We start from the raw sequence: 57,671 nt of genomic DNA, 5'->3' as shown, positions 1-57,671 counted from the left end.
GATTCGATGTGAACTTCCAGTTCTTTGCCTTCTTCGATTGCCGGACCCTGGATTTCGGTCTTCGCTTTCCGTTTTCTGATCGGGCGTTTGGAACCACATGCTTCGCAGAGAAGCATCTGGACACGATCATCTTTGACGAGTTTGGTGTCCGGACGACCGCATTCAGAGCAGATGACATAGTCATTTACGTAAGTGGTGACGATGGCTTCAAACTGTGATTCTTCAAACTTTCCGTTGAAGACGGCACGGTTGCCGTCGATTTTTCCCGCGGTTCCGAGTTCTCCTAAGATGAACTTCATGAAGTGGTCTTTGTCGCGGTTGAGCATGCCGGCAATGTCGGTGAAGTTTTCCAGAACGGTGGTTTTGCCCTCGATATAGATCTTGGTTTTGGGCATGATGAACCGCTCGCCGGTGTCTGTCGGCTCAGACATCCCCGAGTACGCCGATTTCAGCATATCCTCATATGAATCAACCATAGTACTACATGTTGGTGCTGGAGGCATAAAGTTCTGGTGTCATACTACTACATACAGGTGTTTTTCTTTGCAGGCGATCAATAGAGAGAGTACGTTATGCTGGCAGAAAATGATGAGGTTTATATCCGATCCGTTCTCGGACGGGAGCTGACACCGCTTGAGGCGGCTGCATTTGAGAATCTGTGGAGCGAACACTGCAGTTATCGTTCTACGAGAAAGTTTCTGCGAACGCTGCCGACGACGGGGGAGGATGTGATTATCGGGCCGGGCGATGATGCGGCAATCGTGAAGTTTTCGGATGATGCGGTTCTGGCAATTGCGATGGAGTCCCATAATCATCCAAGTTACATTAATCCGTATGCGGGGGCGGCGACCGGTGTCGGAGGTATCGTCCGGGATGTGATTTCGATGGGGGCACAACCTGTCGGGATTCAGGCACCCTGGTATTTTGGAAATCTTGCTGAGGAGCGGACGAAGTGGTTGATCCGGAATGCGACTGCGGGTGCTGCTGATTATAGTAATACGATTAATGTGCCTGTTCTTTCCGGATACCAGATGTTTGATGAGAGTTTTTCCGGTAATCCCCTGATTAATGTGGTCTGTTTCGGGATGATGAAGCCGAACCGGTTTATGTTCGGGAAGGCGTTTAAGCCGGGATGGAAGCTGATGCTGTTTGGTGCAAAGACGGGTCGGGATGGTCTGGGAGGTGCGGCGTTTGCGTCGGGTGATATTTCGAAGGAGGCGGGAGAGGAGGGTGCTGCAAACACGTGTGTGGAAGGACATCCGGAGATTGAGGCAAATCTGATTGCGGCGACGCTGGAGATGTTTGAGCGGAAGACGATTCTTGCATGCCGCGATCTGGGTGCGGCGGGTCTTTGCGGTGCGTCATCGGAGATGTGTGTTGATGTGGGGGCGAGGATTTTTGCGGATGCGGTGCCGCTTGGGGATTCGGAGATGAGTGTGACGGAGATTCTGCTTTCCGAGTCGCAGGAGCGGATGCTTGCGGAGATTCATCCGGATAAGGTTGCGGAGGCTGAGGAGGTCTGTGCGAGGTATGGTCTTTCGTGTGCGGTGGTGGGGGAGACGATGGGTAGTGATCGGTTTGTGGTTGAGTTTGGGGGCGGGGTGGTTTGTGATCTGCCGATTAAGCTGCTTGCCGGAGGTGCGCCGGAGCGGGAGTTCCCCCTGCGGCCGTATGCGGCGGAGATGCCGTTTGTCCGGCCGGAGGGGTCGCTGCGGGAGCTGGTGCTTGCGGTTTTGTCGCATCCGGATCTTGCGGATAATAGTATGCATGCGTCCCAGTTTAATTCGCAGGCACAGGGAAGGACGTATGCGGTGACGCCGTTTTATTCGGTGCTTGAGGTGGAGGGGAGGGGGTTGTCGCTTGCCTGCGGGTGTAATGCCCGGCATACGTTTCTGAATCCGTATGCGGGGGCGGCGAATACGGTGCTGGAGCTTGCGTCGCATATTGTGTCGGTGGGGGGGATGCCGTTCTGTGCGCTGGATAATCTGAACTTCGGGTCGCCGGAGAATCCGGAGGTTATGTGGCAGATTTCGGAGGCGGTGAAGGGTATGGGCGATATGTGCCGGATACTGCATGTTCCGGTGGTGGGCGGGAATGTTTCGCTGTACAATGGGTCGGAGGCGCAGGGAACGTGTGTGAGGCCGACACCGGCGATGGCGATGTTCGGGAAGGGAGATCTGATCGGCTGGGAGTGGCCGGATGTGGGGGATAGTATTGCGATTGTGGGGGAGACGCGGGCGGAGCTTGGTGGTTCAGTGCTTGATGCGGTTACCGGGTGCGGCGGGGCTGCGCCGGATGTGGGCGGTGTTGCGGCGCTGCCGGTTATTCGGGATCTGGTGGAGAAGGCGCAGGTGAGCGGGTCGATGGCGATTACGCGGGGCGGTCTGTTGTATGCGCTGGTGAATCTTGCGGCGCAGGCGAGGGTGACGATTAAGGGGGATGCGGTGACGAAGCTGTTTTCGGAGACGTACGGGAGGTTTTTGGTGACGTTTTCGGATGAGTATTTCCTGAAGGAGAGCGGGTTGTCGTATGAGGTGATCGGGAAGATTACGGCGGACGGGAAGCTGACGATTGAGACGGATGAGGAGACGGTTGTGCTGACGCAGCAGGATCTTTTCATGGCGGGGAGTTCGATTACGCGGGCCTGCCGTGCACGGTGAGTGAGCGGTACCTGTTCTTTTTTTGTTTTTTGCAGGAGCGGGAGGTGTAACCGATAGGTGCGGTTACAAATTCATCCGTTTTTGTTGGTTTGTTTTGGATTCAAAAGTGTTTTTGGAATTTTTTTATTTTTGTAACCGGTGGTTTGGTACTGTGCTGTAAGTTTTTGTTGGATTTTTGTAGAGAGTACTGTTTTTGCGGTTACAGCGGTTACAGATTTGCGGATGTCTTTGGATATTCTGATATTTCCGTTTTTAAGAGTTTTTATCGGGAATTTTTGTAACCGGCATGCCGGTTACAGGTGGTTGAAGAATCGAAAAATGTTGGCGGGCCGTCATCTGTACATTCTCTGTATCTGCAAGGAGCGATTCTGCCAGAGGGTTATGTTCTGTCTTTCTCTTTGGCGAGAGAATGGAGGGGGGAATCCAAGGAGATCAGGATAAAAAAAGATTGTTTGGTTTTTTTTCTGATTCTTTTTTCGGGGGGAAAAGGTTAGAGTTTTCCCCACGGGGTGATTTCGTATGTTACGGCGGTCATGGTGTAGTAGCTGCCGTTGATTTCTATGAAGGTGCGGCTGTCCTGCATGAATTTGGAGCGGACGGTGCGTTCATAGGTTGTTTCGTCATAGGTGGTTCTGTTGAGGATGACTGCTGCATTCTGATTGGTGAGGAAGGGTTGGAGTTCAGGTACGTTTTGGATGTCAGCTTCGGTGAAGGTGACGATGGTTGCTCCTGTTTCTGTTTCTCTTCCGTAGGAGGGGTGGAGGGTGAGTTTGGTTTCGTACTGGTGGACGAAGTCGGGGTCGTTATGCCGCAGCAGCCATTCTTCGAGTGCACGCTGTTCGGGTGTCAGGGAGTCCCAGTCGATCTCCGGAGGGGTTCCGGGGACGAGATAGACGGCGTGAAGGAGGGTGTCGGCTTCATCTGCGTGGGTTCGATCCAGAACGGGTTTGCATTCGATGATGGATCCGTTCCACGGGAAGTCAACGGAGACGTCGTTTTTCGGGCCGAAGACGATGGTGAGTGTGGTTGCAGGATCGCTTGTGTTGATGCGGCCTTCGTAGATGATGTATTCGGTATCACTGCCGTAATTTGCTTTTTTGAGGATGCGGTGATACGGTTCGCCGTAGATGGTGAAGTCAAGGGCGATGGCGTCATCATAGCTGGTAACCGGCTGGTCAAAGGTAAGGAGGATGTATTCGTCGATCTTTGCCGGGATGTTTAAGGTGCCGTATGTTTTGCGGAACTCCGGGCTGTCAACGTCCATGTAGGGAAGGATGGTGGTGTGCCCGTCAATGGCGAAGGGGACTTCGGAGAGGTCGGGCACGGTTTTTTCCGGTGCCGGGGTCGGGGTTGCGGATGGTGTGGGTGTCTGATAGCCGGACGGTGCTGCGGGCAGTCCGTAGATCAGGTAGCAGAGACCGAGAACGCAACAGCATGCAATAATGATGATGAGAAAAATGGTGAGGAGTGAGTGATGTTTGGATGACATGATTGATATCCTCCGAAAAAGCCTCACACATGGTTTGCTACTGCAACCTTGTTCGCTGAAATTCTTGCTGCATTGTCATGGTTTGCATCACCATAACGGCCTGAAACCGAGGTGGAGAAGGTGAGCTGGTTGTAACTGGAACTGGTATAGTAGTTGTACATGACGGTTGCGACACTGCTGTCAACATAGGCATAGGCAGGGTCTGCACCAAACGTATAGCCCAGTGCATTGATGGCGGCATATCTCTGCGCATGAAGTGTGCCTGTTACATGAGTTGCGTCATCATCATCAACCATCTGTGCCCATGCCCACCGTTTGGGAAAGGTGGTACCTTCTGCAATGAGTACACCATTTGCATCAACGCCGCTTACGTATAAAGCGAGATCGGCATTTTTCTGTTCAAGGAAATAATCCCAGTACACTTCTTCTGCTAAGGCGAGAGGATCGGTGACCTGACGGGGATCGTTGGAGAATACGCTCATCATGCTTGAGTCGTATGCACAAACACCTAATGCCACACCAACCGGGGAGTCTTCGTAGGCGTAAGAGATAGTACCTAAAAGCTGCTGGACACGTCCAATCCAGTTAGCTTCCTGATAATAGAACTCTTCATCGGTACCAACGAGGAAGCCAACAACGGCAAGTGCCTTCGCATTCTTGGAGGATGCAGCTGCGGCAAGAAGTTGTTCTTCTGTGATCGGGGAGGATCTGCCGGAGCTGATCATGACGCTTTCCGCAGGTTCCGGAATACTGTTTTCCGAGTAGATGATGTGGAGCGGGGCCGGTGTTATCTGGGTGTAGTTGTAGTTTTGTACCGGATAAATCTCGATGTTGTCATTGGGCAGAGTGATGGAACCATAGAAGAGGTTATCATCTGCAACGGTGACAATGACAAGTGAGTCAGCAATGCCCGGAACAGTACCCTGATAGGTGTCAATGCCGTCATCAATGGATTCAAAGGTCATACGGGTAAGTGGAATGGTGTAACTCTGACCATACAGAGTGATGGGCAGGGATACGGTATTCGATCGTACCGGAATAACATTGTCAAAGGATGCCAGTTGATAAGCCGGAGTTGCACTCCGAACATTTGTCTGCGGGAGTAGTGCCGACGGGATATTCAGCGGACCGTAGTCCGGCGTGGTACTGTAGGCGGCTACGTCAGCATTGTCCGAGAGAGATACAAGCGTTGTCTTTCCCGGAATGCTGAAGAGTGTTTCGGCTGATGCGGGAGAGTCTGCGGTCACGGGGATCACAGCGGCTCCGAGAAGCAGAAGAACTGCAAGAGCAGAAACAAACCAGAGGTTTCTGTGTGTGTTTTTCATAATTATACCCTCCTGAAATACAGTTGGTACCACGGTGGCAGGATTTGTGCTGTCACGCGGGGCGAAATCTGTTTTTTCAGAAATGCGATGTTGTGATTTCTCAAGAACACCACATGTGATAATGGGCACAGGAACATTATGAATGGATTGAGCATTTCATCCCATGCAGTTCACGGGCATGGGATGAAATGCTCAATGTGTTTATACCTGATAAAGGGAAAGATAATTCAATTGTATGAAATGGAAAATGTATGTGATTTGTGCAGTAATTCTGCTTGCGCTCTGTGCCCTTCCGGCAGGAGCTGCTGAATTTCCCGAATCAGAGGAAAAGTATATCGTTGTTGCGTTAGATGACTATAATAGTACACCGAAAGCGGCACCGATTACCGGAACGATCCAACAGGGTGAGACATGTGTATATACCTATCAGGTCCCAGCAGGAAAAAGTAAACTTGAAGTTCATTTAGAGTGGACAGCAGGTACCGCAAATGATCTGAGTCTAAAAATATACACGCCCGCAGATCAAGCCATTGGATCATATTACGATGGATTTGATGGACAGGATGACAATAAAATCCCAGTAATTCTCAAACGAGATCCAATTCAAACAGGATCGTGGACTTTTGAGATTGTTGCGGATAATGTAAATGGAAGTGAATCATTTTCACTAACTATAAATGTGGTATAATTTCCCAATCTCAAAAAAGGTACGACTACTGATATTGTGCATAGTTGTACTTCTTTATGGGACAGGAATCGTAAGTGCAGTTCACCCTCCGAGTGATTCCTATTCATTTGGGGAATACGAAATTATGCCCGCGGACTATGACATCGTCCCAATTTATGACGGGACAGAGATACACGAGATTACCGGATGGTTGAATCTGGTCTATTGGAAAGACCTCATGTTCATACATATCGGTCATTTTTTTGACGAGACACCATATGGAGAATTTGTCGGAACGACAATCTTTCCGATTGCAAGTTCTCTCCTTGGTCTCTGCTTCTTCGTCATCTTCAGCCGGAGAAACACTCCGGACCCCGATCCCGAATCAACCGCCGCAAAAATTCTCCAGTACCTTGACGAACACCCCGGAAGCCGCCATCAGCAGATAGTCGCCGGCATCGGAAAATCCCGCGGAACCGTGGCATACCACCTTCACCGGCTGGAACTGAAGAAAAATCTGACTGCCGTTAAAATACACAACAGCGTCACATATTATCCCAAAGATACCGACAAAGACGCCCTGATCACCGCAGTCCAGCGTGCACTCCAAAACCCCCCGCATCAGGAAATCCTCAGTATCCTGCATCAGTACCCGCAGATCACCCGCTACCGGATCGCAAGCGAACTGCACAAATCCCCGGACACCATCTCCTGGCACCTCATCAACCTCGACACCCGTATCCTCACCATCCAGAAACAGATGGACGGCCACCTGTACGCACTCTCCCCGGAAGCCGAAAAGATCTACACCCGGCTGACAAACACCCAGACTACCAGAACAACACCACGGGACTCCTAAAAAAAATAGTCTCTTTTATCCGGATCTCTCACCGGACACCATTACAGACCGCTTTACTCCAGATCGATTTTGAGACCGCCGAAAACACCCGCGGCAAGATTGTAGATGAACGCGGCAATTGCTCCGAAAATAAAACCGATGATCATACCGAGAACCGCAACAATGACAACAGAAATAAGCACAGCAACAATGCCGCCGCCGAGAGTTACAACAGCAGATGTTCCAGGAATTGCAGCCATACCAAAGACTGCAATAATCATCGCAATAATTCCATAGATAACAGCGAAAACGAGATAGATCGCAGCGGAAAGTTTCGCAGCAGACCAGACGTCAACATGTCTGACTTCTTTTGTATCCATACTAAATAATCGTTGCAGATTCCTAATATAATTGTTGGTTGAATTTGAAAAAATCAGGATTTTTCCCGAATTTGTAAAGAATACTCTGAGATATCCGTACAAAAAATCAGAGAAAAGAAGAAAACATCATTTTTCCACCAGTATTTTTCTCACCCTCCCGCAAAACCATATCCGTATCCCCCCGGTGATAAGGACAGAAACCGCATATTTCATCCAGCCGGTATTTCCCACAGCTGAATTACCTGCGGTTCCCCGGTAAAGAAGTACGGATATCCCCGGTACGCGGCGTGGTACTGTATCAAAAAAAACGGATTCTGAAAAACTTCACAGATTAAAAAAATAGAAAAAAACGGCAGACGAATCAGGCACGGCCGCCGAACAACTCCCAGGACTTCTCCAGCGCATCAAGAGCAGGAAGCTTCTTCCCGGTCAGAAACTCAATACACGCACCCCCGCCCGTAGACAGATGTGAGTACATCGGCTCAAGACCGAGCTGCTCAATAACCGCCGCCGTATGCCCCCCGCCGCAGACAGAAAACTCCGCCTTGGCTGCCGCATGCAGCAGCTCATACGTCCCCGTCGCAAAATCCCGCTCCTCAAACATCCCTGCCGGGCCGTTAAAAACAACCGTCCCCGACTCGCGAAGAAGCGCGGAAAAAATTCCAATAGACTCAGACCCCATATCAAGGATCGGACAGTCAGCAGGGGATGCACCGACACCATACTCACGACGCTCATCATTCTCTTTGACTGCCACATACTCCGGCAGAATAACCTTGTCCGGATACGCATCAAGAATCGCCCGTGCATTCGCAATCTCACCCTCGTACCCGAGAGTTTTAATCAGATTCGCGGACGGCGCACCGATATCGATCCCTTTCGCAAGATAAAACACATTTGCCACAACCCCGATGATCGCAACCCGGTCTGCCGTACCGTTCGCCAGAACATGGCCCGCCACCGCAATAGAATCATCCACCTTCGTACCCCCCAGAACAAACGTCACCGGCTTTGGTGCGGACGTAAACACACGGGAGAGATTATTCACCTCTTTTTCCATCAGAAGACCGGCAACCGTACGCATCGCAAACGGCAGGCCCGTGATCGTCGGCTGTGAACGATGCGCAGTCCCAAACGCATCATTCACAAAAATATCCGCCATCGACGCAAGCTTTCTGACCAGATGCGTATTCTTTGCATCCTCCGGCTTCAGAGTGAGATTCTCCTCAGCACTGAACCGGACATTCTCCAGAAGAATAACATCGCCCGGATGCGATTTACGCACCGCATCCTTCGCGCACCGGCCAAAAATATCATCCACATACGTAACCGGCATACCGAGAAGGCGCTCCAGCCGGTCGGCATGGGCTTCCAGTGTCGTAAAATCCTTCTTTCCCGGACGACTCTGATGGGCAAGCACTACGACCTTTGCCTCCTCCAGCGCCTGAATGGTCGGAACGTGTTCACGGAACCGTTTATCATCCAGAATAGTACTGGTTGACGGATCGATCGGCGAGTTCAGATCCACACGAACAAGAACAGTTTTTCCGCGGGTTTCCACATCAGCAAGCGTACCAAATTTCATAGAGCCTGACACCTCTCTCTCACAATTATCATAGAACAGCGATCACTCGTAGTTACAACGTTTCGTTATGACAGTATTAAACCCATCGGAGAAATGGCGCAAAGTAAACAGGACCAGCTGCGGGGACAGCACCTATAAACAGATTTACTGCAAAATACTCTGACAGGAAAAATTATGGACACAAACCAGACCACGGGAGAACCATGTCCGTCCGAACTGCAAACAGAACAGAATGTGTTCACCAGTGAAGACGCCCGGAACGTAATCCGGTATGTACGGGAAACCTATCAGGATGAACTGGAATTCCTCTGGCAGCGGTTTCCCAAAAACGCAATCTTCCGGAGAAAAGACACAAAAAAATGGTATGCCGCACTTCTTGTCATACCCGGACGCAAACTGGGACTTGACTCGGACGAACCCATTGAGATACTTGACCTGCGGATACAACCCGACGACATTGGATTTATCGTGGACCATCAGCGCTACTTCCCCGGCTACCATATGAATAAAAACCACTGGTACACCATTTGTCTGAACGGATCGATCCCCATCGACGAAATTTACCAGCAAATTGATGCCAGCTACACACTCGCGGAAAAATAACCGGTGCAGCATCCGCCACCAATGCCGCAAAGAACAACCATTTATGCAAAGGAAGCAGTAAGCTAATCATCGAACAGAGATGACAATTCATGAAACTGAAAGGAAAAACTGCAATCATTACCGGAGGATCACGCGGAATCGGTTACGCAATTGCGGAAGCATTCATCCGTGAAGGAGCACAGGTTGCGGTCTGCGGAAGCAGACTTACATCCGCGGAAAAAGCCTCCGAAAAACTGCACGCGGCGTATCCTGACGCAGAAATTCTCCCGCTCGGTGTGAATGTCGCAGACAGCATCTCGGTAAAAGCAATGACCGATGCGGTAATGAAAAAATGGGGACGCATTGACATCCTCGTAAACAACGCAGGAATCACCGCGGCAAAACCGATCACCGAGATGAGCGATGAGGACTTTACCGGCATGCTGAACATCAACCTCGTCGGACCGTTTCTCTGTACGCGGGAAGTTGCAAGCGTGATGATTGCGCAGAAGAGCGGAAGTATCATCAACACGAGTTCAATGGTCGGAACCTACGGCGGGAAAAACCAGACCGCCTATGCGGCGTCGAAGTTCGGCGTAAACGGTCTGACGAAATCCTGTGCCAAGGAACTCGGACAGTTCGGTATCCGGGTAAACGCGGTTGCACCGGGTGTGGTCGGAACAGATATGGTCGCAGAGTCCGTGACTGATGCGATGATGGCGGCGATGAAAGCGATTACACCGCTCGGCAGAATGGCAGACCCGAAGGAACTTGCCGGAGCGTATGTGTATCTCGCCTCCGATGATGCTTCGTTTACAACCGGGGCGATTGTTTCCGTGGACGGCGGGATTGTGATGTGAGGGAAATACTCTAATTCCCTGCCCCTAACATACCGGTAAACCGGGAATGCTGAAGATCAGAGATGATGTTTTTACAAAAGTCCGGCGGGAGATTTCCGTTTTCGTTCTTTTTTGTTTGTGGTCTTGCTTGGTGTAACCACGGAAAACACAGACCACACGGAATTCCACGGAAAAAACACAGAATACCGCTTCGCTTACGGAACAACACGGAAAGCCTAAGGAAGAAGGAAGCATTGTAGGAGCTTGATTGAGAGAACTCTCTCTCCATTTTCGTTCCTCTGTATCGGTGGTCTTGCTTGGAGCAACCACGGAAAACACAGACCACACGGAATTCCACGGAAAAAAACACAGAATACCGCTTCGCTTACGGAACAACACGGAAAGCCTAAGGAAGTAGTCGTTTTTGTGATGTGACGCTCTTAGAGAATGATCCGTACCACATCGGCCCCAGGATCATGATTGAAGTTCACTAAAAATCCAAGTCGGAATCCGGTAATTTTCAGATAATTATGCAGTTGGGATCTGTGTATTTTCCCAAGTTCTTCGACTGATTTTATCTCGACAAGAATTTTACCATAACAGAGAAAGTCCGGTTTGTATGTCTGCCGGAGTTTTATCCCTTTATAGTTGAGATGGAGCCTGGGCTGTGCCTCAAATGGAATTTTTCGCCGAATAAATTCATTTTCGAGACATTCCTGATACACAGCCTCCAGAAGACCCGGCCCCATTTCACGATATACATCAAATATCGCACCGCGAATATCGTACGATTCAGCTTCAAACAATAATGATTTTTCCATGTGCTCATATTGTCTCTCAGTATCTTAGACTTTGCGTGAGATTTTTGTCAGAGCTCTCTCAATCAAATTCCTAAGGATGCTTCCTTCTTCCTTAGGCTTTCCGTGTTGTTCCGTAAGCGTAGCGGTATTCTGTGTTTTTTCCGTGGAATTCTGTGTGGTCTGTGTTTTCCGTGGTTACACCAAACGAGACCACCGCGAAAGCCTCCCGAAAACATTTCCACACGTGTTTCCCGCTTCCTTATTCTTTTCGTGTTGTTCCGTAAGCGAAGCGGTATTCTGTGTTTTCTGTGGTTACACCAAGCAAGACCACCGCGAAAGATTCCCGAAAACATTTCCACAGGTGTTTCCCGCTTCCTTATTCTTTCCGTGTTGTTCCGTAAGCGCAGCGGTATTCTGTGTTTTTTTCCGTGGAATTCCGTGGGGTCTGTGTTTTCCGTGGTTACACCAAGCAAGACCACAAACAAAGAATCACAAAATGTACACTCCGCCGAACATCTCTTTCAAAAAAAAAGATTCACGAAAAAATAAAAAAAATTATTTTTCCGATTTACCCTTCACTCTCTTCATACGGAACAGCTCTTCGCGTTCCATCTCATCGAGACGCATCTTGATAAAGTTCCGTGCCTCGATCAGCTCCGGAATCACCTTGAACTCCAGTGCATTCACCCGGCGTTTGGTTCCTTCAATCTCGTCAAGGAGACGCTTCATCGTCGTCTCAAGTTCAGCGGAGAGAATAATCGTCTCCACTAAATCCTCAAATGCCTCAGCCGCCTCATCGATCGCAGACGATGTTCCGAGAACACCGTATCCGCGATCGGTCAGCGTCTTTTTGACACTCCTTGCCTCGATCTTCGGCACAACAACACCCATGATGTTCTTGCTCTTGAGATCGATCTGCGGACTCTCGGATGCCGAGAATGCCGCAGCCTTCACTCCGATACTTCCCTCCACAGTTTCTGCGATTGCAATCATTTCCTGTGCACGGGCGTACTTGACAGCAAGATCATTGCGGAGATCCTTTGCCTCCGCAAGCACCTTGAAGAACTCAAGGATAAGTCCATCGCGCTTCATTTTCAGAAGCTTATAGCCCCGCTCCGATAACTTGATCCGCTTTTTCAGGTTGATCAGTTCAGATCGGGTCGGCTTCACATTCAGCGCCATGGCAAATCACTTCCGGTAATTCGGGTGGTAGGTCTTGATCAGGTCACGGTCGATACGCTTCTCCAGCTCGCTCTCCGGCAGCTGAACAAACATGTTCCAGCCGATATCAAGCGTCTGCGCAATCGTACGATCCTCATCTGCACCCTGACGGACGAATCTGTCCTCGAAATCATCGGCGAACTCAAGGAACTTCTGGTCACGCTCGGAAAGTGCATCCTTTCCAACGATGGCGACAAGACCGCGGAGGTCCACACCTTCGGCGTACCCGGAGTACATCATATCGGAGACCTTCTTGTGATCCTCACGGGTCAGACCTTTTCCGATACCGAGGTTCATCAGACGGGACAGAGACGGCAGCACATTGATTGGCGGATAGATACCCTTACGGTGCAGTTCCGGCGAAATAACAATCTGACCTTCGGTAATGTATCCGGTAAGATCCGGAATCGGGTGGGTGATATCGTCACCGGGCATGGTCAGAATCGGAATCTGGGTAACAGATCCCTTCAGACCCTTGATGATACCGGCACGCTCGTAGATCGAAGCGAGATCGGTGTACATGTATCCCGGATAACCGCGACGACCGGGCACTTCCTCACGGGCAGCGCCGATCTGACGAAGTGCTTCACAGTAGTTGGTCATATCGGTTAAGATAACCAGCACGTGGTAACCGAGTTCGTATGCGAGATACTCTGCAGTGGTCAGTGCGAGACGCGGGGTAACCGTACGCTCCACAGCCGGATCATCTGCAAGGTTGAGGAACACAACTGCACGCTCAAGTGCACCGGTTCTCTCGAAGTCCGCCATGAAGTAGTTTGCTTCTTCCCGGGTGATACCCATTGCAGCGAATACTACCGCGAACTCTTCGGTGGATCCCGGCACTTTTGCCTGACGGGCGATCTGCAGTGCAATCTCGTTGTGCGGAAGACCTGCGGAGGAGAAGATCGGCAGCTTCTGACCACGGACGAGCGTGTTGGTTCCGTCGATGGTGGAGATACCGGTCTGGATGAAATCACGCGGAGAACCGCGGGCATACGGATTGATTGCAGCACCGTTGATGTCAAGACGCTTGTCGGGAACGATATCCGGACCGCCGTCGATCGGTTTTCCTCCTCCGGAGAGGATACGTCCGAGCATGGTCTTTGAGACCGGCATCTTGAACGTTTCACCAAGGAAACGGACACCGGTGTCACGGCCAAGACCAGTGGTGGTCTCGAAACACTGAACGACAACGAGATCCTCAGAGGTATCGAGGACCTGTCCGCGCTTGAGTGTTCCGTCGGGCAGAACAAGACTGACCTGCTCTTCGTAGCTCACCGGTTCGGTCTTCTCGACGAAGAGCAGCGGGCCGGCAACTTTGGAGACTGTCTTATATTCTTTCATGGTTATGCCCTCAGTGCTTTGAATTCAGCGTCCATCTCAGAGTAGATCTTGTCAAGGACAGGTTTGTACTCCTTGGTGAACTTGATCTGCGGCATCTCGTTCTTTGCTTTGACGGCAAGGATCTGTGCCGGCGGAACTCCCGCTGCCTGTGCGGCGTAGGCGAGGTCTGCATAGGCTTTGATCATCTTGAACATATCAAGCTGTTTTTCGAGACTGCAGTAGGTATCGACCGGGTCGAAACCGTTCTGCTGCAGGAACAGTTCACGGATCATACGTGCAACTTCGATGGTGATCTGCTCGGCTTCCGGCAGTGCATCGGAACCGACGAGCTGGACGATCTCCTGAAGTTCGGCTTCCTTCTGCAGGACTTCCATGAACCAGCTGCGCAGTTTGTTCCACTCCGGCGAGACCTTCTCGTCGTAGTAGTCGTTGAGCTGACCCATGTATAAGGAGTAGGACTGCAGCCAGTTGATTGCCGGGAAGTGACGTCTGCGGGACAGGTTTGCATCCAGTGCCCAGAAGACCTTCACAATACGAAGGGTGTTCTGCGTAACCGGTTCGGAGAAGTCACCGCCTGCGGGGGATACTGCACCGATAACGGAGACAGAACCGCTGCCGCCGGCGAGCGGCTGGACAAGTCCTGCACGCTCATAGAACTCAGAGAGTCTGGAGGACAGGTATGCCGGGTATCCTTCTTCACCGGGCATCTCTTCGAGACGGGAACAGATTTCACGCATTGCTTCTGCCCACCGGGAGGTGGAGTCTGCCATGAGTGCAACGTCGTAGCCCATATCACGGAAGTACTCGGCAAGAGTGATTCCGGTGTACACGGATGCTTCACGGGCCGCCACCGGCATGTTGGAAGTGTTTGCGATCAGAATGGTTCTCTCCATGAGGGAGTTTCCGGTCTTCGGGTCGGTGAGTTCGGGGAACTCGGTCAGCACTTCGGTCATTTCATTGCCGCGTTCACCGCATCCGATATAGACGACGATTTCTGCGTCAGACCACTTTGCCAGCTGCTGCTGGGTAACGGTCTTTCCGGAACCGAACGGACCGGGAATTGCTGCGGTTCCGCCTTTTGCAATCGGGAAGAGACCGTCGAGAATTCTCTGACCCGTCAGCAGCGGGATGTTCGGGGTGTGTTTTTCCACGTACGGACGAGGGACACGAACCGGCCAGCGCTGCATCATGGGGAACGCTTCCCCGGAATCGAGTTCGATGATGATGTCGTCAACCGTGAAGCTGCCGGACTTGATGTTTTTGACAACGCCGCCTTTTGCGTTCGGCGGAATCATGATTTTGTGCAGGATACTGCGGGTTTCCTGTACTTCACCAATGACCTGTCCGGGTTTGACAGTTGCGCCTGCACTTACGACGGGCTTGAACTCCCACTTCTTTTCGTGGTCAAGTCCGGGTGCGGTGACTCCGCGTGCGATGAAGTTGCCCATCTTTTCGATGAGGACTTCCAGCGGGCGCTGGATACCGTCGTAGATACTGGTCAGCAGTCCGGGACCAAGCTCGACTGCGAGCGAAAGTCCGGTGTTTATGACGGGTTCTCCCGGGCGGATGCCCGTGGTGGACTCATAGACCTGGATGATGATATCATCACCATCGATCTTAATGACCTCACCCATCAGCTCCTCATTGCCGACCTTGACCACATCGTACATGTGGGCGTCAAGGTCGACTGCAGTGACCACAGGTCCTGCAATGCGTTTGAGTATTCCTGGTTTATTACTTACTTCCACAAATCAACACCCACCGAACGCTTAATACGCTCTCTCAGGGAGAGACCTGCCTCCTGGCCGCCAATGGTTACAATGGTCGGTTTGACGGAGTTTTCAATGGTTACCTGCAGACGACGCGGGATATGTTCAAGGTCTGCGCTCTGAAGAACGAGAATGCCAACTTCAGGGTCGTTTAAGACACGGGTGATGGTCTCGGTCAGTTTTTCCGGAGTTTCTGCGGAGTACGTTTTGCGTACACCCGCAAGCTGGAATCCGATAACGAACTCCTTGTTTCCAATAACTGCGATTTCCATTACATCACCAGATATTTTTCAAGGACCTCGGGTGCTAAGCCTGCTTCTTTGCCGCGGGCGAGTGCACGGAGGTTGGCTACTTCATACTTCTTTCTTTCAAGGTAGACGAGAAGCGGAGAGATTGAGAACGGATTGCGCTTTGAAACGTTGTCCATCTGATTGAGCTGGGCTGCAATCAGCATGCCTTCGATTGCGTAGATCGGTTTCTTTTCTCTGAGCGATTCGAGTGCCTCGATGAGCACAGGCGACTTGATTTTCTTTTTGAGCGTGTCGACAACTTCGTCCAGGCTGACAACCGAGCAGAGACGCTCGAGTTCGTCGGCATGGTACGATCCTCCCTCGATCCAGATGTCCGCGGTGCTTACGTCGGGTTTTCCCTGTGCACGGACTCTGAAGAGGTTGGTGATATTTTTGATGTCGATTTCAAATGTGACGTATTTCAAGAACGGTAAACCGCCTTTCATGCCGCCACGTGCCGCTTTAATCAGCGTCGCGTAGTAGTACTTGTAGAGCTCGTTTTCGAGTTTCCCAAAGGAGTGGGTCTCGAGTGCTTCCGAGAGTCCGGCAGAGAGGATTGCAGCCATCTGCTTTTCGGGCAGGGTTTCGACAATTCTTTCGATGCTGGTTTCGGTAAGCAGGCGATCGAGCATTGCTGCGTCGAGTTCGCCGGCCGGTACAAGTACTGCCCGGATCTTTCCGTCGGAAAGACCCTGGACTTTTCCACGAAGGATAGTCAGAATGTTCTGAATATCCCATTTGTGCAGGTAATCACGGGTAAATCCTTTCATCTCGCCGGGTGCGAGTGCGATGACCCGCTGGTATTCTTTGGCGAGGTTCCAGGACATGGCGTTTTCGATGAGGTCTACTCCGGAAAATGCTGCGGAGAGTTCATCGATTTCGCGTTTGTACTCCATCTCCTCAATGAGTCTGGTAAACTCGGGGAGACCCATGTTCAGCATGCGGAGATACTCTTCCCTTGGGATGAGTTTTGCTTTGCGTACCCGCATACGGGTTGAGACATAGATGTATGGAGCAGGACCGCTCATTACCTCAGTCATTGTTTGTTTCCCTCACTCGTTTAGGAGTTTGCTCCAAACAGTATCTCCGATGCGTCTTTGAGGCTTGATTCCCATACTTCGCCCATGAAGGTCCGGTAGGAGAGGTCAAGCGTGAGCTGGCCATCGGCGCTCTGTACTACGACACCGCCGTCGATGTCGGTGATTCCTCCGAACGTAAATCCGGAAAGGGTCTTCAGTTCCGAGAGAGCTGTTTTGACAGCTTCTTCGTCACGCTGGTTTGCGTATACGGTTCCCTCTTTGATCTGCTTTACAGCATCTTTGAGAAGGGAACGTACGGCTTTTGCGTGGACGTCGGCCGGAAGGTTTGCGATTTCTTTTGCAGCTTCGCTGTAGACTTTGTCGAGCAGTTCCTTTTGTGCGTTGAGCTGGTCACGTTTTACGACCAGGTTTGCGGCAGCGACTTCACGGATCATGATGCGGTCTGCCTGGAGAGCGGCATCAGCTTCTGCGGCGATGCGGATCTCTTCTGCACGTTTGGTTGCGTCGGCAACTATGGTCTTTGCTTCAGCTTCTGCCTCGGATTTGATCCGGGCTGCTTCGCGGTCACCCTTTGCCTTGATTTCGTCAACTACAACCTCGAGTCCCATGATTTGCACGAGCCTCCGCTTTACTGGAAGAGCAGCAGCAGTGAAATCACAAGACCGAAGATGACGATGGTTTCGGGAAGTACCGTGAAGAGAAGGGCGAGACCGAACATGTCACGGTCTTCTGCGGTTGCTCCGACTGCGGCGGCTCCGATACCCATTTCACCAAGACCGGTTCCGACGCCGGCGAGACCGACTGCGAGACCTGCACCGATTGCGGTGTATCCGGATGCCATTGCCTGTGCTGCTTCAACTGTCATTGTTTCAATTGCCATAATTTTTACTCCTCTGAGAATTTGCGTTTAAGTCCGAACGGATTGTACTTGATGCCTCCACCAACGTAGAATTTGGTGAAGAATTCAACGTAGTGAAGACGAATCGAGTGGAGACCTCCACCAAGGATACCAAGACCTACGTTGAGGGCGTGTCCGCATATAAAGATGAGAACACCAACGATTATCATTATTACACCGACTGCATCGAGGTTTGCAAGGGCGGGGTCGATGAACATACCAAAAGAGAGGTAGTTGACGACCATTGCGATTGCGACGGACGACAGGCCGACTGCGGCGATACGGCAGAAGGAGAGTACGTGCGAGATGATTGTCGGGATTTCCATTAAATCGAGTACATTTTCCTGTGCAAGGAAGATGCATCCGAGTACAAGCAGAATGAGTCCTGCGAGAGCGGCCACCGAGAATCCGGGAGCAATCAGGGGTGCAGTGGTGAAGTCAGGCATCATGCCGACGATTCCAAACATCTGTTCCATTGAGAAGAAGGACCAGACGAGGATTAAGAGACCCCAGAGGATGGCGATCCATCCAAACTGTCCGAGAATTGCTTTGCTCCGGTGTTTGCCGGGGTGATCCATTCTGTAGTGGTTGATCATTCCAAAGATGCGGCCAAGTGTGATGTAGGCAATACCGAACCATACGGACATGATTAACATGGGCATTGCATCCGGCCCGGTTGCATGCGCTGCTGCGTCTGCTCCAATGGCCAAGTGGCGCTGGAAGATGATGGCGTGCCACGGCAGGGCATATCCTAAGAACTCGCTGTAGAGCAATCCAAAGAATATGGTTGAGATACTTGAACCGACGAGAATTTTGATAAGGTTTCTTCCGCCTTCTCCTTTGAACATTGCCAGTTTTCTGGCGAAAAGTGCAAGGATTAAGAAGATGATACCGTATCCGACATCACCAACGATGAGTCCGAAGAAGATCGGGAACATGATGGCAAGAATGAGTGTCGGGTCAATTTCGTTGTATCTTGGGCGTGCATAGACGTCCATGAAGAGTTCAGTGGGCTTTGCGAACGATGGGTTGTTATACTCCACCGGAATTGCTGTTGCGTCGATTTCATCGTCGTCAACAGTTACATATACGCAACCACCGGTTGCTTGGTTCAAGCCTGCAGTTATGGGTTCGATATGATCTGCGGGGACCCATCCGTCGATGACGAATGCTTCCTCGGTTGTTGCGAACCTTAACGGGGCTTCTGCTCGTTCCACATCGCCGGACAGTACTTCGTCGCATGCGGCGAGTAAGTCGGCGTATTTTGCTTTGAGCTCGGAAATTTTTGCGTTTGCAGTGTCGAAGGCTCCCTTTGCCTGACTCTGGTCAGCAGTGTACTTGTCCACTGCGGCCTGGACGCTTCCGGTTTCGTTCGGGATTGTGACGGACTGGAAGCCTGTGTCGGACAGGATGCGTTCGATTTCTGCGGCATCTTTCGTTTCAGCGAATATGACGATGAAGTTGCCGTCTTTGCGTGCCGCATAGTATTTTTCATGCGGGACGCTGAGATCAACGTCTTTGTCAATGTATCCGGCGATTGCGATGATGCTGTCGTAGCCGCGGTAGAGATCCATCTCAAGCGGTACGAGTGCAAAAGGTTTGAGTTCAGTGATGCGCTGTTCGCATTCCCGGATGCGGGATTCTGCAGCCGATCGTTGTACCGTGAGGTCGTTTACTTCTGCTTCGATTGCGGGAAGTTCACGCTCAATTGCTTGTCGGATCGTTGCTACAGGACGCTTAGGAACGTCGAAGAGCGTTTCAGGGCTTGTCTGGAATACGTTCTCGATGGAACGTATTTTGAGGAGACTGGTCGAGAGTTCACCGGCACCCTCAAGAGGAGTACCTAAGCGAACACCTTCGTAGCCTTCTTTTCCCTGGTCTACAAAATCGGTGATGTGGAAGACTCGGTGACGGTATAATTCAGTCACAACTGACGCCATCTGCTCTTTAGGCGCTGCAATGAGCAGATGCGTCATCGGTTTAGGCTGAAACATGCAGTTTCTCCTTAAACCGTTCTACAAACAGCGATGCTGCCTGGGGGAGTTTTTTACTTCCCTGTACAATGGTGGCGTCGGCCTCTGCTTTGCCTTGTTCCACGATTGCGGCATGTTTTGCTGCTGCAACATTTCGTGCATCTGAAAGACGCTGCTTTTTGTAATCCTCGGCAACGGTTGTTGCCTTGGCAATCAGGTTGTCAGCTTCAAGCCGGGCGTTTGCAAGAATCTGCTCACGTTCGGTCTGGGCTGCAGTGATCGTGGATTTACATTGGGCTTCGGTTTCTTTGATGCTTTTGAGAACCTCAGTTTTCATCCAACCCTCCTCTCACGGCAACATACTATTAGGTGAGCATTAGTGTTTATACTTACGTTCTTTGGTTGCGGCAGGTTGGGAGGGAGTATGAAGGAAACGGTTCAGTTTCGTGTGTAAGGGGCGTGCGGCGGGGTGGAGCGCGGGGAATTCTGTCCGGATATACATGACTTGCAAGATGATGGAAATTGCAGGCGTGTCGGTGGTGAGTGTGATTGACCACGTACAACGCACGTGGACAGTCACACGCCTACAGGTTCCAGAAAAATCACGACAGGAAGAAAAACTTCAGAATAACAAACACGATCATCGCAACTGCAACCATCACGCACGAGTGCTTCACGCCTGCAAGAGCCGAACCCTCCCCCATCATACCCGCAACAAGCCCCGAACAGAATCCGTGAATAACCACCGAGTGATAAATCAGCCGATCATAGACATCAATCGAAAACCCGCCGCCAACACCCGGCATCGTCACCCCCGACCCAATCATCGACATCCCGTCCCCGCCCTGCAGCATCATCGGCAGAAACATCACCACCAGAATACCCTGCACAAACACAAACACAAAGAACGCCAGATACACCACAATCACATACAGCATCATGTCCCCGCGGCGCTCGCTCTTCAGCGTCACCATATTCTTCGAATCCTCTGCAATAATCTGCAGAACCTGCGACAAATTATTCGTAAAATGCTCAGCCTGTGAAACCAGAATGCTCATCCGGTCAATCGCCCCGACCCGGATGTATTCACTAAACCGCTTAATCGCATCAGACGTCAGACTGCCCCAAACAATATCCCGGCGAATCAGCCGGATCTCATCCAGCATATTGCTCTTCCCCTCCATCGCAATCAGATCAATAGCCCGCGCAAGCGTCATATTATGCCGCACCGCAGACGCCATCCGATCCGCAAAATCCGGAATAGCCTCCTCAATCCTCCGGTGGCGACGGGAATAAATCGCATAAAACACCGCAAACGGAATCAGTACAATCAGAACACCCGTCATCACAATATCCTCAGACGCCCCAACCCATGCAAGAAACGTCCACGGCGTCAGCGAAACCGTCACAAACAGGAAATACAAAATCCCCATCACTACAAATGCCGCAGGAACACTAAACACAAACACAGCTGACGGATGGAATTTCATATATTCAACCGGCGACGCCAGGAACCGCACATACTTTTCCTTCTCATCACGCTTGCGAAGCCGCTCAAATGCCGGAGACTCCGACGTCTTCGGCATCATCATCGGAACAGAAGAAAATTCCGGCTTTTTTTCCCAGATACTCCCCTTCTTCTCATGAATCTCCTCCGACTTATCCTCATGCACCTCAGAAATCATGTCCAGCATCAAAAGAAACACCGCAGTCCCGAACGGCAGCATCACATAAATGATCAGAGCAAGAATCAACGGATTCGCGCTCGAAATCATACCCATCACCATCACCACGATAATAATAAACAACGGCCCCGCAACAAAAATCGTAATATACATCTCCGCAATAACACCCAGCGTATTCAGATACACCTTCTGCGAAATCCGCTGCTCCTCACGCAGTTCCTCCACCTTCATCCTCAGATAATCCGTCGCAGAACCAATCGTCTTATACGACGACGACAGGCCCGTTAAAAAAAACCGAAACTTATCCGAAGGTGTCGTTTCCGAAAGCCGCCAGACAGCCGAGTAAAAATCCATCGAACACATCCGGCAGTCATACACAATCTGCCGCAGCTCACGGGCCGCCTCGCCATAATAATCCGCATACTTCGCAAGCGACTCAACCACCGCATACAGATTCGGCTCCGACTGATGCAGCGCATACAGATACGTCGCCGAATTAAACATCGACAGATCAATCCGCAGCTTTCTGCTCCCGCACTCAATCGTCGGCAGATACAAAATTGCCGTAAACGCACCGTACATAGCCGCAAGAGCAATCGCAAGCCACACCAGAACAATAACCACACCAAGTACCGGAAACACCAGGAAAAACGACAACGGAATAATCAGCTGGGACAAATATGCAAGCAAAAGAAACGTCGCAGTACCCGAAAGCAGAGCCGAAAGCAGTGCGTACACATACAGCATCTCCGCCTTCACATGCATCCTGGCCGAAAATATCTCCGATTCAAGAGACTCCAGACGCGCCTGTCTTCGCTCTGCCAGTGTCTCACGGATCTGCATCATACCAACGGAGTATCCAGATCAGCTCTCATATTCCGGCGAAGACTCGGTGCCATAATGCCGCTTTCAAGAAGCACGGACAGATCATCCAGAGATGACAGAACCAGATCCGGCATCGCATAATATCTCCAGAAAATCTCCGACACATCACGATAGTCACGAATTCGCTGATCAATCATCGCCTCAAGAACCATTGCCCTGCGCTGCAGCTCGCGGGAAATCCAGTTCATATCATTTCCGGTAATCTCCGCAATGCGATTATATACCTCCGAACGTGCCGAATACACTACATTGTCCGTATCCGGCCGGTACTTGAACACCGTATTCACCACCACATCCTTCGTCTCCGACATCCCCACAATCTCCACAATCTCATTGCAGCGGCGAATCTGTTTCCCGTCACGATACAGCCGGACCTGCGACGACACGACATTCAGTGACTCAATCATCGCCTTCGGCACATTCAGCGGCTCATTTTCCAGTCGGTGAATTGCAGAATCAACCGAACCTGCATGCAGTGTTGAAAATGTCGTGTGTCCCGTATTCATCGCCTGAAACAGCGTCTGTGCCTCAACACCGCGGACCTCGCCTACCAGAATATACTCCGGACGCTGGCGCATCGCAGCCTTCAGCAGATCAAACATCTCAATATTCGCACGGCCCTCCAAAACATTCGTCGCATCCGGCACAACACTCGCCAGCCAGTTCTGATGACTCAGCGTAATCTCCCGCGTATCCTCAATCGTAATCACCTTTGCCAGATGCGGAATAAACTGCGCCACCGCATTCAGCGACGTCGTCTTCCCGGATGCCGTCCCCCCGATAAACAGAATCGACTGATTGTACTCCGCCGCCATCCAGAAGTACACCATCTCCTCAACCGTGAACGTATGATTCAGGATAAGATCAATCGGCGAGTACGGAGTTTCCCGGAACTTCCGGATCGTAAACGACGACCCGTGGCTGGTTACCGTTCTCCCGTATGTCAGCTGTGCACGCGAACCATCCGGCAGTGCCGTATCCACGATTGGTGACGAAACAGAAATATGTTTACCCGTTTTCTGGGCAAACAGCACCACCATCGAATCAAGCTCCTCCGAATCCTGGAACACGATCGACGTCTGGATGTTCCGGTACTTGCGGTGGAACAAAAAGATTGGCGTATTATACCCGTCGCAGGAAATATCCTCAATATCCCTGTCATGCTGCAGCGGATCAAGAATACCCCAGCCCAGATAATTCCGCTTCAGATAATAACGGATCTTATACACAGCCTGCGGCTCAAGCTCAATCTCAAACCGCTCCAGATACTTCTCCATCGCATCATACAGTGCTGTGGTCTTGCTCCCCTCATCCAGAGCCACATCCTCAAGAATCAGCAGATCACGAACTCCCGCATACAGCCGCTCCAAAACTTCCTTTTCAAATGGAGTTAACGACGGTTCAAAAACAAGATACTGATACTCATTCGAAGGAGTAACCGCAATCACAACCTGTGAAAGACCGGGGCGTGCCCAGTACGACTCCACAACAGTATATGAAGGATCATACTCAGGAGTAACAAGAGAACCGTCCCGTTCAAAATCATACTCCGGAACAGACTCGCGTATCTCTTTTTTCTTAAACATTCCCATTTTTACCCCAAAATCTGAATGCACCGGAAAGACTACAGGTATCAATGATCTTATGAGAACTGAATCCTGACATTCTTCAGAATGGCATCCCTTCCATCGGAAAATGTACCCTTAATCATGACAAATCGTGTACCGATCACACCAGAAGCAATTCCCTCATACACAATCGGAACACCAACCGAGACCTCACGCGTACGGAACGACTCAGGAGTTGTATCCGCCCCGTCCACATAAATCGTAATAATCCGCAGAGACGACGCCTCAGAACTCGGAAGAACCGTTGCAATGATATCATTTCCGGAAAGAACAATATTCATCTGTACGTTACGGGATGACTGCACCTCGTCCATGATATTGGTCATCACAAAAAGACCGACACCGACCAGTGCCGCAATCACTACAATCACCAGTACAACCCCCATCGCCGGGGTGAACGAGGCATGTTTATCAGTCACAGGCAGCACACTTCATGCTTGAGATTCTTTGGGAACTCGGAAAATCCACCACTATTCCGGTATGCCAAAGAGAATCTATTAGCTATATGAAAATACTCAGATATATATTGTCCCCTCCCGCCAAATTATACGTGTTCTCATACCGAAAAAATAAAACAACGAAAAATATAAGGTAAACACACATTTTGATAGTTTTTTGCAGAGTATCAGAAAAATATCCTGTGCGAAAATAATCCGTCATCACGGTAAGCTATAAATTCTCAAAAAAGGGAGATATAGATAATCTATGCCGGATACATTTGAAACACGTGTTCTGCACCCAACCCGCGTACCCTCCCTTGACAAGGTGCTTGGCGGAGGAGTTATCTCAGGATCCACCATCCTTGTTCTCGCAGAACCGGGATCCGGCGGCAACGAACTGGTCCAGACATCCCTCATGAACTACTGCACTGACTTCATGCATAACACCGAAGCTCCGGAAGGAACAATATACCCTGCCGAACTCCATTACATCTCCCTGACACTGAACAGGGAAATGTTTGAACACCAGATTGCAGAACTCTTCAATACAGAAAAAAATCCCCAGTTCCGGAAAATGATGGAGAATATCCATTACACCGATCTCGGTGAAAACTACTTCGGCAGAACTCACGTTCCCTATGACTGGTACGGGTCCAAAGATTCCATCAAGGGAGTACTGAACATGCCGGCATCCGACGACTTCGGTGGCCTTACCATTCTTGTCGAAAAAATCACCAAACTCCCAAGAGAGAGCATCATCTTCATCGACTCCCTGACCGCACTTCTGCCGTACCTGACCAGAACACCGGAAACCTGGCTTGAACTGGTCACTATGATGCGCGGACTTACCCGTGCTGCCAAAAAATGGCGGATAACCATTGTATTCCTTCTTGTTTCCGGAGTTCTCTCTCCTGGACAGGAAAACGAACTGATCGACTCCGTTGACGCGGTTCTGAACCTCTTCTGGCAAAAAAACACCACCGTCAAACGACAGCGGCAGATGTATCTGCTGAAGTTCACCGGACTTTTCCCGCGTATCGATCCGCGCGATATGGTAATCTTCAACGTAAATATTGCCACAGGAATAGGATTTGAGATCACAAATATGAGGCTGGTATCATAAAATGCTGGAAGAAGAAATTGTCTGGGATGAAACATATCTCTCTACGGGTGTCCCGGGACTTGACGAACTGCTGTACGGCGGATACATGAAAAACACCGTCACCTCCATCATCGGTGAAAGTGGTACGGGCAGAACAACCGCTGCCCTGCAGTTCCTTGTGGAAGGTATCAAAAACGGAGAGGATGTACTCTACATCAGCTTTACCCACGGAATTCATCGTACCCAGAAAAAACTGATCCGGATGTACCCGTGGATAGAAAGCGAACTGAACAAAAAATTCCATTTCCTCAAACTCGATCCAAAGAACTTTGACTCCCTCTCCTACTACCTGGGAAACGGTCTGCCGGAACTCTTGAAAAACATGAATGTCTCGCGGCTGGTAATCGACTCCATGACCATCTACGAAGACTCCATGATCTCCGAATCCGGTCATAACGCAGTAATGGCCATCTATCACATCTACTTCTCACTCAAATCCATTCCCTGTACAACCATCGTCGTGCTCTCTTCAAACATCACAGATCCCTTGCAGAGTACCAACGGCTACTCCGAAAAGTTCGCCGACAACGTCATCTTCCTTGTCCGTGAATTCCCCAAAGACACGCTTCTTGGCGAGTACCGGAAAATCTGTCTCGTCCTTAAATCCCGCTACAGTCGCCATGAACGGTATGGAAAACTTCTCGAGTTTGACGACAATGGAATTCCGTACCTCAAACCCCCAACATAAAAAAGAAAAAACAGAGTTTCAGTACAGAGGGACTCCGGCAGAAACAAACCACTCATCATCAACCGGCAGCGTGTACTGCAGCTGCAGTCTGCTTATGCTTTCCGGCTGAATCGGCAGGTACACATACTCAAACCCGCCACCTTCTTTTGCTGTCTTGGCCAGATCCCGTACAAACGAAGCCCCGTACACATCCGTCACGCCAAGAATATTCACTCCCACGCGCGTTGGATCAGACGACCACGAAAGAACCGTTCCGTTATAGTCCAGCGCAACAATCCTGCGTTCCTCGCTAGAGTACGGACCGGATGGATCATCAAGAGCCGCAATCGCAGCCTCTTTCCCGTACTCATGAGCATACTGCACAATCGAACGGAGATCCCGAACCATCGCATCCGTATCTGCCGGATCAAGATTCTTCGGCATCTCGGAAAGAAACACCCCGCCGGCAATATACCAGGTATCATCAATCGGCTGAACATACACAAGCCGCACCTCATTCTCCATATCCTTCAGATAATTCGGATACAGCATCAGCACATATCCCCCGCCGTGCAAAGCCCGCGACGCAAACATAGAAATCGTAGAAACCCCGTTCACATCCTCATATCCAGATCTGTCATGACCAATCAGACCGGGCCGGTACGGATGAGCAAGCATCGTTCCGTTCATATCCCAGGCAGAAATATAAAACTCCTGTGTCGTAAACTGCCCTTTCGGATTGGAAAACTCCGCAAGAGCAGCGTCACGACCATTCTCCACTGCATACAGATGCGCAGCTCTGACATGCTCCTCCAGCGTCAGATTCGAAGACGCAGTCGGGGACGGCACAAGTTTTCTGCTGGACGTATCCGTAGTTACAATAATGGTAATTTCGCCGTTGTCCTTTGTATTTATTCTATTCCACACAGCAATCCGTTCCACGATCTGCAGCCTGCCGTAGTTGTAGGCAGAGTAGGTTATCGTACCCTCCTTCTCACTCATAATCATGCGGAACACATTCGTAAGTTCGGCATCTCCGGCAGACTCTGCCATCGCGAAAATATTCGTCTCACGGGTCACAGGAACAAGAGAATACAGAATCTTACCCTGATCGTTCACAATCCAGACATCATAACCGGTTGTATTGCGGAATCGATCAATCGGCACGGCAAAGAAACGCCGTGCATCCCCGGCAGCACCAACCGCTCCCTCATATTCCCCTTCAGCGGAAAAAATCGGAGATAACAGACAGGTAATCTCCGTACCTGCCGTACTGGTAAATGTCCGCATATACAGATCAGTCGATACATCCCCTAAATCCAGAACAGAAGAAGGAATCCCGTATCCGGCAACATCTGTCAGAGGAAAGGAACAGACAACAGAACCGTTCGCATCAGTCCGAAACATGAAAGAAACACCCGGATTCTCCACATACAAATCCGTCAGAATATCGATGGACGCAGGATCATCTGCGGGAATACCTGAAAGATCAGCCGCAGCATTCACAATACCTCCGGCAAGAACCCAGGTATACTCATACAGAGATTGCGAAAGGTTCAGAACAGCCGTCTGCATCTTCTTTGTCAAAACATCATTTTCCGAAGATGATGGCACAGAATGGTGGATTGTAAGAACTGCACCACACATAACAACTGCAGCAATCAGCACAATCACAAGTACTCTGACTGGTTTTGACATGCGTATCTCCCAACAATAAAGTCCTATACCTCTTGTATGTAACCAATCATAATATAATGGGTTTCATATGAACTACTCGCAGGTAAGAATGCCAAAGAAAAATCCGGAGTGATTCAGTCCCCTAAATAGACCTGAGAACCCCAAAACAAACAATAAAAGACATAAGATGAACTCATCAGTATGAATACGATTATATTTACAAACGGAAAAGATAGTATTGCATTTGATATCCGGAGTGAGTGAAAGTATCATGAATCAGAAAATTACCATTCTTCTCGGCATCCTCTTTCTGCTGACTGCAGTGTTTGCCGTAGTCCCTGCAGCAGCACAGGACAATGGAACGATTGGAGATGTTTCCAGTGCAGTTTCAAACGGACCCGGGGAGGAAGGTCATGCACTGGTATTCATCTCCCCCGAGTATTTCACCTTAATTGTTGTACTGCTGATCCTTCTCATCATCCTTCTCCTTCTTGCAATTGTGTATATGATCAGTACCCTGATCCCGCGGCTTACCGCGATGAAGAACACAGGAATACACCTGCAGATCTCAGAAACTGCAAAACAGCAGATCGACCGCCTCATGAAACAGGAAGGGGCAACCAACAGAACCAAATTCATCCAGAGCCTGATCATTGAAGAACTCAGCCGCAGCCACAGTGCATATGCAGAGCAGGAATCCATCCGTGAGGCGGTCTCAGCATATGTTGATTCCCCCGAAGCTCAGGACCGGTTCCGCAGGTTTGTTGCGGAAAGTCTGCTGGATGAAGATAGATCACAACAGGAACAGAGGGACTAAGATCATGGCAGAAGAAATCATACTCAACATCTCGCAGGAAACACTGAAACTGATCGAGAACAAAATGGACGAGGAAGGAATCTCCAACCGCAACATCTTCCTTGCCGAACTTCTGACCCGCGCGCTCACACGACATCTATCCACTCATGCCTGGGAAACGGTCATCGAACGCATCATCGCAGACAGCATGGACGAGGAAGAAGGAACAATTCTGATCTACTCCTCAGACGCAGACGAAAACTAATTTTTTATTTTTTGGGAGGGATGCAGCCCATAAATATTTTTATTGACAACGAATGGTCGTTATTGATCAAATCTCAGTCTCCGAATCGCAAGTCCTGCGTTCAGTACTTTTTTGTGAAAGACAGGACTTCAGGAACAAAACCCTTTGTTGGAAAAAAATATTTTTTGAAAAACTACTCACCAGGGTTATGGTGAGAGCATCTGAATATTTACAACAATCTGATTTCCGGTAACCTTCACAAGATATTTCCCGGGACTGAGAAGCTTCAGTTCCTTTTCCACCTCGCTGCTGTAACCGCGTGCATACCCGTCCTGCTTCACAATAATACCGTTGTCCTCATACAGAAGTTTCTTCTCGGCAAGTTTCTCCTTTCCTCCCGCAGCAGACACCGCTGTATCATAGGCATCGGCATCATCATAGATGCGGATAATATCAACCTTAAACCATGCATTCGGATCAATAACATCCGTTGACTTCACCACATATCTGGACTCCACCTGCGATCGGGTCTCATATTTTCCGGTGGACGGATTCCATACCTCATACCGGACAGTATTCGACGACGTTGAATCCTTCGCGACATAGGACTTCTTCACCGTACCCGGATTGAAGGAGAAGTACACAATAAACGGAACGTGATCGATATTCACCTCAAACATCCGCGACGTTGCGGTATTATACATCATGGTGTCATCCATGTGCACAAAATAAGCCGCCGCGGTTGAAGACACCGTCGGAACAGCAGTCACGGGAGTCGCTGCCGATGTCGGTGTTACGACCTCGTTGATCTGCGAAGAAATAGGAACAGTTTCCCAGGTAGGAGTTGCTGCGGGTGTTGATGACTCGGTCGCATCAGGGCTCGCAATATCGGATGTTGCAGTTGGAACAGGCGTAGAAGACGGATCAAACGGCAGATTCACATTAGAACCCATTCCAATTGTGCCGGTCATATAGCCGATAACAACCACTACCAGAACTACCGCAAGAAGTACTGGGAGAATACGGGTTGTCAACATATGATTCTATTTTGCACATCACAGAATAAGAGGCTTTGCTAAAACAGATGTTACACTTACATGCACACGCTCCTCGCGGGCCGGACCCTAATCAATGACAAACCGGTAATTACCAAGAACAAATGCCGCTACAACACCCTAAATACAGAAAGGAAAGATTATAAAAAAGACTACTCCCTGGGAAGCAGAAGAAGCTTGATCTGCGACTCAAGAGAAGAAATTTTTGATTCCAGAATCTGATTTTTATTGTTGAGCAGTAGAACCTCGCTCTGCAGGACAGCAACCTCATCCTTTACCTGTTTGATATCCCTGTGCTGAAAGAAAAACCGAAGCGCAGCCGTAATCGCATCTGACGTGTTATTATATTCACCGCTTTCGACTGCATTATGCAGGAGTACCTCGATATCCACTGGGAGTTTGTATGAAGTAGGTTTTTTGCACAAACGCTTTGGTGCGGGCATTATTAATCATATGGAACTTAATCTAATATGATTATTCGCATTTCCGGGCAAGTATGAATAAGAATCACGAAAGAAAATATTAAAAAAAAGAAGTGGAGGAATCAGCCGATTACCTGCATGGAAGGAATGCGCATCTTAGGAACGACCGCACCGTCGAAAACCTTTGTTTCAGTACTGATACCGTCAATCTGCTGCAGCATCTCAAACACATTTCCGGCGATCATCGCCTTTTTCACCGGCTGCACAAACTCTCCCCCTTCCATCAGAAAGGCGTTTGCAACTTCCACCGAAAACTCTCCTGTCAGGGGATTCGCCGTGTGGGCGCCGATAACCTCACGAACAAACAGACACGGTTCTCTGGTAACATCAGAGATGTCACCCGATACCCGCAGACAGTGCGGAGAGATGTAGGTCGCCCCGTTTCCACCGCGAAGCGCATGACCAGTGGATGCCGTGTTTGCCTGGGCAGCGGTCTTGCAGTCATAGAGGAAAGAAGAGAGCACACCATTCTCAAGAATATCGCAGCGGGAAGCAGGCGTTCCCTCAGTATCAAATCTTCGCATGCTGTTTCCCTGGGGATCCATCGGCACATCCGCAATGGAGATGGAAGAGTCTGCAACAGTTTCGCCGAGTTTTCCGGCGAAAACGGATTTGCCGGTCAGAACATTTCTTCCGTTCACCGCTTCCGTAACCAGCTCCAGAATCAGTGAATCAACCACATGCTCCGACAGAACAACATCGCGCCGTCCGGTCGGAACCGCAACACCATCGCGGGATGCGGTTGCCCAGAATGCAGTTTTTTCACCCATTTTCTCGGGATCAAGGCGGGAAAGGAACGGTGAGGTGTCATACTCATAGCCGGTCGAACCGTCCGCAATCGCGTCAAGACCGAGAGAAATGCCGGTCATATTCCGCTCATACCAGACGCCGTGGCTGTTTGCAAGTATCGAGGAGCCTTTCGAAAGAGAAACGCCTGCCGTAACCACGCGGGCTTCGGGATGCGCACCCGCACCATCGTTCATCCGTGCAAGAAGGGAAGCCGCCATATCCGGATCGATTGAAAGATGCGGATCAAACGGATCATCTCCTGCGGGAAGGACTGCCGGATCCGGCAGTCCTTTCCATCCCTCAACAGGCTCTGCAAGCCTCGCGGAGGAAACAGCAGCCGCAAGACAGTCCTCCCAGCGGGTCGGATCCGAAGTTGCAGACACACCGATCCTGCCGCCGGAGACAGTCCGGATGTAGATGGAAGTTCCCGCATGTTCAGAGACTGCGGCAACCGCCATATTCCGCTGTTCCAGAGAGAGATCTTCGAACGTGAGAACAAGCACCTCGGTTTCATCGGCGAGCTTTTCACCCGCGCGAAGAACTGCATCAATAGAAAACTCAGGCATTTCCGGAACCTCCTACCATTGCTTCGGTCAGATACACGTGCGGCGCACCATCCGAGACGGGCACAGCCTGGCCTTTGCCGCACATGCCCGATGACATTTTCCGTTCACTGCCGCAGAGGGCAATATTGTGAAGAACAGACAAGATATCACCCGAAAGGGAAACATCGCGAATCATCGTGGTTGTCTCGCCGTTTTCGATCCGGTAGCCGTACTTCGCATTAAACTGAAACGCACCGCGTCCCGGATCCACCTGTCCGCCGCGGGAACCGATGAGAAGAACACCTGATTTACACTCGGCAATGATCTCATCGTAGGAGGCGTCACCCTCTTTGATGTAAGTGTTGCTCATGCGGACCAGCGGCGGCATTCCCGGCTCCGCTCTGGCATGTCCGGCATCGCCGGTCTCTGCTCCGACCGCAGCAAGAGTCTCGCGCGAGTGCATGTAGGCATGCATGACGCCGTCCTTGATCAGTTCGGTCGGCCCGCAGACGACACCTTCAGCGTCGAACGGCTCGTAGCCATAGCCGTGCATCGATGGATCATCGATGATAGTCACCAGCGGTGAGCCGACCTGCGTCCCGAGTTTTCCCGCAAGAACCGAAACACCGTCACGGACAGCGTCGCCCTCGCTTGCGTGACCGACTGCTTCATGCGCAAAGACCCCGCCAATGGCAGGATCCAGCACCGCAGGCATCCTTCCGCCGGAAACGGCGGATGCGTCCAGCAGCTCTGTGGCGCGCTTCGCACACATTTCCCCATACCCGAGATACGCCGAAAGATTCAGCGGGCCGACAACCGCTTCCTGTTCATAATCCATCTGCATATTTCCGCTCCTGGCGGCGACCGCGGAGATGGTAAAGAGTGTCCGGCAGACTGAGGAGTTTGCAGTGTAGCCGTTGCAGTCCTCAAACCAGACATCCTGATACTGTTCCGAATACCGTGCGGACGTACTGCAGATCTCAGGGAGTTTCGCTCCGGCCTCCATCTTCAGCAGAAGATCGGCTTTTTCCTCAATCGGCACAGCGGCCTGTTCCGTAGCGGAACAGGCCCAGCTGTGGGGAGTGCCGGAGGGAACATCAGCAATCTCTGCCGAAACGTTTGCAAGTTTTGCGGCGCGGGCGGCACGAGCAATATACTCCTGTTTTGCGCGGGTATCGTCGGGATCAAACGGTGAAGCGCAGTAGTAACCCCAGCCTTTCTCACCGAGAACACGGATAAGTGCTTTACCGAAAAAGTTTGAACCGGCCGACTCCACATCACCGTTCTCCACAGTAATGGTCGTGGAGTTTCCGCGGATATACCGGATATCATAGTAGCGTATCGGATCCATTGATGGTATTGGATTGGCGAGAGAAGGATAACTGATTTTGGAAACGGTGAATTCACGTGGTCCGCGTTTTAATATGAATACAACCAAAAAAAAAGATTATGCCTCTGCCTTCTCAGTGGCTTCAGGCATCTTCGGAATTTCCATGTGCTTGCCGATAAGTCCGAGTTTCTTTTCAAACGCTTCCTTATCCTGCGGGACAAGAGCGTACTCCAGAACCTCCTCAATTCTCGTAACCGGGATGATCGTAACCATCTCCTTGTACCGCTCCTCAATCAGCACATCATCCAGATTCGACTGCGGGATAATAATCGTGTGGATGCCTGCCTTTGCAGCAGCCTCAATCTTATAGGTCACACCACCGATCGGAAGCACATCCCCCCGCACCGAAAGCGAGCCTGTCATCGCCACATCCTGCCGGACCGGAATATCCTCAAGAGCGCTGATAACCGCAGTCGCCACCGTAACCGATGCCGAGTCACCCTCAACACCATTGTAGGTTCCGATGAACTGCACGTGAATATCCACCTTGCGGATATCGGTTCCGGAGAACTTCTTGATCAGAGCGCTCACGTTCTTAATAGACTCCTGCGCAATCTCCTTCAGAAGACCGGTTGCAATAACCGCGCCGGCACCCTGTGACGGCGTGACCTCTGCAGTGATCGGCAGAACCGATCCCGCATCGTTACCGACAACCGCAAGACCGTTCACGCGGCCGACAAGCGTTCCGGAAACGATCGTCAGATCATAATCACGGGTTCTTCTGATGTACTCATCCGAGATCTGATCTTCAACGGAACGGGCAATCTGTTTTGCATCCACCACATGCTTCATAGTGGTTGCAGGATCTCCTGCCTGCCGGGCAAGATCTCCTGCAACACGCACCAGACCGCCGAGGTCACGGAGTTTCAGCGTGAGATGTCCCTTGCGGCCGGACCGGCGGCGTGCCTCGCGGAGAATTTCGGAGACCGCAGACGGATCGAAGTGCGGAATCTTTCCATCGTTCTGCACTTCCTGTGCAACAAAGCGGACAAGACGTGCACGGTTTGTCGGCGTATCGTCCATCGTCTCGCTCATGTACACCTCGTAACCGTATCCGCGGATACGGCTGCGGAGTGCCGGGTGCATACCCTGCATTGCGTCCAGATTCCCTGCAGCAATCATAATGAACCGGCAGGGAACCGGTTCGGTTCGGACCATTGCACCGGACGACCTGTCGCTCTGACCGGTGATCGGGAACTCTCCCTCCTGCAGCGCAGTCAGCAGACTCTGCTGCGAGGAAAGTTCCAGCGTATTGATCTCATCGATGAAGAGCACCCCTTTGTGGGCGCGGTGGATTGCTCCCGCCTCCACACGATCATGAGCCGGCGTCTCAAGACCTCCCGACTGGAATGGATCATGGCGGACATCGCCAAGCAGTGCTCCTGCGTGAGAACCCGTACCGTCAACAAATGGTGCTTTAGAATCCGGTTTGTTCGAGACAATCAGTTTTGGCACCATCGCCTCGTCCCGCGGCATCATGCTCTTGAAGAGGAAGAGCACCATGATGACCACCAAGAGTCCCATAATCAGCTGACCACTGAAGATAGAGAACACAATCACGCCAAGGAGGATCACCATCAAAAGCGTGTTCCGGGAAGATGCACGCTTGCGTGCCTCGGCACGATGGGCCGCAACGATCTCCTTGCCGCGTCCTGCCGGAACCACGCGGATGATCGGGTTGTTATTGTCCTCGGGGTTCGGATAGGTCAGAATGTCCTGCATCTCCTCTTTGGGCAGGAGCTCGGACATTGCCTTGGCAAGCATCGACTTTCCCGTACCGGGACTGCCGATCATCATTACATGGCGGCGCTGGGTAGCTGCTTTCTTGATTACCTCCACCGCATGCTCCTGACCGATCACCTGATCTATCAGGGAAGGAGGAATCGCAATATCAGCGGTTGTATCAAACTGTATCCCACCGAAAAACTCCGGATCGAAACTATCCGATGCGTATGTCCTCGGGACGGCAGGCACTTCCCGCGCAGGAGTTTCCGACTCCTGTACTCCGGGGCTGATAACCGGCGCAGTCCCCAAATCCGCGCCGCCAGCATGTCCTGTCGCACTATCTGTATCATCCATAGTTTATTTCCTTACTCGCCTACTCGAGAGTGTTAATATTGTGCTTGATGATGGTTTAAGTAGTTTCAGTAAAAGATAGAAGAAGGAGAGTACTGATGAAAGTTATCTATACCGAAAAAAGTCAGCTGCTGGCCGCACGGGTGGCCCGTCACCTCGGATGCAGAATCTCCGAGGTTAAATACAACACTTTCCCCGACGGAGAGCAGTATGTGCGGGTGATGGACCTTGACGATGATATGGTCATCGTTGCAAGCACGGTGGATTCCCAGTCGGTTCTTCAGGCAATTCTGATGCTGGATGCCTGCGAGGGGAAGAACACAACACTGGTTCTTCCCTACATGGGCTATGCCCGGCAGGACAAGAGATTCAATGAAGGAGAACCGATCAGTGCCCGTGCACTTGCACGTGTTCTTTCCGAAGGAGCAGAGCAGATCTTTACCGTAAACATTCACGACCCCTCCGTTCTCGGACACTTCAAGTGTCCGGCCGAGAACCTCACCATCGCGCAGGAGATCGGCAAGTACATCCGGACGATGAACCTCGAAGACCCGCTGGTGCTTGCACCCGATGACGGTGCATGGGAGTTTGCAAAAGGTGTTGCATCCGTCGGCGGGTGGGACTGCGACCATCTCGACAAAACGCGGTTGTCCGGATCCGAAGTGAAGATGGCGCCCAAACATCTGGATGCAAAAGGACGCGACTGTATCATTGTCGATGACATCATCGCAACCGGCGGCTCAATGGCAACAGCAGCAGGCATGTTGAAAGAGCAGGGAGCGACGTCCGTCCGTGCCGCAGGTGTGCACGGCGTGTTTGCAAGCGGCGGTTATGTGAAGCTGATGCAGGCAGGACTTGCAGACATCGCATCCTCTGATACCATTGAGCGTGCGTGCAGCAGAATCACAGCGTCAACGGTCATTGCGGACGCCGTCCGCCGATAACTTTCATGCGCTATATTCTGGATGCATCCTTTTTTTTCGGGGAGTATCCGTTTTCCGGAGAGTTTGCAACAACACCGCAGGTGGCAACAGAACTCAGAGATGTAACCTCGAAGATGCGGTTTGAGGTGATGCAGAGCAGGGGACTCAACATCTGCGAGGCAGATGCTGCCGCAACAGACCGGGTTCGCGAGGCTGCAAAACGATCCGGAGATCTGCGGGTGCTTTCGGAGACGGACGTCTCGGTGATTGCTCTGGCTCTCTATCTTGCAGGAACGGTCGTTTCGGATGATTTTGCTGTGCAAAACGTCTGCCGCCACCTGAAGATTCCGGTACAGAACATGATGCAGAAGAAAGCGAGGCGCCGTGTCTGGAAAAGCATCTGCAGCGGGTGCGGGGCAGAGATTCCGGCGGGCGAAACAGAATGTCCGATCTGTGGATCGCCGCCAGTGAGTCGCGGCACGGAAAACAAGAGCAGAAAGAAATAAAATTCGGACACGATATACCACGAAATGGTGTCGGTGGTTTTTTCTGGAAAAGGTGGATGGATTCATGATGAATGCGGTCTTGCATGTGGTTGCGCAAAATGAGACCGGAAAACACTATCAAAAACCCAAAAGTAATAATTCCCAAGACCCGAATATTTTACTATATGTCTTCCCTTGAAGAGCTTATGGCAAAAGCAAAAGACCTTCGTGCAGACGGCCACTCAGCCGGCCAGATCGCCGACGAACTGAGTCTCTCCGTGGACACGGTCACCTGGCTTTTGACACAGAGCAAAACAAACATGGCAGTCCCCAAAGACGTGCACATCGACTGGACGGTCGTCAGCTCCGACGCAACACTTCTTGGCGGCATCGCATCCATGCTGTCCGCCAGATTCGATGCCGCTACCGGCGGAGAGGAGGAGGTTGACGCAATTGTCGGCATCTCCATATCCGGTGTGCCGCTTGCAACCCTGATCGCCGCAGAAGAGGGACTCAACCTCTCCGTCTATCACCCTTCCAAACACAACACCGACTCCGGTACCGGATGCATCTCCGGAAATTTCAGCAAAATCAGTGGAAAACGCTGCATTCTCGTCGATGATGTCATTACATCGGGAAACACCCTGACCGAACTGGTCGCATACCTGCGCAGGCACAATGCAACGCCGGTTGCGATTCTGGTCATCTTCGATAAGCGCGGCATGACCGAAGTAGACGGAGTACCGGTGTACTCGCTGTTCTCTATCCGGCTTATCGACTGAGGGAAGAACCCAATACACATATTTTATATAGAAGTTCAATTCCATTTTTATCACACGAGTACAGGAGATAATAGATTTTATGTCAAGCAGATCAGGACAACCTGTCGTTATTTTACGGGACAACGTTGAGCGCGTGCCTGGACAGGAGGCGCTCCGCTCCAATATCATGGCAGCAAAGGTTCTTGGAAACACCGTTCGGACAACTCTTGGTCCCCGCGGTATGGACAAAATGCTGGTTACACAAGGAAGTGACGACATCGTCATCACCAACGACGGCGCAACCATCCTTCACCAGATTCACGTCCAGCACCCGGGTGCAAAACTCGTCGTTGAGGTCGCCGAGACCCAGGACGATGAATGCGGCGATGGAACCACGACCGCGGTCGTAATGGTCGGCTCCTTCATGGAACAGGCCGAAAACCTCATCGACACCGGTGTCCACCCGTCGGTAATCGCAAAAGGCTACAACCTTGGTATGATGAAGGCGCTTGAGCTTCTCGATGACCTTGCAATCGCAGTCACCCCGAAGGACAAGGCAATGCTCAAACAGATCGCAAAGACGGCAATGACCGGTAAATCCATTGAGATGATCATAGACAAAGCCTGTGATGTTGTCGTTGAAGCGGTCAGTAACGTCGCGGTTACAACCGGCAAGAAGACAATTGTCAACGAGGACGACATCCTTGTCAAAACCAAACGCAGCGAGACGATGGATGCCGAGATGATCAAAGGCGTCTTAATCGACAAAACCAGACTTGACGCGCTGATGCCGAAGAAGATCAAAGGCGTAAAGGCTGCATTCATTGCAAACCCGCTTGAGATCACCAAAACCCAGACGAAATCGAAGATCAAGATCACCTCCCACGAACAGCTTGAGGCATTCTCCGTTGCAGAACGCGAAACACTCCGTGCAATGGCCGAAAAGTTTGTCGAGAACGGAGTGAATGTAGTCCTGTGCCAGAAAGGTATTGCCGATCCGGTTCAGTACTACCTTGCCGAGAACGGTATCTACGCACTTGAGTTTGTTGCAGAAAAGGATCTGAAGTATGCCGCAAAAGCACTCGGCGGACAGATTGTCAACAAGCCCGAAGACCTTACCCCCGAAGTAATCGGAACTGCCGGCAACCTTGAGATGCTCGAAGACATTGAGATGACCAAACTCTCCGGCTGCAAGAACCCGCAGGCAGTAACCATTCTTCTGCGCGGTTCTTCCCAGCATCTGGTGGATGAGCTTGAGCGTGCAATTGAGGATGCAACCCGCGTGGTTCAGGATGTTATCGAAGACGGCGCGTATCTGATAGGCGGCGGATCAGTTGAGACCGAGCTTGCCCTGCGCCTCCGCGAATACGCAGCAACCGAAGGCGGTCGTGTTCAGCTTGCAATCGAGGGATATGCAAAAGCATTTGAGATCATCCCCAAGACACTTGCAGAGAACTCCGGCTTTGACACTGTGGACAAGGTCATTGATCTTCGTCAGGCACACGCAACCGGCGAAAAGTATGCAGGTCTGAATGTGTTCACCGGAAAAATTGTAGACATGAAGTCCGAAGGTGTTGTGGAGCCAAAACGCGTCAAACGTCAGGCAATCCAGAGTGCATCCGAGACGGCAATGCTGCTGATCCGTGTGGATGACATGATGATCAGCAAAAGCGCCGGTCAGATGTAATACCAAAAAACACTATCTTTTTTAGACGACAGGTCTACATGTATAGGCAGTAAGGTGTAGCGGGAGATCATGTTTTGCTCTCATCAGCTTAGATCTGGTCGCGCATACTGTTTTAGCGGCAAACGAATGTGCCGAGGTAGTCTAGTCCGGAAGGGCGGTGGCCTCGAAAGCCTCTGGTGGTAACACCTCGGGAGTTCAAATCTCCCCCTCGGCGTTTTTATTTTACAAAATATTTAAAATACTTTGAGATCAGAGAATGTTTTTGTTTCACTGCGCATATATGTCGAAGAAGAATTCGACGAAATAATATTCTAAACAGAGGAGGTCTTTGTAAAATTATGCGCAAAACACGACACTAGTGTTTATATAGTAGGACAATATATTTTGAATTACTAAACAGCATAGCTGCCAACAACCCCAATACAGAATGGAGAAAGAGAACATGGACTCATATACGATCCGAAAAATCGACGCGCGAAGGTTTACGGTAACCGTGACGAGCCCGGGCAAACAGTCATGGCGGACACTGGACTCCGCAGGACTTGCAGTGATGGATGAAAAACGCGCGTCGTGCAACGGCGGGCAGTGCTACTCCTGGACGGTCCAGGCGAGACGACCCGGCATTTATGAACTGAGAATGATCCAGCAGAGTGACGACGGGGCATACCGCAAAGTAGTGATCCCGATCATCGCGGAAACTTCCTGACTCGCAGCGGAAAGTTTCAGACGAATTTTTTTCTGGAAAATGGGGGCGGGTTAGTTTTTAGTGTGTGGATTTACTTAGGACAGTCACGGAACACACAAAAATTTTCGTTGTATTCAGGAATCATTCCAAGTAAGGTCATACCCACCACCTAACCCACTTCCTTTGTTTCAAAAAAATCATGCAAAAAAGATTAAAAAAATATTCACGGTATTTTCTTTTTTACCACACCAGAAGGCTGACGTTCGGCCGGAGCGTCCGCATCAATCTCCACCGTGATACCGATGAGATAGGCATTCATCCGATCAATCGCCTCGCGGTTCCGGGTATCAGCCGACGCCGCACGCTGGTAACAGGAATAAGCTGTGTCCCGATCCCCGCGGAGATCATACACCTTGCCCAGTTCCGTCAGAGCACGGCTGTCAGACGGATGATCCGCAACATAACTGCCGAGAATCTTCAGTGCATCATCATACTTGCCGGCACGGCGCTGATCAATACCCGCTTCAATCGCATCCCATTCATCGTTCTTCTTCCGTTTGGGTGCAGGAATAAACGATGCAGCTTCACGTTTCTTGCGCTCAATCCGATCCTCAAGTTCCTTGCTCGCACGGCGGGGAACCTTTGCCTCAGACACGCCTTCATCACGTCCGCGCCGGAGTTTTCGTTCCGGCTCGGACTTGCCGGAGCGGGATTTGCGATCACTCTCGTGTTCACGCTTGGCCGCAACCACCGCAGACTTCCGCTCAGCTACCCAGGCCGGAGGAGCATCGCTGCGCGGCTTCTTCTCGGACGACGGAGCAGACGAGGACTTCTTACCGGCCATCCAGTCAGACTCCTTCTTCTCGGTCACTCTGCGATCGGCACGCCGCTTCTCCTTATCGCGCTCCTCCTCGGAACACTCAATCTCTGCGATCAGCTCCAGAGGATCCTCCATCACCCGGACAAGCCGATCAATCTCAAGCAGCTTTTCCATCCCGATGAACTGCTCAGCCATCACCCGCCCCATCGGGGAAAGCTCCAGCACGCCGCCGTTCTTGCGAACAAGCTTGTGCCGCAGAAGATCCGGCAGCGGATCCTCACCGCATCCCACCATACTCCCGCCTACTTTCACAATATCCACCTCACGGCCGCGGCACACAATCGCGTTTGCCGCAAACTCCTCCGATGTTTCCTCAATCTCGTACACCGGGGCAACCTCCTCCATATCACCTTTCAGCAGACGAATGGCAACCTCTTCCTCAGTCAGTTTCGTATCGCGCGAATAGGACGCACCCGGTTCTGCAAGAATGACCACGCGACCGAGATCATGGAAATCAGGCCGGCCGGCACGCCCCATCATCTGATGAAACTCCTGCACCGTCAGCCAGTTGATGCCCATCGCAAGCGCATCGAAGATAACCTGCGATGCAGGGAAGTCAACACCTGCGGCAAGTGCCGCAGTTGTCACGACGCAGGCAAGCTTCCCGTCCTCAAACTGCTTCTCAACCGCCCGCCGTTCCTGCGAGGTGAGACCAGCATGATACGGCGCGGCAAGTTTACCGATCGCATCCGCCACCGTGTGACAGCGGGTGCGTGCGTTCGTGAAGATGATGCTCTGACCGCGGTATCCCTTTGACGAGGTCTTGTTGTACTCCTCGAAAACAAGTTTCTTGATGTAGGGGACTTTGGCATCCTTCTCGGTAAAGATAAGATGACGCTCAAGCGCGACCGGTCGGTCGGCATACGAAACCAGCGTTGCACCGAGTTTCTTGGCAAGCAGATGCGGGGATCCGATCGTTGCCGAAAGATACAGAAACTGCGCTTTCGGTGCAACATACTTCAGCCGGGCAATAAGACCATCAAGACGATGACCGCGTTCCGGATCCTCAAGCATCTGCACCTCGTCAATGACGACCGTACCAATGTTGTGAAGGCCCGTACCCTTGCGGAGAAGATTGTCGACACCCTCATACGTTCCGACCACAATGCCGCCGCCCGAACCGCGGTTGCCGACGGGTCGGGTCTCCGGCAGATTGACACGGGAGACACCGGTCATCACCGAGGTGGTTGCAACATTTTCATATTTTTTGGAGAAGCGATCGTACTTCTGATTCGCCAGAGCAACCAGCGGCACGAGGAAGAGCATGCGGCCGCGTTTCTCCAGATAATTTTTCAGGCCGGCCATCTCACCGATGAATGTTTTTCCCGAAGCGGTTGCCGCAACCACCAGAAGATCCTTTCCAAACAAAAGACCAGCCTCAACGGCACGCTGCTGGGCAGGCATGAGTGTCTCAACCCCGCAGACATCTACAAACTCACGGGGCAGCGGCAGATTTTCAATTCGTTCCGTCGGCGTCTGCTCGTGCGCTTCAAGCCGGTCGAACATGGTTTTCTTCGTGTCAAGTGACTCAGGCTGAAGGATCGCAAGCACCATGTCAAGATCGCGGTACTCCTCCAGCAGATCCTCAATGTGGTTCTGGGTTCGTTTGCCAAGCCGCTTGATGTGAGCAAGTTCGCGGCGAAGCTCGCGCTTCGCACAGTCCAGACAGACAAACTCCTGTCCGCATTTGATGCGGGTGGCTTCTGACAGCGGCGTAAGCCGGTCGTCAAACATACAGGTACGGCAGAGCGTCACCTTTTCCCAGGGGATCTGCATACTTCGCAGAAAGTCCTGAAACTCCGGCAGCGTCTCGGTCAGCTGCACCATACCGTTCGCCCGGAGGACTGTGATCAGTTCCTTGGTCGGGGTTTTTTGGGCATGGGAGGTTCCGGGTCGCCGCACGAAGAACTCTGAGGGGCGAATGCCTTTGGAGGTCTCCTCCAACTCGACGGTTCCGACGTGTTTTATTTTTCCATTCTTTGAATCATCACAAAAATAGACTTTGTACCCTTTTTTATAGGGCTGGACAACGGTTACCACTTATTGACTCACCAGTTCATGTATCGTATAGGAAAGGCCTGCGGTCTCAAGCCTTTTGAGGAAATCCGTGAACTCTTCGTCCACGATGAGGATCAGACAGTGCATGCCGTGGAATGCTGCTTCAATGACTCCTTCCCGCGCACCGAAGAACATATCGGGATTGACCTTGGCGTTTTTCAGTGCGAGATATGCTTCCAGACCGACGGCTCCGATGACATCCGCCTTCTTCACCAGAGGATGAAGTTTGTCCGGGGAAATCATTTTGGATCCGCCACGTTCGATCCTCGGTACTTTGGCAACGTCCACTTTACCTTCGGTGTGGTCGATGATGCCCGCAAGACGGGCAACACCGACATCTGCTCCGCAGACGGCGTCCGCAATTACCATGCCCATTGCAGTCTGCGGCTGGCGGCCTGCATACAGCCAGCCGCCCTTCATATAGACACCGACAGAGTCACCGGTCTTGAGATCGGAATCAGCAATCGCAGCCCAGGTTGCGACCTGATGGATGATGTCTCGGCGGACATGACGGGCATAGGATTCAAGAACCTCAGCGTTGTTTAAAACCCACTCAACGCCTTTGTGCGTGACATAGTAACGTCCGCGTCCCTCAGCACTGATGAAGCCGTCATCGGCAAGATCGCGGACGTATTCAGAGATCGCCTGCGGGGTGACGCCGAGTTTTTCGGCAATCTCCTGCTGGCGGATGGAGGGCTGGTGTTCCGCGACTTCTACGAGGACCTGAAAACGTGTGGTCTCACGCTTGCTTCTGAGTATATTGGATAAGGGATCGTCGGGCATAGTTTCTTCCTGGTTTCTGGTGCAGAAACCCTACACTTATATTGGTTGTAATTCTATAATGGTTTTTGAGTGAGTAAATGCGTTGCGGCAGAATCATAGTGCGCGGTATTGTTCAGGGTGTGGGGTTCCGCCCCTTTGTGTATGCAGCAGCCGTGCGGTTCGGCATCGCAGGAACAGTGATAAATCACGGGAGTGAAGTGGAGATCACCGCCTGCGGCGACCGGTTTGATGAGTTCTGTCGTGAGGTGTCGGCGGGGCCGAAGATGTCGGTTATTGATTCGGTAACGGTTGAACCGTTTCCTGAGACATACGTGACCGAACCGGGATTTTCAATTCTTCCCAGTACAGACGGGGCGCGGACAGGATTCATTCCGGCAGATATTGCAACCTGCGACTCCTGCCTTGCAGATATTATGAATCCGGCCAGCCGGTATTACGGATACTGGGCCACGTCCTGTACGGACTGCGGGCCGCGGTACAGTATTATCCGGGCGGTACCCTATGATCGGGAGCGGACATCGATGGAGATGTTTCCTCCCTGCGACGACTGCTGTGCAGACTACCAAAACCCAACAAACCGCAGACATCATGCCCAGACGATTGCATGCAGCAACTGCGGTCCGAAGCTGTCGCTTCTGACCGCCGCAGGTGTTCCGGTTGCGACAGACGATCCGATCAGGGCAACTGCGGAGTTGCTTGATGCGGGACATATTGTCGCAGTCCGGGGTGTGGGAGGTTATCATATCTGCTGCATTGAGGAAGAGGCAAGCCGCCTGAAGCAGCTGCTCGGGCGGCCGCATCAGTCGCTCGCGGTAATGATGAAGCCGGAGTCGCTTTCAGAGTACGTGCTCCCGATGACCGCATCTGAAGAGGAGATGCTGAAAGGGCCGGTGCATCCGATTATGATTCTGGATAAGATTGACCCGGCTGCACACACAGAACTGTCCGAACTGCATAACCTCGGAGTGATGCTGCCCTATACAGGTCTGCATCATCTGTTGTTCCGGCATCTGCAGCACCCGCTGCTGGTGATGACGAGTGCGAATGCACCGGGGACGCCGATGATTACGGAGACATCCTATATTTCCGAGCGGATGGGAAATGTTGCGGAGTTTATCCTGTCGCATGATCGTGAGATTGTAAACCGGTGCGATGATTCGGTGATGCGGGACGGGTATATTATCCGTCTGTCACGAGGTCTTGCCCCGCTGCGAACGGCGATGGATTTGGGGGAGCATCATATTCTGGGGGTCGGACCGGAACTGAACGCAAACGCAACAATTTACAAGGAAGGATTCATGGTGACGTCACCGCATATCGGAAACATCCGGAATCCTGCAACGGTTGCCTATCTTGAAGAGACGATTGAAAAACTTACGTCCCTGACAGGAGCGAAGCCGGAGATTATTGCCCATGATCTGCATCCGCAGTTTCTGAGTACCCGTCTGGCCCACGCTCTTGCAGAGGAGTGGGGGGCTGTCCTGTGCCCGGTACAGCATCACCGTGCGCATATTGCATCGGTGACAACCGAGGAGGTCGTCGGGATTGCGATTGACGGTGTCGGGTATGGAGATGATGCGACGATCTGGGGCGGCGAGATTCTGACAGGATCGCCTGCGGAGGGATATGTCCGGACAGGGCACCTGGAGCAGGTTCTGATGCCGGGGGGCGACCTCGCAACAAAATTCCCGGAACGAATGCTGTATGGGATTCTTCCGGATGAGGAAACGATTTCCCTGCTTGCAGGACGCGGGTGGGACGATATGTCGCTTCGGGTACTTGCGCAGCAGACGAAGAAGCGGTTCAACAGCCCCGCGACGACGTCAACAGGCCGCATACTGGATGCAGCAGCAGCACTTCTTGGGATCTGCCGCGAGAGGACGTACGACGGGGAACCGTCGATGGTTCTTGAGGCGTATGCTGCACGCGGAACGCCGCAGCCGCTTGCTGCGCGGATTGTGAAAGGCAGCGACGGGGCTGATGTTCTGATGACCTCGGATATTCTGCGGGAAGTCCGGGAAATGATCGGGCGCGGAGTGTCGGTTTCAGATACTGCAGCTACGATCCAGACTACGCTTGCAACAGGGATCGCAGCTCTTGCGATCCGATCAGCAGAGCGGACGGGAATTACAACGGCTGCACTCTCCGGCGGTGTTGCGATTAACCGGTCGATCCGCGAGACGATTCTTGCAGAGTTATCGGCTGCGGGAATCAGTTGTGTGACCAATCCCCGGTATCCGTTTGGCGACGGCTGCATCTCCTGCGGTCAGGTGGTAACGGCAGGTATTCTTGTAAAAGAAGGAAAGTTATGAATACTCCGATAAAATCCCAGATTCCGGCATATGCGCAGGAAAATGGATCGATTCTGATTGATGTACATATCAGCAGTATGGATCAGTTCTATAATCTGCTGGATCCCTCACCCGAAGAGGAAAAAGATCTGGATGAAGAGACGGAGACCTATATCCGCAATGCAGTGGAGGATCTGACCCCCGAAGAACGGAAACTGGCACGGATTGTGTTGTACCTCAGTCCGAACCTTTATCAGAACAGCAATACCCGGAAAAACATGGAGCATGCGGTGACAGCAAACTTTGCGTACCGTCTGTACCATGAGAACCGGAAGTATGCATCTGCGATGGAGCGGGGCAAACGGTACCTCATCCGCGGTCTGATCTTCCTCGTAATCTGCCTGGTAATCAGCAGTATGTTTACCCGTATTTTTGAGGAAAATGATGTCAATCTTGCGCTTGCCCAGAGTTTTGTGATCATCGGCTGGGTGGCACTGTGGAAGCCGGTCGAGTTTTATCTGTATGACCGGCGGGACCTCTTAGACGATCTTGCAGTGCTGGAATCACTGACAAAAATGCCGGTTGAGTCGCGGAAGGGAACAATGGCACCGGAGAACGAAACACTCGTACTGATGTAAGAAGAGCAGTTTAAACTGAAAGGCCAAAAGAAAATATTTTCCGGAAAAATCCGGGACCGGCTACTCCTCAATTTTTCTGAAAAGACCGGGTTTACTTTTCGGAATCATACAGGTCGGACACTTCCATGTATCCGGAATATCCTCATACTTTGTTCCTGCCGGAATACCATGCTTCGGATCACCCAGATCCTCATCATAGATATAGGCACAGAAAATGCACAGATATTTTGCCATAAACTCATATCACCCAGCAAAAATAAATATTCTCGGTTTCAGGCACTCTTTTTCTTCTCTTCCATCTCCTCGCGGATCTCATCAATGTACATAATATCGTCGCAGTGTTTTCCGCACAGACAGTATCCATGTTTATCCACTGCATACACCGGATAGCGGATAACATCCTCAGGCACCGGTACCGCCGTCAACCGTTTCAGGTTCAGAAGATCCTCAGGCCGGTATCCAATCGTTTTACACACATGATTAAAATCACGGATCCAGCTGCGGAGGTCACGCACATCATTCATATCCCACTTATAGATCTGATACAGCAGCATGTACGCATCACGTTCAAGAATGATCTGAGACAACTCCTGACTCTGGGTGAAATAGAAATCAAGGAACGTCCGTACATCCCGCACCTGCTGCGCAGACTCATAGGTTGCTGCCCGCATCTCCCGTGCGGTACCAAGACGATCCTCATCCTCCATCTTTCCACCGAGACGTCCGACCTCCTTGGAAATATCCTTCAAATCCAGCTCAATATTCTCCAGATCCCCAAGAACATCTTCGAACTTCTTATACAGCTCGACGCCGAAGAATGCTTCCATGTATTCACTGTGCTTCGTCATTGTAAAGATATTTGACTCATAATTCTATATAAACCATTACTTCAGGCACATCGGCAGAAATAAATACAAATTTTCTATCAATCATCCCAGATATAAGATCTGCTGTAACCATTATATAGAATAAAAACAAAAATCACCAGCAACCACATGCCTCTCTTCGATCCCGAATCTATCAGAAGTGACTTTCCGGTCCTTGCCAAACTTATCTACCTCGACAACGCTGCAACCTCCCTCTCACCGCGTCAGGTAATCGAAGCGCAGGTAACCGCAGAATACCATTACCGCGCCAATGTCGGCCGCGGGATTCATCGACTCTCCCGGATGGCAACGCATCAGTACCAGGAAGCACGTGAAACACTCGGACGATTTCTCGGAGGCGAAAAAGGCACCCTCGCCTTCACCAAAAACACCACTGAAGCGGCAAACATCGTCGCACGCGGGATTCACTGGAACAAAACCGACCGCATCATCACCATCCTCCAGGATCATCACTCCAATCTCCTTCCCTGGTACCGGCTGAAAAACGATCATCTCATCGACGGAATCGACGTCGTAGACAGTACGGCAGGAACGGTTTCAGCCGAGGACATCGAATCCTGCATCACCAAAAACACCCGCCTCATAGCCCTTGGACACGCCTCAAACGTCTTCGGCACCATCGCTCCGGCAAAAGAAATCGCCGAGATCTGCAAAGACAAAAACATCCTTCTTCATCTCGACGGCGCACAGACCGCGCCCCACCTCCCCCTGAATCTCGAACAGATCGGCTGCGACTACTTCGCCTTCTCCGGCCACAAAATGCTCGGGCCGATGGGAACCGGCGGCCTCTGGATCAGTCCGGATGTCACCGGAGATGATGTTCCTGCGCCGCTCTGTACCGGAGGCGGCATGGTGCAGAGTGTCAGCGGGACAACCTTCACTACCGTCAGCGGCCCTGGACGCTACGAGGCGGGAACTCCCAACGTCCCCGGCGCTATCGGTCTTGCCGAAGCAGCACGCTATCTCACAAACATCGGCATGAAAAACGTCGCGGATCACAGCGCGGCACTTGCCCGCCGCATGATCCGCGGCCTTGCAGAAATCCCCGGTGTACGCGTTTACACCCCGGAAGACGCACCCCTTATCGGCACAGTCTCCTTCACCGTGGACAACGTCCACCCCCACGAAGTTGCCTACTTCCTTGATGAAGCCGCAGGAATCATGGTTCGTTCCGGCGAACACTGTTGTCAGCCGCTCATGCACGCCCTCTGTCTCACCGGCGGAACGGTCCGCGCAAGTGCCTACTGCTACAACACCAGGGACGACATCGACATGCTGATTGCCACAACCGAAGAAATTGCCGGAATGGTGAAATAATCATGAAAAATCTGAAAAACGAAACACCTGTACAGATCATCATCAATGGTCGTGCCGCGATGACCATCATGACCTCGGCAGAGGATCCGACCGACCTCGTTGTCGGTCAGCTCTACACGGAACGCGTCATTGAAACGTATGCAGACATCAGCTCAGTTCATATTGACGGTCCACAGACCAGTGTCGTTACCGCCAACCCCTTTGAAATTCTTCTTTCGCGAAAGACCGTTCTTGCCGGATGCGGCGGAGCATCCTCATTTCTCGATTCGGGAAAACTCGGAGACATTACATCAGATCTTGTTGTGTCAGAACAACAACTCAGCAGAAGCACCGAATATCTCCCGAAAACCAACTGGCACAGCGCGGCACTTTTCACAGAAGACGCAACCCTTCTCACCGCTGCAGAGGATCTCACCTCCCAGAACACGGCAGACCGCATCATCGGCTGGGGACTCGCACACAACATCGATTTTTCCAGAACCTATCTCCTTTTCTCAGGAAATATCGTTGCAGAAACAGTACGAAAAACAGTCATCGCAAACATACCTCTTGTGGCAACTGCTGCAGAGGTAACCTCCGCAGCGGTTGCTGCGGCAGACAACACCGGACTCGCGCTGTACCGGATCACCGGAAACACGATCGTTGCCCTCGGCAGAATCAGCCGCTGTACTCCCTGAACTTTTTCATTTTTTGTAAGTCTGAGGAAAAGCCAGATGTTGCGCACCATATAAATTACTTGTGATAGATATATTAATAAGAAGAAACTAAAAAATGAATACTGGACATACTATAAAATCATTTCCACCAACATTAATATTGAATCCATTCGAATAGGAAATACAGCTATGGTAGCTAATAGTTCTGATGAAAAAAAAGGGCTGGACTCTTACCTCAAGATGCCGCTCGTTGGCGGAGCCGTAATCGGTTTTGCCGCAGCACTTATCCAGGCCCTCCTGTTCGCCGCCGGCGGACCGCAGGCTTATGGATTTTGTGTTGCCTGTCACAGTCGTGACTTAATCAACTATGTGTACAACTCCCTCACCGGAAGCAACCTCTTCCTCGCACCCTTCTCCGCGAACCCGGTTGCTGCGGGAACCCTGCCGGTCTTGACCATCATCGGGGTCCTCGTCGGTGCGGTTGCGGCAGCAGTACTCTACAAAGAGTTCCGTGTCAAGAAAGGTGACGCAAAGAGTTACGTCGTCTACGGAATCGGCGGTATCCTCTTCATGATCTTCGCCCTCTGTATGGGAGCGTGCCCATACCGCCTTGCACTCCGTATCGGCTACGGTGATCTCGTCGCAGTCTTCGGACTTATCGCAATCATCGTCGGTATCTACATCGGCATCAAGATTGCGCTCAAGAGAATGGAGGACTGAACCATGGTAGAAGGATTCTTAATTGCAAAGGAAAGCGCAGTCCTCCTCGTCCCGATTGCAACGATCATTCTTGGTCTTGTTATCGGCTGGCTCTGCCAGAGAAGCGGTTTCTGTTCCATTGGTGGTATCCGTGATTTCATCCTTTTCCGCCAGACCCGACTGCTAAAAGGATACATCGCTTTAATCATCTCTGCATTTGTCTTCTATCTCATCTTCTCCTTCATCGTACCGGCAGCAATTCCGAAGTTCCTCTGGTGTATGCAGGACGGTCAGCTCCTCACCGCAATCGGCGGGGCACCGGCAGTCAGTGCAGCGGGGGTTATTGTTCTCATGATCGTAGGCGGTATCTTCGTCGGACTTATCGGAACGCTCCTCGGCGGATGTCCTCTCCGTCAGCTTGTGATGACCTCGGAAGGAAACCTGAAGTCCCTGGTCTTTGTAATCGGCATGCTTGCCGGAGCAGTTATCTTTACGGCACTTGTCTCCCCATGGATTATTGAAGCATTCACAGCAATAGGCCTCTAAGGTGAAAAAACCATGACGAATAAATTAGACATTACCGGAAAAGTATGTCCAATCTGTCTTCTGGCAGTAGACAAAGAACTGAAAAAACTATCATCAGGCGAAGAGCTCGTTGTAGTATGCGACCACGCACCCGCAGCTACCGCGTCTATTCCCGAATACTGCGGAGACAGAAACTTCGAATGCAGTGTCAAACTGATTGAAAACGGACTCTGGGAAATTACTATCACGAAGAACTGAGAAACCAAATAGTCAGAATGATACCTGACTTCCGTGAAGAATCGTGTACCTATCTGATGCTGAGGCTGAAGGTCGCCCTGAAAAAAGAAAAAGGTGCTTTCAGTTTTCTCGGGACATCGACACAGGTGAAAACTGTGGAAGGAGCATTCCCAAAATCAGGATATGCAGTTGATGTGACCAGCCAAAATGAGAAAGACACATTTCTCATTACATTAACTCCTTCCACACCAAAGTGAGACAGAAAACATGCTGAATAATATTGATATAGCACAGGTAAAGCAGTACGAATCCGAAATAAAAGCGGACGACAATGAAGCGTTGTTTACAACCAAAATGACCGGAACCTGGCAGTTCGACGAGAACGGCCCGCAGTTTACGGCAGACGCAAAGACCGATGCAGGACCGGTTACCTTCGCGTTAGCCCATCCGAACTTTGAGAAGCTCGGGAACTACCCGTCACCGATGGCATACGGCCTGTTCTGGATCTGTGGGTGTGCTTCAGCAACCTTCATGACCGCTGCAGCAAAACGGGGAATCAAAATTGATGCCTTGCACACAGACATCGAAGCAGACCTCGATTATCATGCACAGTTCCAACTCGGAACCCAGCCTCTTGTTGGCGCATACAGAGTTACCTTCAATGTAACGAGCGCACAGGCAACCGATGAGGAGATCGAAAGCCTGAAACAGGCGGCTTATAACGGGTGTATGGCTCTGTTTACCGTGAGAAATGCAATTCCGTTAACTCTTTCCGCAAAAAGAGCATGACACTCCCTTCCTATTTTTCAATTCCAGAGACGGTTGACTGTGAACAATTAAAAATTCAGGCGGAAGATCTTTTCAACAGCGGACAATGGTATTGTTCGGAGGCTGTGATAAAAATAATCAGAGATACATTCTGCCCGTCAGTTTCGGACGAAATTATCGCGGCCGCATCAGGTTTTCCTGTTGGAATGGGAGGCGGAGGATGTACGTGCGGAGCGGTGGCAGGAGGAGTTATGGCCCTCGGTCTTGTTTTCGGCAGAACAAAACCGGAAGAGAAAGTACAGTCGGCAGAGTGTATGAAATATGCACGGGAGCTTCACGACAGATTCCGGAAAGAGAACAAATCGGTGTGCTGTCGCGTGTTGACAAAAAATATGCTTGCGGATTCACCCGAGCATAAAAAACAGTGTGCCGAACTCACCGGCGAGGTTGTGGAAATTGTTACCGAGATTATTCTCAGAGAGGCAAAATTACGATAAGTGTAATCGAGAAATTTTTTCACTCCTCTGAAAAAATCAACTCTGTCCGGCAAACCGTGAGCTTGATGGACAGACTCCACACACAGGTATACCGCAAAGACAATTCTTTTATCATCCCCTCTCCAATGATCGAGGTACAATGGCAGATCCGAATCTCTATCTCAAAGGCGGTGTTATCCCTGAACGGGATAACGAGCACTATATTATCCGGCTCCGAACGCCCGCAGGCATGCTGGGCGTGGAGGCTCTCGCGGGAATTGCAAAGATCGCACAAAAATACGGTATTGAGGATACACACCTAACCACCCGGCAGACGATTGAACTGCTCCACGTGGGCCCTGAGATTCTGGATGATCTTCTGGCGGATCTTGAGAAAAACGGAACCCCGATCGGTGCAGAGCGGAATGAGGTTGTAAATGTCACCGCGTGCCTCGGGAATGCAAACTGTAAGTACTCTGTCATCGATACACTTTCCCTTGCCCGGAAACTTGATGAGAGACATTTCGGCAAGGAGATGCCGGTGAAGGTTCGTATTGCTATCTCCGGCTGCCCGAATGGATGTACCAGTGAACGACTGAATGAGATAGGAATTACCGGACTCCGCCGGCCGGTGCGCAATGAGGGACTCTGTACCGGATGCGGGACCTGTGGCTACTACTGCCGTGAGCATGCAATTCAGATCGAGAACGGGAAACTCCGGCTGAATCAGGGAGACTGTATGCTCTGCGGATTCTGTATCCATGCCTGTCCTTTCCAGTACATTAACTTCGAGGATCCTCTCTATCTTATCACGCTCGGCGGCAGACGCGGACGTCATCCGAAGATCGGGAGAACATTCTATATTGCACGTTCCGAAGACGATGTTGTGGAGATTGTGGGAAAAATTATCTACTGGATTTTCAGAAGTATTGCATCTGACAAGATGCTTCCCGAACAACTGACCGACGAGGAGTTCGCAGAGTTCCGTGAGAAGGTCATGAAGAGTTTGAAGCCGCTCGGTATTGACGGTGTGGATCCGACCAACGCCTACTGTATGCAGAACTAATACCTTATCCTTTTTTTGTCTCAGAGAAACACGCGAAATTTCGGGATCATTCTTCGTCCCGTTACACAAAAAAGCTCTTTTAAAACAATTACAGAAAAAAACGGAAAAAGGAGAGTTACTCCTTCAGAGTGTAGATGTGGCCGTAAACGACCTCACCCTTGCTCTTCGGATGGCGCTCACCAAGATCGCCGATGAACACATTGAACATGTGCTTCTCACCGTCAACCTCGATCTCTCTCTCTTCAATCTTCTTGTAGCCGGGCATCATCACATCACAGCCGTGGAAGACGTAAATCTCGCCTTTCACCATCTGACCACCGACACGGCGGTGCGCCTTGCCTTTGATGATAATCGTTCCGCCCTCGGCGTGGGTACCGATGTGGATATCGGCATTACCCTCAATGATGATGGTTCCGCCGTTCATGAACGTACCAAGATCAGAACCAACATCACCCTTCACCCGGATAGTACCGCCCTGCATACCTCTCCAGTCACCACGGTATGCGGCCGCAAGGTAGTTCCATGCACGTCCTTCGACAAGCATCTCTCCGCCCTTCATCTGAAGACCGGAGAAGGAACGGACATCACCCTTCACGTGGAGCTTTCCGCCTTCCATCCAGGCACCGGTGAACATATCTGCGGTACCGTTGACAACAACTTCACCTGCAGTCATCCATGCACCGAAATACTTGCACTTGGAGGTTCCGGGACCGTAGACATCGATCTTCGTCTCTGCTGCAGTTGCTCCGGAAGCGCCGGAGATCTCGAACCACTCGCCAAGCGTATAGTTGCGCTTACCTTCCGAACACGGAAGTGCTGCAATCTCCTCAAGGGACTTGCCGGCAAACTTGTCCGGAGTAACACTCTCACACTCAAGGAAGAGGTCCGGGACTTTCTTTAACGTAATAGTTACCGTGTTCATCTCTTACACCTCGATAATCTCCTGGTTTGGAGCATAGTGATCAATAACCTCGTAGTTGCCAAGGTTGACACTATAGTACTTCAGGAACTTCTCGCTGATATCGTGCATAACCTGCTTGTTCTCCGGAACCTTTGCATCGACCCAGTAGGTCTTCTTGGCAACCGGGTCAGCATCCAGCACAACACCGTTCTCCACAACCTTCACACCGTCCTTGAAGAAGTATGCAGACTTTGCGAATGCATTCTCCAGGTCAAGACCTTTCGGCATGTTGTCCGGGTTAATGTTGTAGACAGCAAGGTTTGCCTTCATACCAGGTGCAAGACCACCCATCGAACCGGACAGACCGAGCGCCTGTGCAGGTCCCGCACGGGTCATCTGGGACAACTCGTAAAGGCTGATCTCACGGTCAATCTCGGCAAGATAGGTTGCGTCAATGACCTTCGTTGCGTACTTGAAGCTGTTCAGGAGATTGTCACGGTACTGTTTGTCCATCAGCCATGCGTAGATACGCGGGTAGCGGGTGAACGGACCTGCATTCGGGTGGTCAGTAGTGATCATCGTCCGCATTGGATCTGCTGCGAACAGCGGAATCTCAAGACCGATTGCCCACTGAATGTCACAAACCTTCACGTTCGGGCTGTAGACGTACGGAACAACACCGGAAGAGGTCTCAAGCTCCACATCCACGTTACCCCACTTGAGGTGGTTTAAGGCACCGAGGTGGTACTCAAACGGACCGTCTGCAGTCATCGTCGTGGTCTCGTCAAGAGTAACGCTGCCGGTATCGATGGAGATCTGCGGGGTCTTGTTCACATAGTCCATGACTTCCTTTGCTTTGGACTCGAAGTCACCCCATCCGGTTCCGCCGTAGGAGTGGAACTGAATATGGGTGTGGTGCAGAACGGTCTTGCGGCCGAGGTTGTTGTTCGGCTTAAAGTCCTCTGCGATCTTCAGAGAGTCAAGGGTGGTCGTGTAGTTTCCGGGGTTACCCAGATTGTTGGAGTGCAGGTGCACGGAGTGCGGCAGGTGCAGCTCTTCGTTCGTGGTGATAAGACCTGCAATGATCTCCTTCGGGGTAATTTCGAAGTACGGAACCGGATCGTTGACGGTCATGCAGTTCAGACCCCATGCCCATGCCTCGGATCCTCCCGGGTTCACACACTTGATACCGTATCCTTTGGTCTGGCGGAGCATCCATGCAACATATGCTGCTGCATTGTCAATCTCACCGTTCTTCAGATACTCAAACATGAACCAGTTGTTGCCGAACACCGGCATTGCTGCTTCATCAACGATTGGCGTGTCGCGGATCTCCTCGTGCACGTGGCGGGAGTAGAGTGGCGGCATTGCTGCTTCCATCAGGAAACCGAATCCCATACGGGCATACTCATATCCGGTCTTATAGACGGTCGGAATGGAGAAGCCTCCCTCGATCTTGGTCTTCGGGTCGATCTTTCCAGAGCAGCGCTCGCCAAGGCGGAACTTATCCTCCGGGCGGTACCAGCGTCCGAGGTTGACCTTCGGACCTGCAACGTGGGTGTGCACATCGAGTGCACCGGCCATAACAGTCTTGCCGGTTGCATCAATAACGGTTGCAGAGTTGCTGACCTTGTCAACAAACTTGCCGTCTTTAATACAGACATCGGCGATATCGCCTTTCTGACCGGTGACTGCATCGAATACGTGACCGTTCTTAATGATAAATTCAGACATCTTCAGGCCTCCATCTTTGCGAGGTATTCAGATGCATCCTTACATCCGTTCTCTGCAAGAATCTCATCGACACGTGCACTGATGCGTTTGAAGAGCTCCTCATCGGTGATGACTCCTTCCGGTGCATCGATACACTTACGGGTCTCGATTGGGACATTGTCCATACGGTAGCAACATCCGCCGACTTCGACACCGACAATTGCGACCGGGATATGGAGGTCCGAGAGTTCAGTCGACATGCTGATATGCGGGTCGATGGTAATCGACGGGATGTGTGCCATGGTACGTGTTGCCTCGAACGGGAAGTGGGCAGCAAGATCACTTGCAATAACGACACATGCATCAACTTCATGGCGGACTAACAGATCTACAGAAGTGGTCTCTCCCGGATTGTGACGTGCCATGGTAAGTCTGGACAGATCGCATGCGAACGGGAAACCATACTGCCATCCGAGAACCTGGCCGGCACCGGTGACGTTGTAGTGGCCGCGCATTGCAATGAGCACAGCTTTTGTATAGTCGTTTAAGTCACGGATGAAGTTGATACCTGCATCGATGTTGTGGTTTCTTCCCAGAGTGTGGGTCAGACCCATTCCGAAGAAGAGCGTGACGAAACGTCCGGACTTACAGATATCAACGACTTCCTGAAGCTTCTCTTTGGGAACACCGCCGACTTCATCGGGGATATCCTCACCGCGAAGGAGGGTTCTGAGTGCGTCGAAGATTTCGTAGTCGTAGCTCTGCTTGATGCGGACAAAGGTATCTGCAACTTTTGCTGTATCGGTCTCACGGCAGTCAACACAGATGATCTTTCTTCCTTTCTGTCCCTTTGCAGAGAAGAAACCACGCGGGAAGATGGAATATCTGGACATGTGACGCGGGTGGGCGTGTGCCGGGTTGCATCCCCAGAAGATGACACGATCGGCACGGTTCTTGACTTCTCCTAACGTACAGGAAGGTACACCCGTATCCTGAATTGCAAGGAGGGAAGAACCATGGCAGACCGTTGCACAGTTATCGATGACACCACCGGTCTTTTCTGCAAGTACATTGCCTGCTGCAATTGCTTCACAGTTGGTGGATGACCATCCATAGAATAACGGTTTCTTTGCTTTGAGAAGTGTCTTCGCGGCGAAGTCGATTGCTTCATCGTAAGAAACATCCTTGTAAGTTCCGTCAGCCTGACGCATACGCGGAAGAACAACACGTCCGGGGTTGCTGACGTGGAGATATTTCTCTGCACCAATTGCACAAGCGTTTCTGACCGTTACAATCTTCTTTTCGTCGTCAGTGACGTCGACTTCAAGATCATCGCAAAGAGTACCGCAGAATGTACAGATTACGTTTTTAATCGTTTTAGTCATAGTGTGGGTCACCTACATATTTCAAACCGCACTTTTCGTGCAGAAGTTTTACTGGATTCTCTATTTTCTCTTCCGGTGCCGGTTCGATGAGACAGTCAAAGCCGCAGAAACACGGCTCACCGGTGGAGTAAGTGTATGCCGGAACAACCATGTTTGCCCATGGTCCCATTGGGATGTGAGCAAGTCCGGGATACAGACTCTGGGTAGTGACAACTGCTTTTAAGATAACGCTGCCAGCTGCACTGGTTACTCTAACATTCGTGTTCTTGTTAATGCCGAGAGCCTTGAAATCATCCTCGTGGAGTTCAATGATTGAACATGCATTGAAGTACTGCGGAGATGTTTTTCCGGTTTCGATTGCAATACCCTGCTTAATTTCTGTACAGGTGACAACACTGACAATGATACCGTTTCCGTATTTTCTCTGATCGCTTTTCTGCATCTTCTGCAGTTCAAGAAGTGCAGAATACTCAGTGGTATCCCCTACAAGGTGGGGTTTAGACCAGTCATTGAAGTCTTCCTTCTGAAAAAGGGAGACTAAAGGGGAGGGATTTCCCATAGTCATACTTATAATCCTCTTCTCTTTCTTTCTGCTGCAATGGGGCTTGGTCCGATCTCTTTTACAGTGT

General features: G+C 51.2%; 57 protein-coding genes and 1 tRNA gene (1 of these 58 running past the window's edge). 26 read left to right on the top strand and 32 right to left on the bottom strand.

Annotated elements, in window-relative coordinates; translation table 11 throughout:
• Positions 1-476 carry the 5' portion of a translation initiation factor IF-2 subunit beta gene (locus O0S10_RS05205; protein WP_268924844.1) on the bottom strand. The gene continues 139 nt to the left of window position 1, outside the view, so 476 of the gene's 615 nt are visible here — the first part of the coding sequence; its start codon is at positions 474-476; its stop codon lies off the left edge, out of view.
• A 96-nt stretch (positions 477-572) separates the two neighbouring features.
• On the opposite strand from O0S10_RS05205, the gene purL reads away from it, so the two are divergent.
• The gene (gene purL, locus O0S10_RS05200) at positions 573-2,660 is read left to right on the top strand and encodes a phosphoribosylformylglycinamidine synthase subunit PurL (RefSeq protein ID WP_268924843.1); all 2,088 of its coding nucleotides are present in this window, start codon (positions 573-575) and stop codon (positions 2,658-2,660) included.
• A gap of 490 nt (positions 2,661-3,150) precedes the next feature.
• Here purL and O0S10_RS05195 read toward each other — a convergent pair whose 3' ends face one another.
• The gene (locus O0S10_RS05195) at positions 3,151-4,149 is read right to left on the bottom strand and encodes a hypothetical protein (RefSeq protein WP_268924842.1); all 999 of its coding nucleotides are present in this window, start codon (positions 4,147-4,149) and stop codon (positions 3,151-3,153) included.
• 23 nt (positions 4,150-4,172) lie between these two features.
• Positions 4,173-5,474: a hypothetical protein gene (locus O0S10_RS05190; RefSeq protein ID WP_268924841.1), complete on the bottom strand. Its 1,302-nt coding sequence runs from the start codon at positions 5,472-5,474 to the stop codon at positions 4,173-4,175.
• A gap of 235 nt (positions 5,475-5,709) precedes the next feature.
• Here O0S10_RS05190 and O0S10_RS05185 point away from each other — a divergent pair, with 235 nt between their 5' ends.
• Positions 5,710-6,162 carry a hypothetical protein gene (locus tag O0S10_RS05185; protein WP_268924840.1) on the top strand — a complete coding sequence of 151 codons (453 nt, stop codon included), beginning with the start codon at positions 5,710-5,712 and terminating at the stop codon, positions 6,160-6,162.
• Between the two features lie 124 nt (positions 6,163-6,286).
• Complete coding sequence (locus O0S10_RS05180; protein WP_268924839.1) at positions 6,287-7,000, top strand: winged helix-turn-helix transcriptional regulator; 714 nt, start codon at positions 6,287-6,289, stop codon at positions 6,998-7,000.
• A 53-nt stretch (positions 7,001-7,053) separates the two neighbouring features.
• Here the strand turns inward: O0S10_RS05180 and O0S10_RS05175 are convergent, their stop codons facing one another.
• Positions 7,054-7,359 (bottom strand): DUF3566 domain-containing protein, encoded by a 306-nt coding sequence (locus O0S10_RS05175; protein ID WP_268924838.1) that lies wholly within the window; start codon positions 7,357-7,359, stop codon positions 7,054-7,056.
• Between the two features lie 361 nt (positions 7,360-7,720).
• A complete protein-coding gene (locus O0S10_RS05170) occupies positions 7,721-8,944 on the bottom strand; it encodes a phosphoglycerate kinase (RefSeq protein WP_268924837.1) in 1,224 nt (407 codons plus the stop codon).
• 174 nt (positions 8,945-9,118) lie between these two features.
• On the opposite strand from O0S10_RS05170, the gene O0S10_RS05165 reads away from it, so the two are divergent.
• The gene (locus tag O0S10_RS05165) at positions 9,119-9,547 is read left to right on the top strand and encodes an MmcQ/YjbR family DNA-binding protein (RefSeq protein ID WP_268924836.1); all 429 of its coding nucleotides are present in this window, start codon (positions 9,119-9,121) and stop codon (positions 9,545-9,547) included.
• A gap of 89 nt (positions 9,548-9,636) precedes the next feature.
• Complete coding sequence (locus O0S10_RS05160; RefSeq protein WP_268924835.1) at positions 9,637-10,386, top strand: SDR family NAD(P)-dependent oxidoreductase; 750 nt, start codon at positions 9,637-9,639, stop codon at positions 10,384-10,386.
• A gap of 419 nt (positions 10,387-10,805) precedes the next feature.
• Here the strand turns inward: O0S10_RS05160 and O0S10_RS05155 are convergent, their stop codons facing one another.
• The 13 genes from O0S10_RS05155 to O0S10_RS05095 form a co-directional block, all read right to left on the bottom strand.
• Complete coding sequence (locus tag O0S10_RS05155) at positions 10,806-11,186, bottom strand: GxxExxY protein (RefSeq protein WP_268924574.1); 381 nt, start codon at positions 11,184-11,186, stop codon at positions 10,806-10,808.
• Between the two features lie 534 nt (positions 11,187-11,720).
• A complete protein-coding gene (locus tag O0S10_RS05150) occupies positions 11,721-12,347 on the bottom strand; it encodes a V-type ATP synthase subunit D (RefSeq protein ID WP_268924834.1) in 627 nt (208 codons plus the stop codon).
• A 6-nt stretch (positions 12,348-12,353) separates the two neighbouring features.
• Positions 12,354-13,730: a V-type ATP synthase subunit B gene (locus tag O0S10_RS05145; protein WP_268924833.1), complete on the bottom strand. Its 1,377-nt coding sequence runs from the start codon at positions 13,728-13,730 to the stop codon at positions 12,354-12,356.
• Positions 13,731-13,732: 2 nt separating this feature from the next.
• Positions 13,733-15,478: a V-type ATP synthase subunit A gene (locus O0S10_RS05140; RefSeq protein ID WP_268924832.1), complete on the bottom strand. Its 1,746-nt coding sequence runs from the start codon at positions 15,476-15,478 to the stop codon at positions 13,733-13,735.
• On the bottom strand, positions 15,469-15,771 hold the full coding sequence (locus tag O0S10_RS05135; RefSeq protein ID WP_268924831.1) for a V-type ATP synthase subunit F: 303 nt from the start codon (positions 15,769-15,771) through the stop codon (positions 15,469-15,471). Before O0S10_RS05135 ends, O0S10_RS05140 begins: the two co-directional genes overlap by 10 nt.
• Entirely contained in the window at positions 15,771-16,829 is a 1,059-nt protein-coding gene (locus O0S10_RS05130; protein ID WP_268924830.1) for a V-type ATP synthase subunit C, read from the bottom strand. Before O0S10_RS05130 ends, O0S10_RS05135 begins: the two co-directional genes overlap by 1 nt.
• A gap of 20 nt (positions 16,830-16,849) precedes the next feature.
• Complete coding sequence (locus O0S10_RS05125; protein WP_268924829.1) at positions 16,850-17,437, bottom strand: V-type ATP synthase subunit E family protein; 588 nt, start codon at positions 17,435-17,437, stop codon at positions 16,850-16,852.
• A 20-nt stretch (positions 17,438-17,457) separates the two neighbouring features.
• On the bottom strand, positions 17,458-17,709 hold the full coding sequence (locus O0S10_RS05120; RefSeq protein ID WP_268924828.1) for an ATPase: 252 nt from the start codon (positions 17,707-17,709) through the stop codon (positions 17,458-17,460).
• A 5-nt stretch (positions 17,710-17,714) separates the two neighbouring features.
• The gene (locus tag O0S10_RS05115; RefSeq protein WP_268924827.1) at positions 17,715-19,721 is read right to left on the bottom strand and encodes a V-type ATP synthase subunit I; all 2,007 of its coding nucleotides are present in this window, start codon (positions 19,719-19,721) and stop codon (positions 17,715-17,717) included.
• Positions 19,708-20,037: an ATPase gene (locus tag O0S10_RS05110; RefSeq protein WP_268924826.1), complete on the bottom strand. Its 330-nt coding sequence runs from the start codon at positions 20,035-20,037 to the stop codon at positions 19,708-19,710. The genes O0S10_RS05115 and O0S10_RS05110 overlap by 14 nt, the downstream gene beginning before the upstream one ends.
• Positions 20,038-20,302: 265 nt before the next feature.
• On the bottom strand, positions 20,303-22,231 hold the full coding sequence (locus tag O0S10_RS05105) for a type II secretion system F family protein (protein ID WP_268924825.1): 1,929 nt from the start codon (positions 22,229-22,231) through the stop codon (positions 20,303-20,305).
• Positions 22,228-23,856: a type II/IV secretion system ATPase subunit gene (locus O0S10_RS05100; protein ID WP_268924824.1), complete on the bottom strand. Its 1,629-nt coding sequence runs from the start codon at positions 23,854-23,856 to the stop codon at positions 22,228-22,230. The genes O0S10_RS05105 and O0S10_RS05100 overlap by 4 nt, the downstream gene beginning before the upstream one ends.
• 56 nt (positions 23,857-23,912) lie before the next feature.
• Positions 23,913-24,317, bottom strand: coding sequence for a hypothetical protein (locus O0S10_RS05095; protein WP_268924823.1), 405 nt, complete (start codon positions 24,315-24,317; stop codon positions 23,913-23,915).
• Between the two features lie 286 nt (positions 24,318-24,603).
• Between O0S10_RS05095 and O0S10_RS05090 the strand changes: the two genes are divergently transcribed.
• Both O0S10_RS05090 and O0S10_RS05085 read left to right on the top strand, forming a co-directional pair.
• Positions 24,604-25,461, top strand: coding sequence for an RAD55 family ATPase (locus tag O0S10_RS05090; RefSeq protein ID WP_268924822.1), 858 nt, complete (start codon positions 24,604-24,606; stop codon positions 25,459-25,461).
• Position 25,462: 1 nt separating this feature from the next.
• Positions 25,463-26,188, top strand: a complete 726-nt coding sequence (locus O0S10_RS05085; protein ID WP_268924821.1) for an ATPase domain-containing protein — start codon at positions 25,463-25,465, stop codon at positions 26,186-26,188.
• Positions 26,189-26,206: 18 nt separating this feature from the next.
• Here O0S10_RS05085 and O0S10_RS05080 read toward each other — a convergent pair whose 3' ends face one another.
• Positions 26,207-27,865, bottom strand: a complete 1,659-nt coding sequence (locus tag O0S10_RS05080) for a cache domain-containing protein (RefSeq protein WP_268924820.1) — start codon at positions 27,863-27,865, stop codon at positions 26,207-26,209.
• Positions 27,866-28,115: 250 nt separating this feature from the next.
• On the opposite strand from O0S10_RS05080, the gene O0S10_RS05075 reads away from it, so the two are divergent.
• Both O0S10_RS05075 and O0S10_RS05070 read left to right on the top strand, forming a co-directional pair.
• Entirely contained in the window at positions 28,116-28,661 is a 546-nt protein-coding gene (locus tag O0S10_RS05075; RefSeq protein WP_268924819.1) for a hypothetical protein, read from the top strand.
• Positions 28,662-28,665: 4 nt separating this feature from the next.
• Positions 28,666-28,905 (top strand): hypothetical protein, encoded by a 240-nt coding sequence (locus O0S10_RS05070; protein ID WP_268924818.1) that lies wholly within the window; start codon positions 28,666-28,668, stop codon positions 28,903-28,905.
• 185 nt (positions 28,906-29,090) lie between these two features.
• Here the strand turns inward: O0S10_RS05070 and O0S10_RS05065 are convergent, their stop codons facing one another.
• The 5 genes from O0S10_RS05065 to lonB form a co-directional block, all read right to left on the bottom strand.
• Positions 29,091-29,921, bottom strand: coding sequence for a hypothetical protein (locus O0S10_RS05065; RefSeq protein ID WP_268924817.1), 831 nt, complete (start codon positions 29,919-29,921; stop codon positions 29,091-29,093).
• A gap of 170 nt (positions 29,922-30,091) precedes the next feature.
• Positions 30,092-30,382, bottom strand: a complete 291-nt coding sequence (locus tag O0S10_RS05060) for a ribbon-helix-helix domain-containing protein (protein WP_268924816.1) — start codon at positions 30,380-30,382, stop codon at positions 30,092-30,094.
• A 101-nt stretch (positions 30,383-30,483) separates the two neighbouring features.
• The gene (locus tag O0S10_RS05055; RefSeq protein WP_268924815.1) at positions 30,484-31,776 is read right to left on the bottom strand and encodes a TldD/PmbA family protein; all 1,293 of its coding nucleotides are present in this window, start codon (positions 31,774-31,776) and stop codon (positions 30,484-30,486) included.
• Positions 31,769-33,106 carry a TldD/PmbA family protein gene (locus O0S10_RS05050; protein ID WP_268924814.1) on the bottom strand — a complete coding sequence of 446 codons (1,338 nt, stop codon included), beginning with the start codon at positions 33,104-33,106 and terminating at the stop codon, positions 31,769-31,771. The genes O0S10_RS05055 and O0S10_RS05050 overlap by 8 nt, the downstream gene beginning before the upstream one ends.
• A gap of 96 nt (positions 33,107-33,202) precedes the next feature.
• Positions 33,203-35,224, bottom strand: coding sequence for an ATP-dependent protease LonB (gene lonB / locus O0S10_RS05045; protein ID WP_268924813.1), 2,022 nt, complete (start codon positions 35,222-35,224; stop codon positions 33,203-33,205).
• Positions 35,225-35,319: 95 nt separating this feature from the next.
• Between lonB and O0S10_RS05040 the strand changes: the two genes are divergently transcribed.
• The 6 genes from O0S10_RS05040 to O0S10_RS05015 all read left to right on the top strand — a co-directional run bounded on the left by O0S10_RS05040 (position 35,320) and on the right by O0S10_RS05015 (position 39,783).
• Positions 35,320-36,165: a ribose-phosphate diphosphokinase gene (locus O0S10_RS05040; RefSeq protein WP_268924812.1), complete on the top strand. Its 846-nt coding sequence runs from the start codon at positions 35,320-35,322 to the stop codon at positions 36,163-36,165.
• 5 nt (positions 36,166-36,170) lie between these two features.
• Positions 36,171-36,650, top strand: coding sequence for an NOB1 family endonuclease (locus tag O0S10_RS05035; RefSeq protein ID WP_268924811.1), 480 nt, complete (start codon positions 36,171-36,173; stop codon positions 36,648-36,650).
• Positions 36,651-36,814: 164 nt separating this feature from the next.
• Positions 36,815-37,411, top strand: a complete 597-nt coding sequence (locus O0S10_RS05030; protein ID WP_268924810.1) for an orotate phosphoribosyltransferase-like protein — start codon at positions 36,815-36,817, stop codon at positions 37,409-37,411.
• Positions 37,412-37,490: 79 nt separating this feature from the next.
• Positions 37,491-39,077 carry a thermosome subunit alpha gene (thsA, locus tag O0S10_RS05025; RefSeq protein WP_268924809.1) on the top strand — a complete coding sequence of 529 codons (1,587 nt, stop codon included), beginning with the start codon at positions 37,491-37,493 and terminating at the stop codon, positions 39,075-39,077.
• 130 nt (positions 39,078-39,207) lie between these two features.
• Positions 39,208-39,291, top strand: a tRNA-Ser gene (locus O0S10_RS05020).
• 228 nt (positions 39,292-39,519) lie between these two features.
• Positions 39,520-39,783, top strand: a complete 264-nt coding sequence (locus O0S10_RS05015; RefSeq protein WP_268924808.1) for a hypothetical protein — start codon at positions 39,520-39,522, stop codon at positions 39,781-39,783.
• 202 nt (positions 39,784-39,985) lie between these two features.
• Here the strand turns inward: O0S10_RS05015 and O0S10_RS05010 are convergent, their stop codons facing one another.
• Both O0S10_RS05010 and O0S10_RS05005 read right to left on the bottom strand, forming a co-directional pair.
• A complete protein-coding gene (locus O0S10_RS05010) occupies positions 39,986-42,682 on the bottom strand; it encodes a DEAD/DEAH box helicase (protein WP_338148557.1) in 2,697 nt (898 codons plus the stop codon).
• Positions 42,683-43,483, bottom strand: a complete 801-nt coding sequence (locus O0S10_RS05005) for a DUF7839 domain-containing protein (protein WP_268924807.1) — start codon at positions 43,481-43,483, stop codon at positions 42,683-42,685.
• 77 nt (positions 43,484-43,560) lie between these two features.
• Here O0S10_RS05005 and hypF point away from each other — a divergent pair, with 77 nt between their 5' ends.
• Together hypF and O0S10_RS04995 are read left to right on the top strand one after the other, a co-directional pair.
• Positions 43,561-45,795 (top strand): carbamoyltransferase HypF, encoded by a 2,235-nt coding sequence (hypF, locus tag O0S10_RS05000; protein ID WP_268924806.1) that lies wholly within the window; start codon positions 43,561-43,563, stop codon positions 45,793-45,795.
• Positions 45,792-46,412 (top strand): hypothetical protein, encoded by a 621-nt coding sequence (locus O0S10_RS04995; RefSeq protein WP_268924805.1) that lies wholly within the window; start codon positions 45,792-45,794, stop codon positions 46,410-46,412. The genes hypF and O0S10_RS04995 overlap by 4 nt, the downstream gene beginning before the upstream one ends.
• A gap of 60 nt (positions 46,413-46,472) precedes the next feature.
• On the opposite strand, the gene O0S10_RS04990 is transcribed toward O0S10_RS04995, so the two are convergent.
• The gene (locus tag O0S10_RS04990) at positions 46,473-46,646 is read right to left on the bottom strand and encodes a rubredoxin (RefSeq protein WP_268922799.1); all 174 of its coding nucleotides are present in this window, start codon (positions 46,644-46,646) and stop codon (positions 46,473-46,475) included.
• Positions 46,647-46,684: 38 nt separating this feature from the next.
• Entirely contained in the window at positions 46,685-47,260 is a 576-nt protein-coding gene (locus O0S10_RS04985; protein WP_268924804.1) for a hypothetical protein, read from the bottom strand.
• A 147-nt stretch (positions 47,261-47,407) separates the two neighbouring features.
• Here O0S10_RS04985 and O0S10_RS04980 point away from each other — a divergent pair, with 147 nt between their 5' ends.
• The 9 genes from O0S10_RS04980 to O0S10_RS04940 all read left to right on the top strand — a co-directional run bounded on the left by O0S10_RS04980 (position 47,408) and on the right by O0S10_RS04940 (position 53,043).
• Positions 47,408-48,616: an aminotransferase class V-fold PLP-dependent enzyme gene (locus O0S10_RS04980; RefSeq protein WP_268924803.1), complete on the top strand. Its 1,209-nt coding sequence runs from the start codon at positions 47,408-47,410 to the stop codon at positions 48,614-48,616.
• 2 nt (positions 48,617-48,618) lie between these two features.
• Positions 48,619-49,293: a formate dehydrogenase accessory sulfurtransferase FdhD gene (locus O0S10_RS04975; RefSeq protein WP_268924802.1), complete on the top strand. Its 675-nt coding sequence runs from the start codon at positions 48,619-48,621 to the stop codon at positions 49,291-49,293.
• Positions 49,294-49,461: 168 nt separating this feature from the next.
• Entirely contained in the window at positions 49,462-49,992 is a 531-nt protein-coding gene (locus tag O0S10_RS04970) for a YeeE/YedE thiosulfate transporter family protein (RefSeq protein WP_268924801.1), read from the top strand.
• A gap of 3 nt (positions 49,993-49,995) precedes the next feature.
• Positions 49,996-50,517, top strand: coding sequence for a YeeE/YedE thiosulfate transporter family protein (locus tag O0S10_RS04965; protein WP_268924800.1), 522 nt, complete (start codon positions 49,996-49,998; stop codon positions 50,515-50,517).
• A 12-nt stretch (positions 50,518-50,529) separates the two neighbouring features.
• Complete coding sequence (locus O0S10_RS04960; RefSeq protein WP_268924799.1) at positions 50,530-50,754, top strand: sulfurtransferase TusA family protein; 225 nt, start codon at positions 50,530-50,532, stop codon at positions 50,752-50,754.
• Between the two features lie 56 nt (positions 50,755-50,810).
• Positions 50,811-50,990: a hypothetical protein gene (locus O0S10_RS04955; protein ID WP_268924798.1), complete on the top strand. Its 180-nt coding sequence runs from the start codon at positions 50,811-50,813 to the stop codon at positions 50,988-50,990.
• Positions 50,991-51,000: 10 nt separating this feature from the next.
• Entirely contained in the window at positions 51,001-51,522 is a 522-nt protein-coding gene (locus O0S10_RS04950; RefSeq protein WP_268924797.1) for an OsmC family protein, read from the top strand.
• Positions 51,519-51,998 (top strand): C-GCAxxG-C-C family (seleno)protein, encoded by a 480-nt coding sequence (locus tag O0S10_RS04945; RefSeq protein ID WP_268924796.1) that lies wholly within the window; start codon positions 51,519-51,521, stop codon positions 51,996-51,998. The genes O0S10_RS04950 and O0S10_RS04945 overlap by 4 nt, the downstream gene beginning before the upstream one ends.
• A 139-nt stretch (positions 51,999-52,137) precedes the next feature.
• Positions 52,138-53,043: a 4Fe-4S dicluster domain-containing protein gene (locus tag O0S10_RS04940; RefSeq protein WP_268924795.1), complete on the top strand. Its 906-nt coding sequence runs from the start codon at positions 52,138-52,140 to the stop codon at positions 53,041-53,043.
• A 115-nt stretch (positions 53,044-53,158) separates the two neighbouring features.
• Here O0S10_RS04940 and O0S10_RS04935 read toward each other — a convergent pair whose 3' ends face one another.
• The 4 genes from O0S10_RS04935 to O0S10_RS04920 all read right to left on the bottom strand — a co-directional run.
• Positions 53,159-53,965 (bottom strand): formylmethanofuran dehydrogenase subunit C, encoded by an 807-nt coding sequence (locus O0S10_RS04935; RefSeq protein WP_268924794.1) that lies wholly within the window; start codon positions 53,963-53,965, stop codon positions 53,159-53,161.
• A gap of 3 nt (positions 53,966-53,968) precedes the next feature.
• A complete protein-coding gene (locus tag O0S10_RS04930; protein ID WP_268924793.1) occupies positions 53,969-55,678 on the bottom strand; it encodes a formylmethanofuran dehydrogenase subunit A in 1,710 nt (569 codons plus the stop codon).
• A 2-nt stretch (positions 55,679-55,680) separates the two neighbouring features.
• Entirely contained in the window at positions 55,681-57,042 is a 1,362-nt protein-coding gene (locus tag O0S10_RS04925; RefSeq protein WP_268924792.1) for a formylmethanofuran dehydrogenase subunit B, read from the bottom strand.
• Positions 57,035-57,671 (bottom strand): molybdopterin dinucleotide binding domain-containing protein (locus O0S10_RS04920; RefSeq protein ID WP_338148556.1); only part of this gene is annotated, 637 nt, incomplete at its 5' end. The genes O0S10_RS04925 and O0S10_RS04920, both read right to left, overlap by 8 nt.

This window comes from Methanocorpusculum petauri (genome assembly GCF_026891975.1).
In the GTDB taxonomy this organism is placed as follows: Archaea; Halobacteriota; Methanomicrobia; order Methanomicrobiales; family Methanocorpusculaceae; genus Methanocorpusculum; species Methanocorpusculum petauri.
The sequence above is the reverse complement of the archived record's forward strand: the minus strand, read 5'-3'. Positions and strand labels throughout refer to the sequence as shown.

Coding starts and splice junctions, on each gene's coding strand:
- O0S10_RS04970 (WP_268924801.1), top strand. CDS start 49,462: ATGGTAGCTAATAGTTCTGATGAAAAAAAAGGGCTGGACTCTTACCTC.
- O0S10_RS05105 (WP_268924825.1), bottom strand. CDS start 22,231: ATGATGCAGATCCGTGAGACACTGGCAGAGCGAAGACAGGCGCGTCTG.
- thsA (WP_268924809.1), top strand. CDS start 37,491: ATGTCAAGCAGATCAGGACAACCTGTCGTTATTTTACGGGACAACGTT.
- O0S10_RS05150 (WP_268924834.1), bottom strand. CDS start 12,347: ATGGCGCTGAATGTGAAGCCGACCCGATCTGAACTGATCAACCTGAAA.
- O0S10_RS05135 (WP_268924831.1), bottom strand. CDS start 15,771: ATGGAAATCGCAGTTATTGGAAACAAGGAGTTCGTTATCGGATTCCAG.
- O0S10_RS05080 (WP_268924820.1), bottom strand. CDS start 27,865: ATGTCAAAACCAGTCAGAGTACTTGTGATTGTGCTGATTGCTGCAGTT.
- O0S10_RS04985 (WP_268924804.1), bottom strand. CDS start 47,260: ATGACGAAGCACAGTGAATACATGGAAGCATTCTTCGGCGTCGAGCTG.
- O0S10_RS05155 (WP_268924574.1), bottom strand. CDS start 11,186: ATGGAAAAATCATTATTGTTTGAAGCTGAATCGTACGATATTCGCGGT.
- O0S10_RS05065 (WP_268924817.1), bottom strand. CDS start 29,921: ATGTTGACAACCCGTATTCTCCCAGTACTTCTTGCGGTAGTTCTGGTA.
- O0S10_RS05085 (WP_268924821.1), top strand. CDS start 25,463: ATGCTGGAAGAAGAAATTGTCTGGGATGAAACATATCTCTCTACGGGT.
- O0S10_RS04945 (WP_268924796.1), top strand. CDS start 51,519: ATGACACTCCCTTCCTATTTTTCAATTCCAGAGACGGTTGACTGTGAA.
- O0S10_RS04935 (WP_268924794.1), bottom strand. CDS start 53,965: ATGAACACGGTAACTATTACGTTAAAGAAAGTCCCGGACCTCTTCCTT.
- O0S10_RS04960 (WP_268924799.1), top strand. CDS start 50,530: ATGACGAATAAATTAGACATTACCGGAAAAGTATGTCCAATCTGTCTT.
- hypF (WP_268924806.1), top strand. CDS start 43,561: ATGCGTTGCGGCAGAATCATAGTGCGCGGTATTGTTCAGGGTGTGGGG.
- O0S10_RS05180 (WP_268924839.1), top strand. CDS start 6,287: ATGCCCGCGGACTATGACATCGTCCCAATTTATGACGGGACAGAGATA.
- O0S10_RS05070 (WP_268924818.1), top strand. CDS start 28,666: ATGGCAGAAGAAATCATACTCAACATCTCGCAGGAAACACTGAAACTG.
- O0S10_RS04940 (WP_268924795.1), top strand. CDS start 52,138: ATGGCAGATCCGAATCTCTATCTCAAAGGCGGTGTTATCCCTGAACGG.
- O0S10_RS05100 (WP_268924824.1), bottom strand. CDS start 23,856: ATGTTTAAGAAAAAAGAGATACGCGAGTCTGTTCCGGAGTATGATTTT.
- O0S10_RS05030 (WP_268924810.1), top strand. CDS start 36,815: ATGTCTTCCCTTGAAGAGCTTATGGCAAAAGCAAAAGACCTTCGTGCA.
- O0S10_RS05175 (WP_268924838.1), bottom strand. CDS start 7,359: ATGGATACAAAAGAAGTCAGACATGTTGACGTCTGGTCTGCTGCGAAA.
- O0S10_RS04925 (WP_268924792.1), bottom strand. CDS start 57,042: ATGACTAAAACGATTAAAAACGTAATCTGTACATTCTGCGGTACTCTT.
- O0S10_RS04995 (WP_268924805.1), top strand. CDS start 45,792: ATGAATACTCCGATAAAATCCCAGATTCCGGCATATGCGCAGGAAAAT.
- O0S10_RS05090 (WP_268924822.1), top strand. CDS start 24,604: ATGCCGGATACATTTGAAACACGTGTTCTGCACCCAACCCGCGTACCC.
- O0S10_RS05170 (WP_268924837.1), bottom strand. CDS start 8,944: ATGAAATTTGGTACGCTTGCTGATGTGGAAACCCGCGGAAAAACTGTT.
- O0S10_RS05040 (WP_268924812.1), top strand. CDS start 35,320: ATGAAAGTTATCTATACCGAAAAAAGTCAGCTGCTGGCCGCACGGGTG.
- O0S10_RS05015 (WP_268924808.1), top strand. CDS start 39,520: ATGGACTCATATACGATCCGAAAAATCGACGCGCGAAGGTTTACGGTA.
- O0S10_RS05110 (WP_268924826.1), bottom strand. CDS start 20,037: ATGAAAACTGAGGTTCTCAAAAGCATCAAAGAAACCGAAGCCCAATGT.
- O0S10_RS05050 (WP_268924814.1), bottom strand. CDS start 33,106: ATGGATCCGATACGCTACTATGATATCCGGTATATCCGCGGAAACTCC.
- O0S10_RS05005 (WP_268924807.1), bottom strand. CDS start 43,483: ATGCCCGACGATCCCTTATCCAATATACTCAGAAGCAAGCGTGAGACC.
- O0S10_RS05130 (WP_268924830.1), bottom strand. CDS start 16,829: ATGACTGAGGTAATGAGCGGTCCTGCTCCATACATCTATGTCTCAACC.
- O0S10_RS05035 (WP_268924811.1), top strand. CDS start 36,171: ATGCGCTATATTCTGGATGCATCCTTTTTTTTCGGGGAGTATCCGTTT.
- O0S10_RS04990 (WP_268922799.1), bottom strand. CDS start 46,646: ATGGCAAAATATCTGTGCATTTTCTGTGCCTATATCTATGATGAGGAT.
- O0S10_RS04980 (WP_268924803.1), top strand. CDS start 47,408: ATGCCTCTCTTCGATCCCGAATCTATCAGAAGTGACTTTCCGGTCCTT.
- O0S10_RS05125 (WP_268924829.1), bottom strand. CDS start 17,437: ATGGGACTCGAGGTTGTAGTTGACGAAATCAAGGCAAAGGGTGACCGC.
- O0S10_RS05185 (WP_268924840.1), top strand. CDS start 5,710: ATGAAATGGAAAATGTATGTGATTTGTGCAGTAATTCTGCTTGCGCTC.
- O0S10_RS05165 (WP_268924836.1), top strand. CDS start 9,119: ATGGACACAAACCAGACCACGGGAGAACCATGTCCGTCCGAACTGCAA.
- O0S10_RS04955 (WP_268924798.1), top strand. CDS start 50,811: ATGCTGAGGCTGAAGGTCGCCCTGAAAAAAGAAAAAGGTGCTTTCAGT.
- O0S10_RS05120 (WP_268924828.1), bottom strand. CDS start 17,709: ATGGCAATTGAAACAATGACAGTTGAAGCAGCACAGGCAATGGCATCC.
- O0S10_RS05160 (WP_268924835.1), top strand. CDS start 9,637: ATGAAACTGAAAGGAAAAACTGCAATCATTACCGGAGGATCACGCGGA.
- O0S10_RS05060 (WP_268924816.1), bottom strand. CDS start 30,382: ATGCCCGCACCAAAGCGTTTGTGCAAAAAACCTACTTCATACAAACTC.
- O0S10_RS05195 (WP_268924842.1), bottom strand. CDS start 4,149: ATGTCATCCAAACATCACTCACTCCTCACCATTTTTCTCATCATCATT.
- O0S10_RS05115 (WP_268924827.1), bottom strand. CDS start 19,721: ATGTTTCAGCCTAAACCGATGACGCATCTGCTCATTGCAGCGCCTAAA.
- O0S10_RS05075 (WP_268924819.1), top strand. CDS start 28,116: ATGAATCAGAAAATTACCATTCTTCTCGGCATCCTCTTTCTGCTGACT.
- O0S10_RS04950 (WP_268924797.1), top strand. CDS start 51,001: ATGCTGAATAATATTGATATAGCACAGGTAAAGCAGTACGAATCCGAA.
- O0S10_RS05190 (WP_268924841.1), bottom strand. CDS start 5,474: ATGAAAAACACACACAGAAACCTCTGGTTTGTTTCTGCTCTTGCAGTT.
- O0S10_RS05055 (WP_268924815.1), bottom strand. CDS start 31,776: ATGCCTGAGTTTTCTATTGATGCAGTTCTTCGCGCGGGTGAAAAGCTC.
- O0S10_RS04975 (WP_268924802.1), top strand. CDS start 48,619: ATGAAAAATCTGAAAAACGAAACACCTGTACAGATCATCATCAATGGT.
- O0S10_RS05145 (WP_268924833.1), bottom strand. CDS start 13,730: ATGAAAGAATATAAGACAGTCTCCAAAGTTGCCGGCCCGCTGCTCTTC.
- lonB (WP_268924813.1), bottom strand. CDS start 35,224: ATGGATGATACAGATAGTGCGACAGGACATGCTGGCGGCGCGGATTTG.
- O0S10_RS04930 (WP_268924793.1), bottom strand. CDS start 55,678: ATGTCTGAATTTATCATTAAGAACGGTCACGTATTCGATGCAGTCACC.
- purL (WP_268924843.1), top strand. CDS start 573: ATGCTGGCAGAAAATGATGAGGTTTATATCCGATCCGTTCTCGGACGG.
- O0S10_RS04965 (WP_268924800.1), top strand. CDS start 49,996: ATGGTAGAAGGATTCTTAATTGCAAAGGAAAGCGCAGTCCTCCTCGTC.